This is a genomic window from Blautia sp. OF03-15BH (genome assembly GCF_003463065.1).
Taxonomy (GTDB): domain Bacteria; phylum Bacillota; class Clostridia; order Lachnospirales; family Lachnospiraceae; genus Limivivens.
Window position 1 is genome coordinate 172,573 of sequence record NZ_QSCM01000002.1, and the last position, 44,179, is coordinate 216,751.

A 44,179-nucleotide genomic window follows, 5' to 3' on the forward strand; every position below is an offset into this window, starting at 1 on the left:
ACGAAGGATCTGGGAACGATCCTTGTCGGAAAGCAGGCAGTGGAAGAAGGGATCATCGATCGTGTGGGCGGTATCCGGGATGCCGTGGCAAAACTTCGGAAAATGATTTGTACATCTTGAAAAAATATGCTATACTGAATCTATATGTCTGCCGGTTTCTTTTGATTTGAACGCAGATAAGCAAGTAGCGAAGCGGATTGCGAATGTCCGCTTTACAGAATGAAAAACGGAAGGAAGCCGGCAGTTGTGTTTCTGAACAAGGAAAGAGTCAAGGAGGAACGGTTATGTCATTGCTTCAGGCGATTTTTTTAGGAGTTGTACAGGGGATCACAGAATTTCTGCCTGTCAGCAGTTCCGGTCATCTGGCCATATTTCAGAATATTTTCGGGATGCAGACGGACGGGGGACTGCTTTTTGATGTCTGCCTGCATATCGGAACACTGGCTGCAGTATTTATTGTTTACTGGAAGGATATCTTTAAGATGATACGGGAGTTTTTCTCCATGTGCGCAGATATCGCCGGTAATATCAAGATTTTTTACCGCAACCGCCGGTATAAGGAAGCATTCCGTTATCACCGGATTGTACATAACAATTACCGGAAATTTGTAGTCCTGGTGCTGGTATCCACCATTCCTACCGGCTTGATCGGCGTGGTCGGAAAGAATCTGATCAGCTTTGCCTCCACAACGCTGATCGTTCCCGGTGTCTGCCTGCTTCTGACAGGACTTCTGCTTCTGGTGGCGGACCACTGCAAGGATGGGAAAAAGATCCCGAAAGACATCAGCTACAGCAATGGTTTCCTGATCGGTATTGCCCAGGGCGTGGCAACACTTCCGGGACTTTCCCGGTCCGGAACGACCATTACAGCCTGCCTTTTAAGTGGTTTTGACCGGCGTTTTGCAGTAAAATATTCCTTTATCATGTCGATACCGGCAATCTTGGGAGCAGCAGTCCTGGAGCTGAAGGATATTGGAACGGAAGTGATCTCCGGCGGTATGGTGGCAAACTGCGTGGCAGGAGCCATTGTGGCAGGAGTGGTGGGATATATCTGTATCCGTACCATGCTGGTCGTTGTGAGGAAGAAGAATTTCAAGGGCTTTTCCATTTACTGCTTTGCAGCAGGGATCCTTGCGATCATAGCCCATTTTATCGTATAAGAAATTTGTAAGAGGAGATATTCATGGCAGCAAAGAAAGAGACAGAAAACCAGAAAACGACAAACAAAAAGCAGACGGCGCCCAAACGGCCGTCTGCTTCTTCCGCAGGACGTGCTTCCGGTGCTTCCACATCGAAGGGTCGGCAGAATACGGGCAGCCGGAATACAGATAGAAAAAAGAACAATCATGTATTCAGCTTTCCGATCGCAGAAGAAGTGACCCTTTGGGGCACACTGGCACTTTCTGTGATCCTGTTTATCAGCAATTTCGGGATCGGCGGTTTTGTTGGAGATGCTATCAGCCGGTTCTTTTTTGGTGTCTTCGGTTTTATGGCTTATCTTCTTCCGGTGATCCTTTTTCTGATGGTGGCTTTTCTTTTGAGCAACCGGAACAATCCGCTGGCATGGATGAAAGCTGCGGCAGTGATCCTTCTGGTGATCTGTGTCTGCACAGTAGTGGAACTCGGACTGAATTCTTATCAGGCAGACAGAAATTTTCTGGATTTTTATAAAGCCAGTGCGGTCAGCAGAAGCGGCGGCGGACTGGCCGGAGGCGTCCTCTGTACACTGGTCTGCCCGGCATTTGGTGTGGCAGGTGCTTATGTACTGGTGATCGTGATCATGATCCTTTGTATGGTTCTGATCACAGAACGGTCTTTTTTTGAGGATTTTCGGAGAACCGGGAAAAAAGTTTATAAAAACATGTATGAAAATAACAGGGAAGAAGCAGCGATCCGTCGGGAACGGGCAGCGATCCGCGAGGAAAAGAGACGGATCATCCGTGAGGAACAACGGAAAATGCAGCGGGAACAGCTGGAAAAGGAAAAAGACCAGCTGAAGACCCTTCCGGAAACATTGCGTAGAAATCAGAAGGTCAGCGGTGTAGATCTGAATGGTCTTTCTCCCCGTACTATGCCGCTGGAGGAGGTACACGAGATCGTACCTCCGGTACCTAAGAAGCGCCCGGAAGTGGACGAGCCGAACCTCAAGGTTATGGATCATGCCATCAGCGGAAAGAATTTTCAGGTTCCGCTGGAAGAACGGATCCCCAAGGTCAGTCCTGAACTGCCCTTTGTGGATAGAAGGTTCCCGGAACCGGAGATCCGGGAGGTGGAAGAAGAGGTGGCACCTGTCTCGATCCGTGAGCAGCGCCCAAGCTCCTTTGAGGAACAGCTCCGGATCAATGGCGAACTGGTTTCTTCCGCCAGAAATCAGTCGGAAAATCTGGAAGCAGAACCGGATCAGACCGAAGAATTTACGGAAGAACAGGAAGATTTTTACCGGCCTCTGAGCCAGCCTGTATTTTTACAGAAAGCGGATGAAACAGAGGAGAGGAATCCTGAAGAGATTTTCCGGGAACGCTGGGGCGGATCGGACGAGACCGGACCGGGGCTTGATTTTGGGGATGATCCCTCCGATGAAGAAGAAATCCCGTCCGTTTATGAAGCAGATGCTGTTGAGACAGAGGATGCGGACATTGGCAGGAATACAGATCCGGAAGATGAACCGGAGCCCTTCTGTGATCCCGGAGATATGCAGGAGATCAGCGGTTATGAAATGGATGAGGCGGAGATTCCTGGTACGGAAACAGCTGCTGTTCAGCCGGAGCCCAGAAATGTGAAAGCTTCTTCACACTCCTCGGATGGTATTTTCAGAGAAGATAATTCGTTAAGACCTACCTCTGCGGGCGCAGTTTTTCAGGATGCACCGCCGGCACCGGGAGAAAAACAGTTCCGGAATCCGAAGTCCAGCCAGGAAGAACAACAGAAAAACCAGGAAACTGTGGCAAAGGAAATCGAAGCCTCCAGTCAGGTGGTGAAGAAGGAGTATGTCTTCCCGCCTCTTGATCTTTTAAGCAAGCCTAAAAGCAATCCTGCAGTCGGCAGGGATCAGGAGCTCCGTGAGACGGCAGCCAAGCTTCAGCAGACACTCCACAACTTTGGCGTCGGTGTACGCGTTACCAATGTAAGCTGCGGTCCTTCCGTTACCCGCTATGAGCTTACACCTGATCAGGGAGTGAAGGTCAGCCGGATTGTCAATCTTTCCGATGACATCAAGCTGAACCTGGCAGCTGCCGATATTCGTATCGAAGCGCCGATACCCGGAAAAGCTGCCGTCGGGATCGAAGTACCGAACAAAACAAACAGTCCGGTTCCCCTGAGAGAGCTGCTGGAGACCAAAGAGTTCAAGGAACATCCATCCAGCCTTGCTTTTGCAGCCGGAAAAGACATTGCCGGAAAACCGGTCGTTGCAGATATTGCCCGCATGCCGCATCTTCTGATCGCCGGTGCCACCGGTTCCGGTAAATCAGTCTGCATCAATACCATTATCATGAGTCTGCTTTATAAGGCAAAGCCGGAAGATGTAAAACTCATCATGATCGACCCCAAGGTAGTGGAACTGAGCGTTTATAACGGAATCCCGCATCTTCTGATCCCTGTCGTGACCGATCCGAAGAAAGCTTCCGGTGCCCTGAACTGGGCAGTGGCGGAAATGACCGGCCGTTATCAAAAATTTGCAGAATACAATGTCCGGGATCTGAAGGGCTATAATAAGAAGATCGATGCGATCAAAGACATTCCGGATCCCGATAAACCGGAAAAAATGCCTCAGATCGTGATCATTGTCGATGAGCTGGCAGACCTTATGATGGTGGCTCCCGGAGAAGTGGAGGATGCCATCTGCCGACTGGCTCAGCTGGCCCGTGCGGCAGGAATCCATCTGATCATTGCAACGCAGAGACCTTCCGTCAATGTCATCACCGGTCTTATCAAGGCAAATATGCCTTCCCGTATCGCTTTTTCCGTATCCTCCGGCGTGGATTCCCGTACGATCATCGATATGGTCGGAGCCGAAAAGCTTCTCGGAAAGGGAGACATGCTGTTCTATCCACAGGGCTATCAGAAGCCTGCCCGTGTGCAGGGGGCTTTTGTCTCCGATACAGAGGTCAGTGATGTGGTAGAATTCCTTACGCAGGAAAATGGTGTTTCCAAGGGAAGTGCCGATATCGAAAGTAAGATCAGCCAGGCCCAGAGCGTAAGTGCCTCTGACAGTTCCGGTGAAAGTGACATCGATGAGTATTTTGAACGGGCAGGCCGTTTCATCATCGAGAAAGACAAAGCTTCGATCGGTATGCTGCAGCGTCTTCTGAAGATCGGCTTCAACCGTGCCGCCAGGATCATGGATCAGCTGGCCGACGCCGGCGTCGTCGGTCCGGAAGAAGGCACAAAGCCACGGAAAATCCTGATGTCCATGGAAGAATTTGAAGATTATATCGATAACTATGTATGATTAATTGTACATTTTTGTTGATTAAAGTATTGATATTTTTATGGCATTGCTTTATACTTGTTGAGAGCGTAAAAAGTGCGCTATATGAAAGACAGTAGGATGCGTATATGCAAGTACAGTGAGGTATGTGCTGGCATATGCGTGTCACACAGGCCTTTTATCATAGAGAGGGACCTTTTATGGTTTCCCCTACCATTCTGTGCGGAGTTCTCTTCCGAGTCCCGCGCAAAATAAGAAGAGGAGGAGCATTATGTACAAAATCAGAAAAGCGGAAAAGCTTGCAAGCAACATTTACTCCATGGTTGTAGAAGCTCCGCGTGTTGCCGAGCACTGTCTGCCCGGACAGTTCATTATCGCGAAGATGGATGAGGAGGGTGAAAGAATTCCCCTTACCATCTGTGACTATGACAGAGAAGAAGGAACCATCACCATCGTATTTCAGCCCATCGGAGCTTCCACAGAGAAGTTTGCGACTCTGAAAACCGGTGATGCTTTTGAAGATTTTGTAGGTCCTCTGGGACGTCCGTCTGAGCTCTGCACGGATGATCTTGAGGAAGTGAAGAAACTGAAGCTTCTGTTTGTTGCCGGCGGTGTAGGTACTGCACCTGTATATCCTCAGGTAAAATGGCTTCATGAGCACGGAATTGATGCAGATGTGATCGTTGGTGCAAAGACAAAAGACCTGATCATTCTGGAGAAAGAGATGGAGGCAGTTGCCGGAAATCTCTACATCACAACCGATGACGGTTCTTACGGAAGAAGCGGACTGGTAACCAAGGTGATCGAGGATCTGGTCGCAGAAGGAAAACAGTATGACCGCTGCATCGCCATCGGACCGATGATCATGATGAAATTTGCCTGTCTGACCACCAAGAAGCTGAATATCCCCACCATCGTCAGCATGAACCCGATCATGGTAGACGGTACCGGTATGTGCGGTGCCTGTCGAGTTGCTGTAGGCGACGAGATCAAATTTGCCTGCGTAGACGGACCGGAGTTTGACGGTCATCTGATCGATTTCAATGCTGCCATGAAGAGACAGGCTATGTACAAGACAGAAGAAGGTCAGGCTCTTCTGAAACTGCGTGAGGGCGATACCCATCACGGCGGATGTGGAAATTGCGGAGGTGACAAATAATGGCAGACGTATTAAAGAAGGTTCCTGTAAGAGAGCAGGCTCCGAAGGTTAGAGCAACAAATTTTGATGAAGTATGTCTTGGTTATAATAAAGAAGAGGCAATGGAAGAGGCCAGCCGCTGCCTGGGCTGTAAAAAAGCAAAATGTGTAGAGGGCTGCCCGGTAAGTATCCATATCCCGGATTTCATCCATCAGGTAAAAGAAGGAAACTTCGAAGAAGCTTACCGCATCATTTCCGAATCCAGTGCACTTCCCGCTATCTGTGGCCGTGTCTGCCCGCAGGAGAGCCAGTGTGAGGGAAAATGTATCCGCGGCATCAAGGGCGAAGCAGTTTCCATCGGTAAACTGGAGCGTTTCGTAGCTGACTGGGCTCGTGAAAACGGCATCAAACCGTCTGCTCCGGCTGAGAAAAACGGCAAGAAAGTTGCTGTGATCGGTTCCGGTCCTTCCGGACTGACCTGTGCCGGCGATCTGGCTAAAATGGGTTACGATGTAACCATCTTCGAGGCTCTTCACAAAGCCGGCGGTGTTCTGGTTTATGGTATTCCGGAGTTCCGTCTTCCGAAGAGTGCAGTTGTAGAGAAAGAGGTTGAGAACGTAAAGGCACTCGGCGTCAAGATCGAGACAAACGTGATCATCGGTAAATCCACCACTATCGACGAGCTGATGGACAAAGAGGGCTTTGAGGCTGTCTTCATCGGTTCCGGTGCCGGTCTTCCTATGTTTATGGGTATCCCGGGTGAGAACGCCAACGGTGTATTCTCTGCCAATGAGTTCCTGACCAGAAACAACCTGATGAAAGCTTTCCGTGATGATTATGATACACCGATCGTACATGGCAAGAAAGTAGCCGTAGTCGGCGGCGGAAACGTAGCTATGGATGCTGCAAGAACCGCTCTGCGTCTGGGCGCTGAAGTTCATATTATTTACCGTCGTAGTGAAGCAGAGCTGCCTGCCCGTGCAGAGGAAGTTCATCACGCAAAAGAAGAGGGCATCATTTTTGACCTTCTGACAAACCCGAAGGAAATCCTCGTTGACGAGAATGACTGGGTAAAAGGTATCCGCGTAGTGAAGATGGAGCTTGGCGAGCCGGATGCATCCGGAAGAAGACGTCCGGTAGAGATTCCGGGATCTGAGTATGAGATCGATGTCGATACCGTTATCATGTCCCTTGGTACTTCTCCGAACCCGCTGATCTCTTCCACAACCATCGGCCTGGATATCAATAAGAGAAAATGTATCATCGCTGATGAGGAGACTGGTAAGACCAGCAAAGACGGTGTATATGCCGGTGGAGATGCCGTAACCGGAGCTGCTACGGTCATCCTTGCAATGGGTGCCGGTAAAGCCGCTGCCAAAGGCATTGACGAGTTTCTGAAGAATAAATAATAAAAACAAGATTCTGTAAAAGACAGGGTATATGGCGGCTGCGCTGTGTACCCTGTTTTTGCAGTCAGAAAGGAGTGTTTTTTATGGTAACGCATATCGTTATGTGGAATTTTGACGCTTCCCTCACAGAGAAGACGAAGAAACAGGCTGCAGCCGAGATGAAAGAGAAGCTGGAAGCCTTAAAAGAGATCGTTCCTGGCGTTCTCTCCGTAAAAGTCATCACAGAGCCTCTGGTCTCCAGCACCAGAGACATTGCCCTTATCGGTGAATACGAGGACGAAGCTGCCTTAAAAACCTACGCCGGCCATCCGGAGCATGTGAAAGTTGTGGAGACGATTATCAAAAAGTACTGTACCGACCGTACGGCTTTTGATTTCTGAAAAAGGAACCCGGATCTATGAAAATAACTGTCCTCTGTGTGGGAAAAGTCAAAGAAAAATTTTTTACAGATGCGATCAAAGAATACAGCAAACGGCTGAGCCGTTACTGCAAGCTGGAAATTGTAGAAGTGGCAGATGAAAAGACACCGGATGGTGCCTCTGAACTGGTAGTCAGCCAGATCAAAGAAAAAGAAGCGGAGCGCATGGAAAAATATCTTCCGGATTCGGCTTACGTCATTGCCCTTGCTATTGAAGGGAAAAAACTGACCAGCGAAAAACTGGCAGAGAAGATCGATTCTCTCGGGATCAGCGGAACAAGCCACCTGGTCTTTCTGATCGGCGGTTCTCTGGGAATGAGTGACCGGCTTCTGAAACGGGCGGATTATCTGCTGAGTTTTTCAGATATGACCTTTCCCCATCAGCTTATGCGGGTGATCCTGTTGGAACAGATCTACCGGAGCTACCGGATCATCCACGGAGAACCTTACCACAAATGAATGAAAAAGCGTCCATAAAGACAATCTGTGCGGTTGCCTGTGGACGCTTTTTTCATTCATTATTAATGGAAGAAACTCCAGTATCCCATAAAGAAAATCAAAAGTACGATCACGGGAAGGATATAGCTTACATAAAATCTTGCCCAGGAGGGGAATTTAATCCCTTCCCCTGTATTTGCTTCCTTCATAAAATTCCGGAAGCCCCATCCGTACCGGCTGGTACAGAACAGAAGATATATCAGACTTCCGAGCGGAAGCAGGTTGTTGCTGACCAGAAAATCCTCAAAATCAAGGACAGAACCACCTGGGAGCTTCAAGCCGCTTAAAACGTTAAAGCCAAGTACACACGGAAGAGAAAGCACGATAATGGCAATCAGGTTTATCACAACTGCTTTCTTACGGCTGCAGCCGGTGAGATCCATTGCAAAAGAAAGAATGTTCTCAAACACGGCAATGATGGTAGAAAACGCAGCAAAAGACATAAACAGGAAAAACAGAGTTCCCCAGAGCCGACCGCCCTTCATAGCATTGAATACGTTGGGCAGCGTGATAAAGATCAGATTAGGACCGCTGTCCGGCTGGATGTCGTAGGCAAAGCAGGCCGGGAAAATGATCAGACCGGCCATAAGTGCCACAAACGTATCGAGTACGGCAATACTTAAGGCTTCTCCTGTAAGAGATCGCTCTTTTCCGATATAGCTTCCGAAAATAGCCAACGCACCGATACCAAGACTAAGGGTAAAGAAGGACTGTCCCATAGCTGCGTAGACTGCTTCCCAGAGTCCGCCGCTTCCTTCCGTCAGTTTTTTGAAATCCGGAAACAGATAGAAACGGATCCCTTCTTCTCCACCTTTTAAAAGAAGAGACCGGGCAGCCAGGACGATCATCAGTCCCAGAAGGCAAACCATCATAACCTTGGTGATCTTTTCCACGCCTTTCTGAAGACCCAGAGAACAGATCATAAAGCAGGTTACAACCGTAATGATCATGAAAAGCGTCATAAGACCGGGTTGTCCCATGAGCTTTCCGAAGCTGTCGGAAACTTCTGCGGAAGTCAGACCGTCAAACTGCCCCAGGGCAGTCTTGAAAAAATAAAGAAGCATCCAGCCTCCGATGGTGGTGTAAAACATCATCAGAAGATAGTTTCCTGCCATAGCACCATATTTATAGAGATGCCATTTGGTTCCTTTGGGCTCCAGGACGTCGAAAGAGAGGGCTGCGCTTTTTCGGCTGGCTCTTCCAACGGAAAACTCCATAACCATAATGGGAAGTCCCAGGATTACGAGGAAAAACAGGTATAAAATGACAAAAGCGGCTCCGCCATATTTTCCGGTAATATAGGGGAAGCGCCAGACGTTTCCGAGGCCGATGGCACAGCCGGCGGAAATCAGGATAAATCCCAAGCGGGAGGAAAATTTTTCTCTTTCCATAAATAAAAACTCCAGTCTGTAGTTATTTTTTCTTTTTTAACCGTTCAAAAAGAGACTGTATCTCTTCTTTTCGTTCTGCTGTTTCAGCAGGCTTCAGGACAGCGATACCATTTTCAAAATCAAAAATGTCTCCGTCTTTAGGCTGTTCCGTGAAAGCCGAAAGTGGGATGTTCTGCATAATCCGTCCGTCCATTTCACAGACGGCAAAGGTTTCTTCGATCCGGTCTACGGTTCCTTTCATAAGTAAGAACACTCCTTTCTGCGCCGGATTCTCCGGCAAAAATTTGTTCCTGTTTTTTATCTCGGGGGGTTACATTTGCTGCAGGGAGTCAGTCCACGATTTTTCGCTTCGGAAAGAGTGACCTCGATATCTGATTTTTTCAGATACCGGCAGCCCGCAGAATGATATTTTTCACCGGTCTTTGTGATATGAACGATGGGATCATCTCCGGAAGCGGTGTTGTCCTGGCTGTACGAACTGTCGTCACTGACAGCGCCTGCTGAACGATCCGTGCCCTGTCCGTCGGAAGCGGAGGAGGAAGAATCATTTCCGAAAGCAGTGGTAAAGGAAATACTGCTTCCGTCTGTGGAAGCAATGATACTTCCTTGAAGATCCGTCCGGTAGATTTCGATTCCTCTGGAAGAAAGGGCATCCAGAGTTTCCTGATGAGGATGACCGTAATCATTTCCGGCTCCACAGCTAATGACTGCGTACTTCGGAGCAACCACATCCAGAAAGGCGCTGCTGGAGGAGGTCCGGGAACCATGGTGTCCGACCTGGTAAACGTCCGCACCAAGATCCAGACCGGTATTCAGCATATCTGATTCCGCTGTGCTTTCCGCATCTCCTGTAAAAAGAAAGCTTACATTTCCATAAGTGAGTTTAAGAGCAATCGACCAGTTATTCAGGTCATCCCCATAATCACTTACAGGCCCGAGAATCGTAAAAGAAGCATCTCCCAGAGTGTAAGTATCTCCAACCTCCGGAATGGTGATGGAAAGCCCCTTCTCGTCAATGACGTTCAGTACATCACGGAAGGTCTGCGTATTGGCAGTTACATTTGGCAGCATCACCGTATCAACGGAAACGGTTTCCAGAACAGAGTCCAGAGAGCCGATATGATCCTCATGTGGATGTGTACCGATCGCATAATCCAGATGCGTCAGTCCGGCTTTATTCTGAATATAATTCAGGATCGGTTCCGCATCATCATTGTTTCCGGCATCAATGAGCATGGCATGTTCCCCACAGGTGATCAGGGTGGAATCTGCCTGGCCCACATTCAGAAAATGAACCTTCATATCTTCATCTGCATAAACAGTAAGACCAAGCGTCATGCATAGGACAAAGAAGAAGGCAAAGAAGTGAGACAGCCAGTGTTTTCTTGTGTTCATATATTTTTCTCCTTTCTTTTTGTGCAACGATCCGGAAATAAACAGGAAGCCGAATCGTCTCTTAAAAAACAGTATAGCATAAGACCTTCTTTTTTTGTTGAAAAATAAATTTTATTTGCTCTGTCCGGAAAATCCCGTTATAATAAAAAGATGTAGGTAAAAGAGAAAATGATTCTAAGAGAGGTAAACTTTATGAATCTTGCAGAAATGTTAGAAGAACTGAGAAAAAAAGCGCTGGCAGACCCGAAACTGAGAAAAAGACTTCTGGAGACAAGGAAAGAAAAAGCCCCGCTGAGTGCTTTCTGCAGCCTTTGCAGGGAACTGGGATATCTCATCTATGAGATGGATCTTATCCAGGAGGGAGAAGAATTCTACGCATCCATGCGCCGGAGTACCAATGGAGGAGGAGAAAATTCTCCCATGCTGGAGGGAGAAGATGATTTTTATGAACTGTTTTTTGCAAGCATTTCCTTTGAAAACTCCGGACTTGACAGGGAAAAGGGATAAATTTACAATGAATGAGAGGATTTTCATGTTATGAATTACTATTTTGCACCGATGGAAGGCATTACAGGCCATATTTACCGCAGAGTCTATGCGGAATGTTTCCGTTCGCCGGATAAATATTTCACGCCTTTCCTGGTTCCCGGAACCAAAAAAATCTTCCGGAGCCGGGAAATCCAGGATATCCTGCCGGAAAACAATCCAGGACTGACGGTAGTTCCCCAGATCCTTACGGGAAAAAGCGAAGACTTTATCCGTGGAGCCAGGGAACTTCAAAAATATGGTTTTCAGGAGATCAATCTGAATCTTGGCTGCCCTTCGGGCACGGTAGTGGCAAAAGGCAAAGGTTCCGGCTTCCTCGCCTATCCGGATCAGCTGGAAGCTTTTCTGGATGAGATTTTTTCCGCTCTGGATCTGAAAATCTCTGTCAAGACGAGGATCGGTCTGGAAGAGTCAGAGGAGTTTCCAGTACTCCTTTCGCTCTTTAACCGTTTCCCTCTGGAAGAGCTCATCGTGCATCCGAGACTGCGAAAGGATTTTTATAAAGGAAAACCGGATCTTGAGACCTTTGCACTGGCTGTACGGGAGAGCAGAAATCCCCTTTGTTACAACGGGGATCTTTTTTCCAAAGAAATGGTTCGGCAGTTTACGGAACGCTTTCCGGCTGTGGACAGACTGATGCTGGGCCGGGGACTGGTGGCAAATCCAGCTCTTTTAAACGAGCTTCACGGAGAGCCGGGGCTTTCAAAAGAACGCTTCCTGCATTTCCATGACCGTTTAGTAGAAGAGTATCGGGCCGTTATGTCCGGTGATAAGGATGTGCTTTTCAAAATGAAAGAACTCTGGTTCTATATGAGTCATCTCTTTACCAGTCCGGAAACTTACATGAAGAAAATCAAAAAGACCGGTTCCCTTGCCGTGTATGAAGAAATCGTTCACGCCCTTCTTCGCGAGCAGGAGATCGAGTTCAAAACGTTTGATACGTTTTAACGATACCTGAAGGTGCTGCTTTCCATTACCTCCGGTATCGTCTTTTACCTGAAAAGGCGTGAACGGAAACAACAGAAAGGAAACAGTATATGGCAATTTATTTAGTGGATTTTGAAAACATCGGTTACAACGGTCTGAAAGGCATCGAGAAGCTTCCGGAGGGCGATCAGGTACATCTTTTCTACAGCAGCAATGCGGACAAGCTGACCTTTGATATCCATCTGTGCATCAACGCTTCCAAAGCACGGATCTTCTATTATAAGGTAGAAACCGGAGCCAAAAATGCCCTGGATTTCCAGCTGGCGACCTACCTTGGTTCTCTTACAGCCCAAAATCCCGATGAGAACTATTTTATCGTCAGCAACGATGATGGTTTCCACTATATCATCCAGTTCTGGAAACAACGCGGTGTGGATATCCAGCAGATTTCCAACCTCCAGTTCCAGAGCATTGAAGAAAACCAGGTTCTCGATCTTCTGCCAGCATTCTGCAGAGACGATGCAGATGAGATCATGGCCTGCATCAATGAGTTCAAATCAAAACAAGGTATCAACAACGCTCTGGTCAAACAATTCGGCAATAAAAAAGGCAGTGAGATCTATCGCGCTATTAAGGGGCTTTTGAAGAATTAAACGCTCTGGCAACCTGGCCCATGCCGCAACAGAAATATCTGGTTTTTATAAAGACAGGCTCAAACCCTAAAAAATCAAAGGGGTTAAGCCTGTATAAACATTATGAGGTGCTTAGACAAGGTGTAAAGTGGCTTCCTGACAAACAGGTGGATGTGTTATTTATTACACTGAATAAATCGCATAAAGACTATTCGCCCACAACAATGTACGACGACTATTCTATCAATGAACGCCAGTTCCATTGGCAGAGCCAGAGCACGACATCAGACACGTCCGGTACGGGTCTGCGCTATATCAATCATCAGAAAAACGGGAGTAAGATCGCATTATTTGTGCGAGAGTTTAAGCAGGATCGTATTGGTGCTGCGCTATATACCTACCTCGGAACGGCAGCTTATGAGACGCATACCGGCAGTAAGCCAATGAATATCACATGGAAGCTGGATCAATCGATCCCTGCGAAGTATCTTCGCAAGACAAATCAATTGCTTACCGGTTAAGAGAGGAATCCTATGAAAACAATTCGAGTTGTAGCAGCGGTTATTTGTGATTGTTTTGATGAAAAATCAAAGATTTTTGCAACAGCAAGAGGATATGGAGAATTAAAAGGAGGCTGGGAGTTTCCCGGCGGAAAAATAGAATCCGGTGAAACACCACAAGAAGCTTTGAAAAGAGAAATCATGGAAGAACTGAATACAAAAATCAAGGTCGGAGATTTGATCGATACAATCGAATATGACTATCCAGCCTTTCACCTTTCCATGGCTTGTTTCTGGGCTAAAGTTACGGCTGGCCATTTGGAGCTGAAAGAAGCGGAAGCTGCAAAATGGCTTACGAAGGACCAACTGAATAGCGTTGCCTGGCTGCCGGCAGATGTTACATTGATTGATAAAATCCGTGAGTACATGAAATAATCATTTTTTTCCTTTACATTATTTCCAGAGGGGTCTAACTATGATATACACAGTAAAACGAATCGATGAAGACTTGAATTTCGGTTGTGAAGAGCGACCGGAAAGCGTACCGATCATGGCAATCGTAACGCTTACGGATTCTTCCGGAGAAGAAGTGATCGTAAAAGCAGAAGATGCCATGCTCTATGAACGTAATATCAACGAATGGGACAAGGTTTGTCTCGATATACATAATAAGCTGGAAAAGATCTGCCAGCATGAGGACGGTAAGTTTACGTTGAAGAAGGTGTAGCGAGATGGTATAAATGGGCACATCAAATCTGAACATGAGGGAGAACTTCTATGAACGATAAATGGATAGAATTTGCAATTCGTATTCAAAGTATTGCCCAGGCTGGACTTCAGTATGGGAAAGACAAATATGACAGAGAACGTTATGAAGAATTGAGGCAGATTGCAGCGGAAATGCTGTCGCTTAAAACAGATGTTCCTGTAAATAAAATCTTTGATTTATTTTGTAATGAATCCGGCTACCAGACACCAAAAGTAGATACACGGGCAGCAGTTTTTGTTGACGGAAAAATTCTGCTTGTACATGAAAATAATGGTACCTGGTCGTTGCCAGGAGGCTGGTGCGATGTAGACCAGTCTGTTGCATCCAATACAGAGAAAGAAGTGCAGGAGGAAGCCGGACTTACGGTGAAATCTGAGAAGATAATAGCAGTTCAAGACTGGAGAAAGCACAATGTGGTAAATTATGTGTATGGAGTAGTGAAAGTTTTTGTACTGTGTCGGCTCCAGGGTGGAAAGTTTGAAAAAAACATAGAAACTACAGAAATCGGTTTTTTTGATAAAGAAAATTTGCCAGTTAATCTTGCTGTAGAGAAATGTACAAGAGAACAGGTTTTCATGTGTTTCGATTCTTATGAAGATCCAAGCATCGCAACCCTGTTTGATTAAGACAAATCAGGATTGGAGAAGAAAAATTATGCTTGTTAAAGACATCGAATATAAACTCAAGGATGGAAGGACTGCGTTGATTCGTAGTCCGCAGGATGAAGATATTCAAGGTATGTTAGAGTATCTCTATATTTCAGCGGGTGAAACGGACTTCATTTTGCGCTATCCTGAGGAGTGCGGCAAATATACAGCAGAAGGCGAAAAGGCGTTGTTTGACAGAGTAAACAAATCTGACAACCAGGCTATGCTTGTATGTCTGGTTGAGGGAAAAGTTGCTGGAAATTGCGAAATCACATGGAGCAAAGGAATAAAAACAAGGCATCGAGCAAGTGTCGCCATCGCATTATTAAAAGAATATTGGAATCAAGGCATTGGAACAAGACTATTCCAAGAGTTAATCCGCATTGCAGAGGAAAATCCGGACTTAATTCAAGTGGAACTTGATTTTGTAGAGGGAAACAGCCGTGCACGAGCTTTGTATGAAAAAATGGGATTCAGAATCACAGGCGTCAAGCCCAATGCAATTCGCCTGAAAGATGGAACACTGCTGAATGAGTATTCAATGATTCGAGAAATCAATCGATAACGCTACCGCTTGTCAGCGAGAAATTCCTCCACCTCCGCCAGCCGTTTTTCCCCTTCTTTTCGCCCAAGCTGGTACACCCGTTCCAGTTCTTCCGGGTGACGCTCAACAGCACCGATATTGAGGGCGGCCTCCGGACGGATAACAAGGAGATTTCCGCATAATTCCTGCTTTTTGATGTAGGCGATGGTTTCGTTATAGCGTTCGTGACGGTTTTCCAGTGCCTGAATGAGAGCCGGATTTTTCCGGAGAAGGATCCGCAGAAGGGGCAGCAGCTGGTTGGGCTTTTTCACATAGCCTTCCGGCTGGGTCAGAATGACGACGTTCCGTTCATAGCCGATGCTTTCAAAAAAACGCACAGGGATGGAATCGGCGGTGCCGCCATCCGAAAGCATATGTCCATCCAGATTTACAAAGCGGGAGAGTGCCGGCATGGAAGCGGAGGCCCGCATCCACTGAATATCCTCTGCATCGCCTTTCAGGCAGTTGTGATAAACAGGCTTTCCGGTTTCCACGTCGGTGCAGACCACATAGAAATCCATGGAATTTTCCTCATAGGTTTTCACATCGAAAGGATCCAGACGGTCAGGCAGCTCGTGATAGCAGAATTCTTCGCCATAGATATCACCGGTCCTGAGAAGAGAGCGGAAACTGACGTAGCGGGGATCCTGACAATAAGCCTTGTTATAACGGATCACTCGTCCGATCTGGCGGGATTTATAATTGCAGCCAAAGACGGCTCCTGCAGAGACACCGATCGCCCCGTCAAAGCACACACCAGCCTCCATTAACACATCGATCACACCGGCGGTAAACATGCCCCGCATGGCTCCGCCTTCCATAATCAGTCCGGTCTTCATCTTCTGTATCCACTCCTTGTCTCTGAAATTTTGTCTTTTATCAGTTTAGCCTATCAACGTTGAAATATCAATACAATCTGTAAATTTCAGAACCTTCTCTTGTCCTCTAAAAAAATTATGTATAATTAAGAAAAACTATATATTTATCTGTAAATTCTGTGCTATAATCGCCGATGAGGGACCGGATCGCTGGGTATTCTGGATGGATTACGAAAGCCGTCGGCCGTTGGAGGCCTACCGGGCAGATCTGGTTTCTATTACAGGACAGATCGGATAAAACACGGTAGTTCTGAACCTCCCTGTTTTTACATATACTGGATAACAAAAGTCCGGAGGGTCGGCTGCCTATGAGACGAAAAGGAAAAAAGCCTTTTGGACGGGTACTGACGGATGCGGCAGGGATTCCACCGGAGCTGGTGTCTTCCCTGCCTCTGCTTTCCATGACCGGTCAGGAAGAACTGTTTATTGAAAATTTCAAAGGAATTCTCCAGTACACGGATGCTGTTCTTTTACTCCAGACAAAAGCCTGCCTTTTGCGGATCGAAGGACAGCATCTTTTTCTCGTCTATTACACAAAGGATGCACTGAAACTTACAGGAACCATCACCAGTGTCTGTTTTCTGACCAGCTGACAGGAGGATTTTTCATGATGGCAAACATCCAGCGTCAGATGAAGGGCTACGTCCGGATACGTGTCCACACGGTTTCCTACGATCGTTTCTTAAATATCTGTGCGCTTCATAACCTTTACATATGGGATCTCAAACCGGTGGAAAATGCTTATGAAATGAATCTTTCTATAGAAGCTTTCCGCCGCTTAAAACCTCTGGCCAGAAAGACGGGAACCCATATCCGTATTATCAAAAAGTGCGGCCTCCCCTTCTGGCTTTTCCGGAACCGCCACAGGAAGGCCTTTGCGGCCGGTTTCGTTGGCGGGGCGTCCCTTCTGTTCCTGTTTTCTTTTTTTATCTGGAATATTGAGGTCAGCGGCAACCGTTCTGCTTCCGCAGAGGTTATTTACCGTTATCTCAAAGAAGAAAAAGCCACTTACGGAACTCTGAAAAATACCATCGACTGCAAGAAACTCCAGGCAGATCTCCGGGAAAAATTTCCGGATTTTCTCTGGGTCTCGGCAAAAATCAAGGGGACCAGCCTTCTCATTGATGTAAAAGAAAATGATCTTCAGGACCTCACACCGGAGGAATTGCCGGAAAGTGATCTCATTGCCGGAACAGCCGGGACCATTGAACGCATCATAACACGGCAAGGGAGGCCTCAGGTACATGTCGGAGACCGGGTAAAAAAAGGGGACCTGCTGGTATCTTCTGAAATCCCCATCCTCAATGACGAAAAAGAAGTCACCGGTTATGAGTATTGTGCGGCAGATGCGGATATCCTGATAAAAACCGTTTACGAATACCGGGACAGTTTTCCTCTTTTATATGAAGAAAAACTCTATACAGGCCGGGAGAAAAGCGGTTTTCTCATTCAGCTGGGAAGCCAGCTGTTTTCTCTGAAACCCCAAAAAGAGAGTTATCAGGCCTATGATCTGGTGACGGAGGAACGACAGTTTGGCTTTTCCCGGTATTTTAAACTTCCTCTTTTTTATGGCCGGATATATATGCGGGAATACCGTCTGATAAAGAAAAGATACTCTTCCGGCGAGGCCATTGCCCGAATGCAGGAGAAAACAGAAAAAAATATGGAAAAAATTCGGGAAAAAGGGGTTCAAATATTTGAAAATGATGTTAAAATAGAAACGGATGAGAAAAGCTGTTCCGCTTCGGGACAGCTGACACTCATTCAGAAAACCGGAAAACGAGTGGAAAGGACGAAAACAGATTCATGAGCATCATTGAAGCGATTACAGAAATTCCGGCAGAGCACGAGAAGAATGTATTCGGTCAGTTTGACCAGCATATAAAGAAAATTGAACGTACCCTGAATGTGACCATGATTTTAAGAGACGGAACGCTCAAGATCATCGGAGATGCCGCCAATGTTTCCAAAGCCAAAGATATTGTGCAGGACCTGGTAAAGCTCTCCATGCGGGGGAACACCATTGAAGAACAGAACATCAACTATGCACTGGCGCTTGCAATGGAAAATTCCGATACCGGCTCCATGGTGGAGATCGATAAAGACTGTATCTGCCATACCATCAACGGAAAAGTGATCAAACCCAAAACGCTGGGGCAGAAGGCTTATGTGGATGCCATCCGGAACAAGATGATCGTTTTCGGTATCGGACCTGCGGGTACCGGAAAAACCTATCTTGCCATGGCAATGGCGATTTCCGCCTTCAAAAACGGAGAGGTTTCCAGGATCATCCTTACAAGACCGGCTATCGAAGCCGGCGAAAAGCTTGGCTTCCTGCCAGGCGATCTCCAGAGTAAGGTGGATCCGTATCTTCGCCCGCTGTACGATGCCCTTTATCAGATCATGGGACCGGACAGCTTTGCAAAAAATATGGAAAAAGGTCTTATTGAGGTCGCTCCTCTGGCTTATATGCGAGGCCGGACACTGGATAATGCCTTCATCATTCTTGATGAGGCACAGAATACCACACCGGCTCAGATGAAAATGTTCCTGACCCGTATCGGTTTTGGTTCTAAAGTCATTGTGACCGGTGATTCCACCCAGAAGGATCTGCCAAGCACCCAGAAATCCGGTCTGGAGGTCGCAATGAAGGTATTAAAAAATGTGGAAGATATTTCTTTCTGCAGCCTTACCAGCAAAGACGTGGTCCGGCACCCGCTGGTGCAGAAGATCGTCAATGCCTATGAGGAATATGAAAAGAAAGCTTCCGCACAGCAAAGGAGGCGCTCATGAGCGTTATTTACGAAGATGAGTATGGAAAAGACTGGCCTTTCTCTCCGGAAGAACTGGCAGGGAAAGTGATCGAGGCGAGTCTGGATTATGAAAACTGTCCTTATGAAGCCCAGGTAAATGTGCTTCTGACAGGCAATGAGGAGATTCATGAGATGAACCGGAATTTCCGAGGGATCGACCGTCCCACGGATGTACTTTCTTTTCCGCTTTTGAATTATGACACACCTTCTGACTTTTCAGCAGCAGAAGAAGAGGAAGCGGATTCCTTTGATCCGGAATCGGGTGAACTGATGCTCGGGGATATCGTTCTTTCCGGAGACAAGATTCTGGAGCAGGCAGAGGCTTATGGTCATTCTGTAAAACGGGAATTTGCTTTTCTGGTTGCTCACAGCATGCTCCATCTGTGCGGGTATGACCATATGACAGAAGAAGAAGCAAAAGAAATGGAACGGCGTCAGGAGGAGATCCTGCAGAGCCTTTCCATCACAAGATAAACAGAGAGGGGATAGAAACATGAACAGATTAAAAACAAGACTTCTTGTAACAGCAGCAGCACTCGCTGTATTTGGCACTTCCGCCCAGGCAGCAGAGCTGGTTCAAAAAGATGACGCACCGGTGACCAGAACAGATTCTCTGGCAGGTTTAAGCGTGGATTCTTCCTCTGAGGATACCACCGAGACTGCAGCAGAGGCTTCCACTGAAGCACTGGATCCTGATGCACAGGTACGCAGCAAACTGACCGGTCGCCTGGTTGATGCAGAGGTAGGGACCAAACGTCCCATGGCCATCATGCTCAACAATATTTATGATGCCTGCCCCCAGGCCGGTATCGAGGAAGCCGGTATTGTTTACGAGGCTCCCGTAGAGGGCGGTCTTACCCGTCTGATGGGAATCTTTGAAGATTACCGCGGTATGGAGAAGATCGGTTCTGTCAGAAGCTGCCGTGATTATTACATTGATTTTGCAAAAGAATTTGACGCCGTTTATATCCATTACGGACAGGCTGTTTATGCCATGAACAAGCTGAACGCCGAAGATACCGATAACATCAGCGGTCTTCAGTACCAGGAGCAGGCCGGCTCTGTCAGCGGCTACTGCGGTGAGGATATTTTCTACCGTACCAGTGACCGTCCGGCTCCTCACAATGTTTATATCAGTGAGGAAGGCATCAAGACTGCCATGGAGAGAAACGGTTACCGTACCGATTACGAGGATGATTTTGAGGCTCATTACAAATTTGCAGCTGACGGTGAGACCATCGTACCGGACGAGGGAACAGCAACGGTGATCCGTCCGGGCTACTCGGTAAACAAACCCTGGTTTGAGTATAATGAAGAGGCCGGTTATTATAACCGTTTCCAGTACGGAGAGGCACAGATCGATCAGAACACCAACGATCAGCTGGCTGTCACCAACATTATCTTCCAGGTATGCCAGTGGCAGAATTATGATGATAACGGTTATCTGAATATCGATACCCAGTCCGGCGGCGATATGTATTACTTCACCAAGGGCGGATATGAGAAAGGCACCTGGAAAAAAGCCGATCCGGAAGATCCGGACAGCCGTGCCGTTTATTACGATGCCGATGGAAATGAGATCACTCTGAATCAGGGCAGAACCTGGGTATGCATTATTCAGGACAGTTATGAGGATAATATTGTCATCGAGTAACAAAACAGATACCCCTCTGTAGAAAACAGGGTATGAATAAATATATAGGAACATGAGGTGTACCGTGGGAAACAAAAGCAAAAATAAAGATTATCTAGTACAGGGTACGATTCTGGTAGCGGCATCTTTCATTGCCCGTATCATCGGAATGGTATACCGGATTCCGCTGAAGAACATACTGGGTACGGAAGGAATCGGGTATTACAGTACAGCAAACGAGCTCTATAATATCATTCTGATGATTTCTTCCTTCAGCATCCCGCTGGCTGTGTCCAGGATGGTCTCGGAACGGCTCCATGCCGGAGAACAGAAGAATGCATACCGTGTCTTTCAGTGTGCCATGCGCTTTGCGATCGCCGTAGGAGCAGCCATGTCCATTGTGACATTCTTATTCGCAGGCGTCATTACAAAATATGCCATGAAAGCAGAAAATGCTTCCTATGCTCTGCGTGTCCTGGCACCGGCAATTTTCCTTTTTGCCATAACTGGTGTGTTCCGCGGATTTTTCCAGGGACGCAACACCATGGTTCCCACGGCGGCTTCACAGGTCATTGAACAGGTCGTCAACGCCATTGTATCTCTGGCAGCAGCCTTTCTTCTTGTGGGGTATGGAACAAAGCTCGGTGAAAAGAAGGGCAATGACAGTCTGGGACCTGCCTATGGTGCTGCAGGCGGTACGCTTGGAACAGTAGTCAGCATCGCTGTCGCACTGCTGTTTCTTTTCGTTGTCTATATGGCCTACCGTGGCCGGATGAACCGCCAGATGCGGCGGGATGTTACAAGTCGGAAAGAGGCTGACCGGGAGATCTATAAAATTCTGATCTGGACACTTGTTCCCATTGTCTTAAGTACTGTGGTCTACAACATCGGAACCGTACTGGATCAGGGTGTTTTCAATGCCATTCTGGCAGGACAGGGCTACACAGAAAAACAGTATATGACCATCTGGGGCGTTTACTCCGGAGAATTCCGTGTACTGATGAATGTGCCTTTATCCATTGCCTCCTGCCTGGCGCCTTCTGTAGTTCCGAGCCTGGCGGCTGTTATGACAGACAATGACACAAAGGAAGCTTCCGTAAAGGTGCGTGATACGATCCGCTACACCATGATCCTCACGATCCCCTGTGCCGTTGGCTTCCTGGCCCTGTCTTCCCCGATCATGCAGCTGATCTTCAATGATTCCACAAAGCTTGCTTCCGGTATCATGCAGACCGGTTCTCTTCTCATCGTGCTTCTGGGACTTTCCACACTGACGACAGGGATTCTGCAGGGACTGGGCCGGATGAAAGAGCCGCTGATCCATTCAGCGATCGCTCTTGTCCTCCATCTGATCGTTCTGGCTGTGCTGATGACGATATTCAAGCTGAACATTTATGGCGTTCTTTATTCCAATATTTTCTTTGGACTGATCATGTGTATCCTGAATGCCATTTCCATTAAAAAATATCTTCGTTACCGGCAGGAACTGGTGCGGACCTTTATCATTCCGCTGGTATCTTCCGGTATCATGGGACTGGCCGCTTATGGTATTTACACCCTGTTCCATCTGGCTGCAGGAAATGCCGTTTCCTGCCTTGCAGCCATTCTGGCAGCGGTCATTGTATACGGAGTGGTACTGATCAAGCTGCGCGGGATTACAGAAAGAGAGCTGTACGCCATTCCCAAGGGAGCAGTTCTGGTGGGAGTGCTGAAAAAATGCAGACTGTTATAAAAAGAAAACCGATCAAAAGAGCAGCCGTTCTTCACGATCTTTGTACCGTGGGGAAGGCTGCCATGACAAACATTCTTCCTGTGCTGTCCGTTCTGGGTGTGGAGGCCTGCCCGGTTCCGACTATGGTGCTTTCCACACATACCGGCGGCTATGGAAGACCTGCCATTTATCCGCTTTCCGGTTTTGCCGGAGACTGCGGAAAACATTTAAAGGAACAAGGCTTTTCCTTTGATGCTGTTTTTATCGGCTATCTGGGAAATGAGAAAAATGTCCGGGAGGCTTATGCTTTTCTGGACGATTTTTCTTCCGGACCGATACTTTTTGATCCGATCATGGCAGATCATGGAAAGTTTTATTCCAATTTTGATGAGAGTTATAACGCCCTATTAAAAGGGCTGATCCCCAGATGCACACTGATGACACCAAATTATACAGAAAGCTGTCTTCTCACCGCTGAACCTTATGAAGAGATCTGCACGGAAGACAAGCTTCAGAAGATTGCGGATAAGCTGAAAAAACTTGGCTGCAAAAATGCGGTGATCACCAGTATTCCGCTGGAAGGAAGACTTTCTGCCGTTGGGATCCTGACAGAAGACAGGACAGAATGGTTTACTTATGAACCGACAGGCAGAGCTTATCCCGGAACCGGTGATCTGTTCTCTGCGGTACTTCTCGGTGCGCTTCTGAAAGATCTTCCACTGGAAAAAGCAGCAGGAGCAGCACATCGTTTTGTGGCTCACTGCATTCAGAAAAGCGATGAAGCCGGTTACGATACCAGAGAAGGTGTCCTTCTGGAACCGGAGCTTCTGGAACTGGTAAAAATTGTTTCGTAAAAGAAACAAAAAAACAACCGATACTGTAACAAAGGAGTGGATGTTTATGAACAGCCAAAGTTACAGGATCGGTTTTTTTGCGGGTATTTTACTGCTTTCCCTGCTCTATATCTTCAGTGACACCCGATTTCAGGCAGAGCAGGAGAGTGTACGGGCAGAAAGTGAAATGCGTTATTATCTGAAAGAAGAAAACGGAACCGTCAGCGTTTATAGTGGAGAAACACAGGAGCTTTTTGAAAAAACCTCCATACCGTTTCGAAAACTTCCGGTAGAGATCCAGACGGAAATCCGCCAGGGAAAGTCTTTTTCCGGAGAAGAAGAACTTTTTGACTTTCTGGAAAATTACAGCAGTTAATTGAAAAAAGAGTAGATGTTTCCGGAAAAATGGTGTAAGATAGGGTGGTATGCTTGACATACTTGACCTAAGGAGGAATGACGGTATGGATTTACGGAAACATCTGAAGGATAAAAAGCGGATCGTCATCAAGATCGGTTCCTCTTCTCTGACCCATCCGGAAACGGGGGCACTGAATCTGACAAAAATGGAGGTTCTGGTCCGTGAGATCACAGATCTTCGGAATCAGGGAAAAGACGTGATCCTGGTCTCGTCCGGTGCGATCGCAGTCGGAAGTCAGGCCGCCGGTTTTCCAAAACGACCGGAACGGACCGAAGAAAAACAGGCCTGTGCAGCGATCGGTCAGGCCAGGCTGATGATGATCTATCAAAAGCTTTTTTCGGAATATAATCAAAGCTGTGCACAGATCCTGATGACCAAAAGCACAGTACAGAACAATCTCAGCCGGCTGAATGCGTATCATACTTTTGAAGAATTGTTAAAGCTGGGAGTGGTACCCATCGTAAACGAGAACGATACGGTTTCCACCTATGAGATGAAATTTGGTGATAACGACCGGCTTTCTGCGATCGTGACAGCCCTTGTGGGTGCGGATCTTCTGATCCTGCTTTCGGATATTGACGGGCTTTTCACCGATGATCCCCATACGAATCCGGATGCAGCGTTTATTGATGAGGTTCATGAGTTGGATGAAGAGCTCCTGCAAATGGGGAAGGATACCAGCAGCAGTAAGGTAGGTACCGGCGGCATGGCTTCCAAGCTGACCGCAGCCCGGCTGGCAGTCAGTTCCGGTGCCGATATGCTCATTGCCAACGGAAAGGACTTTCATATTCTGCACCGCCTGATGGAGGGCGAACATCTGGGTACTCTGTTTCAGGGAAGTGCAGGAAAAGATTTTTACCTGATGGATTATCTGGAAAAAATGTAACAAAGGAGATAGAAATATGGGAATTTCTGATGAAAAGATCCAGCGGATCAATGAACTTGCCCGCCGTTCCAAAGCAGAAGGGCTGACAGAAGAGGAAAAAAAGGAGCAGCAGCTCCTTCGGAAAGAATTTCTGACTTCCGTTCGTATGAATCTGAAAAGCCAGCTGGATAACATTGATATCTTAAACAAAGACGGCAGTATAGAAAATCTGGGTGATAAATATGGACAAAAACTCAAAGAAAAAGGAAATTAGAAAAGAGATCCTGAAATGCCGCCGTTCTCTCAGGGAAGAGGAGATCTGTTATGGCAGTCACAAAATCGCGGAGAAGATCCTTTCCATGGAGGTTTATCAGAAGGCAGAAGCGGTTTATCTCTACATAGACTGTAAAGGCGAAGCCTCTGTAAAGGAGATTTATGAGGCAGCATTTAAAGATGGCAAGCGTATCGCCGCACCGAGAGTCCACGGAGATGACATGACCTTTTATTATATCCGCTCTATGGAGGAAGATCTGGAGCCTGGCTATTTTGATATTCCGGAACCGAAAACCTCCCTTCCGGAAGCTTCCGATGAAACGGCACTTCTTCTGGTACCCGGAGTGGGCTTTGACCCTCAGTGTCACCGTCTTGGTTACGGAAAAGGCTTTTACGACCGTTATCTGAGTGCTCATCCGGATCATCCGACCATCGCTCTGGCACTGGATTTTCAGATACGGGAAGAGATCCCGTCAGATACCTTTGATGTTCTGCCGGATCTGGTGGTAACGCCATCCAGTATTTACCGGCACAGATAAACCGCTGAACTTTTTTGCAAAAGGAGGATATCTATGGATTTAAATGAAATCGGCCGTCTGGCAAAAGCCGCACAGCCTGCCCTTCAGAAAGCAGATACAGATGCAAAAAATCAGGTACTCCACCGGGCGGCAGAGCTCCTTGTGGAGCAGTGTGATTTCCTTTTGAAAGAAAATGAAAAGGATGTGGAAAACGGCAGAACAAATGGTATGCCGGAAGGACTTCTGGACCGCCTTCTTCTGACGGAACAAAGAGTGAAACAGATGGCAGAAGGCCTCTCTCAGCTGGAACTTCTGGAAGATCCTGTCGGAGAAGTGCTCTCCATGAAAAAACGGCCAAACGGTCTTCTGATCGGTCAGAAACGGGTGCCGTTAGGCGTGGTCGGCATCATTTACGAAGCTCGTCCGAATGTGACGGCAGATGCCTTCGGGCTCTGTTTCAAAACAGGAAATGCTGTGATCTTAAAGGGTGGAAAAGATGCCATCCATTCAAATAAAGCGATTGTAAAGGTTCTTCGTATGGCATTGGCAGAGAAAGGCTTTCCGGAAGCTGCCGTGACTCTCATTGAAGATACTTCAAGAGAAACCACTACAGCTTTTATGAAGCTCCGTGAATATGTGGATGTGCTGATCCCGCGCGGAAGCGCAGGACTGATACGGGCAGTAGTGGAAAACAGCACGATCCCCGTTATTGAAACCGGTACGGGAAACTGCCATATCTATGTGGATGAAACAGCCGACCTTGATATGGCTGTAGATATTATTTTCAATGCCAAGACCCAACGCATCGGTGTCTGCAATGCCTGTGAATCTCTTGTGATCCATGAAAAGGTTCTGGATGCTCTGATGCCGAAGCTGAAAGCCCGTCTGGATGAAAAACAGGTGGAAATCCGTGGAGATGAGAAAGTTTGTGCCAGCATAGAAGGAATCGTACCTGCAAAAGAAGCAGATTATGGTACGGAATATCTGGATTATATTCTTTCCGCCAAGACAGTTTCCTCCCTTGATGAGGCCATCACACATATCAACCGTTATAATACAGGCCATTCGGAGGCTATCATCACCAATGACTACAGCCATGCACAGCGCTTTCTCGAGGAGATCGATGCAGCGGCTGTCTATGTAAATGCCTCTACCCGTTTTACAGACGGTTTTGAATTTGGATTTGGTGCAGAGATCGGCATCAGCACACAGAAGCTGCATGCCCGCGGACCTATGGGGCTTCTGGCACTAACCACCACAAAATACATTATTTACGGGAACGGACAGATCAGAAAGTAGGAGTGTAAACAAAAAATGAGCAAAGCAAATACAAAGGAACAGGAACCAAAAGAGCAGAAAAGTATGGCAAGAGAAATTCTTGAGATGGTGTTTTATCTGGTGATCGCCCTTGTGGCAGCACTTTTGATCGTAAAGTTTGTGGGTCAGCGTACTCAGGTGGACGGTCATTCCATGGATCCCACCTTGGCAGACGGACAGAATCTGATCCTAGATAAAATTTCCTATCGTTTCCATGACCCGGAGCGTTATGATATTATCGTATTTCCCTTTGAGGAAAATGGTAAAAAAGAGCACTTTATCAAACGAATCATCGGTCTTCCGGGTGAAACGGTTCAGATCATCGATGGTTACGTATACATCAACGGCGAGAAGCTTGAGAGTGATATCTACGGAGCTGAGGTTATGAAGTCAGCAGGAAGAGCTGCTGAGCCGATCACGCTTGGGGACGATGAATACTTTGTCCTGGGTGACAACCGGAACAACAGCCGTGACGGCAGATATCCGGAGGTTGGAAACATCAAACGGAGTGACATTACAGGCAGAGCCTTTTTAAGGATCTGGCCATTGAACAAATTTGGTTTACTGAAGCATCAATAAAAGGAAGCCGGAGCGCTGTTTCATCAAAGCAGCCCCGGCTTTTTTATTCCCGGTTGACATTTTCCCAGCTATTCGATAAGATAAGATGATAATGTCAGGTTCAAAAGTTCAAAAAGCCGTTTATGCTTGCATGATAAAGCTTTTAAACTTGAGACCCGCCAAACATGAGAAAGCAGCGATTTACGCAGTGGATCAGTGGATTTCAAATGTTTGATTTTGCAGTAAGGAAGGATCATAGATTTATGAATACAGTAGATTTAGATAAGATCAACCTCAGTACGGAAGCACCAGTGCAGGAACCGGAACGCCAGTATTATTTTATGGCAAAGCTTCGTGCTCTGGTCAATGAAAAAAGTAAAAAGCTGGGTCGCCCTCTCGTTGCAAGTGCACAGACTTTTGGCTGTCAGATGAATGCCAGAGACAGCGAGAAGATTACAGGAATCCTGGAGGCCGTAGGTTATGAGATCACAGAAAATGAAAAAGCGGATTTTATTGTCTACAATACCTGTACCGTCCGGGAAAATGCAAATCTGAAGGTATACGGCCATCTGGGCATGATGGGACATGAGAAGAAGAAAAATCCGGATATGATGATTGCTCTCTGCGGTTGTATGATGCAGGAACCCCAAGTGGTGGAAAAGATCAAGAAAAGTTATCGTTTTGTTGATCTCGTATTCGGTACGCACAACCTTTATAAATTTGCAGAGCTTGTTTATACATCCATGATTTCAGACCGCATGATCATTGATGTCTGGAAAGATACCGACAAGATTGTGGAGGATCTACCTTGCGACCGGAAATATTTCTTTAAATCCGGTGTCAATATCATGTTTGGCTGCAATAATTTCTGCAGTTACTGTATCGTTCCCTATGTACGCGGCCGGGAGCGCAGCCGGGAGCCGGAAGAGATCCTTAAGGAGATCCGTTCTCTGGTAGCGGACGGAGTAGTAGAGGTCATGCTTCTGGGACAGAATGTCAATTCCTACGGAAAAAACCTCAAAAATCCCATGAGCTTTGCGGCTCTTCTGGAAGAGATTGAGAAGATCGACGGACTGGAGCGGATCCGCTTCATGACTTCCCATCCCAAGGATCTCTCCGATGAGCTGATCGAGGTCATGGCAAAATCCAAAAAGATCTGTCCACATCTTCATCTGCCGCTGCAGTCCGGAAGCAGCCGGATCTTGAAGATCATGAATCGAAAATATACAAAAGAGCACTATCTGGAACTGGTGGAAAAGCTTCGAAAGGCAATGCCGGATATCTCCCTTACGACAGATATCATCGTAGGCTTCCCGGGTGAGACGGAAGAGGATTTCCAGGAGACACTGGATGTGATACGAAAGGTACGCTACGACAGTGCGTTTACCTTTATTTATTCCAAACGTACCGGAACGCCTGCTGCCGTTATGGAAGACCAGGTACCGGAGGATGTGGTAAAGGATCGCTTTGACCGTCTTTTAAAAGAGGTGCAGGAGATTGCGCGAGAAACCTCATCCCGTTACACAGGACAGATTGTCGAGGTTCTGGCAGAAGAGAAAAATCATCAGGAAGCAGGTCATCTCACCGGCCGTCTTTCCAACAACCTTCTCGTTCATTTCAAAGGAGACGAAAGTCTCATCGGAAAGCTGGTATCTGTTCAGCTGACAGAATGCCGCGGATTTTATTATATGGGAGAGCTGGTCTGAATGACCGGCTTTTCTTTTTTTAATGTTTTGTAACAGTTCAGAACATCAGCAAAATGAAAAATCAGACTATTCAAACTCGTTTGCAATAGGATGAATTTTCATTTTGGAATGGGCGGAACGCCCATTAGCCTCAGACAGAAGCTGCGAATGCAGCGATAGCGCATGCAATGCGCGTGTCTGTGGCCTGTTGGGCTGAACGTCCTGAACAGTTACGATGTTTTAATGATAAAAAAGTGATAATTACTCCTGTTGACAGTCAGAAAACTTCCGTGTATATTTATAAAGTGAGGTTAGTTAAAACTAACAATAAATTTCAGGACAGGAGAGCAAGATGCGAAAAATAGCAGTTTACGGAAAAGGCGGAATTGGAAAATCCACCACCACATCCAACATCTCTGCCGCTTTGGCTGACATGGGCTACCGGGTTCTGCAGATCGGCTGCGACCCCAAAGCAGATTCCACCAAGAATCTGATGCACGGAGAAAAGATTACCTCTGTTTTGGATGCCATCCGTGAAAAAGGGGAGGGAAATATCACTCCGGAGGATGTGCTTTTTCAGGGATACGGTGGCGTCTGGTGTGTGGAAGCAGGAGGACCCACGCCTGGTATCGGCTGTGCAGGCCGCGGCATCATTACCGCCTTTGAAAAGCTGGAGGAAATCGGAGCATACGAAATCTGCCGGCCAGATATCATTCTTTACGATGTACTGGGAGATGTAGTCTGTGGTGGTTTTGCCATGCCTATCCGTGGTGGTTATGCAAGAAATGTGTTTATCGTGACTTCCGGAGAAATGATGTCTCTCTATGCCGCTTCCAATATCGCCAGTGCGGTAAAAAACTTTGGCAAAAGAGGTTATGCCCAGTATTCCGGTGTAATCTTAAACTCCAGAAATATTGAAAATGAAGAAGTCCTTGTAAAAAAAGCCCTGGAAGAGATCGGCGGTGAGATTGTTTCCATTCTTCCGAGAAGTGCATCCGTTCAGGAAGCAGAAGGGGAAGGCAAAACCGTTATTGAGGCTTTGCCGGATTCCAAAATGGCAGATGCTTACCGGAAGCTGGCTGAAAATATCCTGGATCTTTCCGCGGAGGTAGAAAATAATTATGAGTAAAACCTGTTCCCTTCATTACGTTTCCGCTTCACATGGAGGCTGGGGGATCGTCCGCATGGCGGCTCTTGTGCCGGAAGCGCATCTTCTGTTCGTATGTCCTTCCGCCTGTGGAAGGCATAACGCGGTCGGTGCTTCTGTAGCCGGGATCAAGCACCGGGTTTCTTATCTCTTTCTTACGGAAGCAGACATCGTATCCGGGGATTTCGAGCAGATGATCGTTGATAACGTAGATATCCTTTTTAAGGCTCTGCCAAAGAAACCAAGAGCGCTTCTGATCTTCACCTCCTGCCTGGACGACCTTCTGGGAACGGACCATGAACCAATCCTGGCAGAACTTACCAGAAGAAATCCGGATGTGAAATTCCGGCACTGCACGATGAATCCCATTTCCCTGGACTCCAAACTGCCGCCTGGAGTGACCACTTACCGGAATATGTTCAGCCTTCTGGAAAAAAGAGAAGAGACAAAAAATCTGGTCAATGTCCTTGGAAGCAACGTCACTTATGATGAAACTTCAGACCTGAAAAGATTTTTAACCGCCCATGGGTATCGGGTTGCCAACATTGCAGACTATACGGATTTTGATTCCTTTATGGAAATGGCTTCTGCGAAACTGAATCTTATCACTTCCCCGATTGCCTTCAAAACGGCGGAGATGATGGAAAAAGAGTTCGGAACTCCGTATCTTACCGCCTATGTGAGCTATGATCCGGAAGAGATCATGGAGGTTTACCGGAAGCTTCAAAAAATACTGGATCTGGATTTTGGTCCGGCTCTCGAACAGGAAAAGAAAAAAGCCTGTGATGAAATCCGTAAAACCCAAGAAATCATTGGAGACTATCCCATTGCTGTGGATTATCAGGCAGTCCTTCGTCCATACAGCCTTGCTCTTATGCTGAGCCGGAATGGCTTCCATGTGGGAATGGTGGCTTCGGACAGCGTATCTGCCTTTGAAAAAGTTTCCTTTGAAGCATTAAAAAAAGAAGTGCCGGAGATTCTGATTGAAAATCCCATGTCTCATAATGCTGTAAAATTTCCTCATGAAGGGGAGAACTACCTCTGTATCGGTTTTGACTGCGGCTATATGACCGGTTCTGACCGTGTGGCTGATCTCATGGAGGATGAAGGAATGTTTGGTTTTTATGGGACCAGGCGTCTTATGGAAATGCTCCTGGAGGCTTACCAGAGCAAAGCAGACGTTCGGGAAATGATCGTGAAAGCGGGGTTGATCATATGAGCAGATTATGTGTATTTATGCTTCCACTGGCACCGGATTATTCCGGAGCAGCATCCGCACTCTTTGATCTGGGAGGCATCGTAGTCATGCATGATGCCTCCGGCTGTACAGGAAATTTCACAGGATATGACGAGCCTCGCTGGATGGGATCCCGTTCCGCTGTTTACTGTTCCGGTCTCAGGAGAATGGATGCGGTACTGGGAAATGATGAAAAATTCATTGACGCCACTTTAAAAGCTGCAGAGGACTTAAATCCTTCCATCATTGCTTATCTTGGCAGTCCGGTACCGACCGTTATCGGTACCGATCTGAAGGGCATGGCCGCCGAAACAGAAAACATCAGTGGCATTCCCTCCTTTGGTTTTCCAACCACAGGGCTTGACTATTATGATAAGGGTGCTTCTGATGTTTTCATGGCTCTGATCCGCCGCTTTGCGAAAAAAAAGAGTACTGTAGAAAAAACAGGGAAAACGCTGAATGTTCTCGGCATGCTTCCTCTGGATATGGGAAACAAAGGAAATTCCGACCGTATCCTCACCTGGCTGAAAAATCAGGACTATGAGATTTTGTCTGATTTCGCTATGGGGCTTTCTGTGGATCAGATCAAAAACTGCCCGGATGCGGATCTGAACCTGGTAGTTGCCCGTTCCGGCCTTGCTGCCGCCCGTTTCCTGGAGAAAAAATATGGCATCCCTTACATTTGTGGTCTTCCATTAGATGATGGAGCAGAACTCAAAGGCCGTCTGGAAAAACAGGAGCGTTTTCAGCCCCTGCCGGAGGCACAAAGCGATAAGAAAGGGATTCTGATCATCCACGAACAGATTTTTGCCAATGAACTTCGGGCTCTTCTCTCAAAAAAGACCGATGTTCCGATCACGGTAGGAAGTCTTTTCGGACTGGAAGAAGAACTGAAAGCTTCTCAAGATCTTCATCTTCCTGATGAATACAGCGCCATCCAGGAGATCAACAGTGGAAAGTACCAGGTTATCCTTGCCGATCCGGAGTTTGAAAAGGTGATCCGCCGGGAAGATGTCCGGCTGGTAGCTCTGCCTCATCTGGCTGTTTCCAGCAAGCTTCACTGGGACGAGTATCCGGATTATCTCGGGGAAGATATTTTAAAAATCATCGAAAGCACAGTGAGAGAGGGGAACTGATCCTCTTTCACTTGCCCATACAAGAAACTACAAACCATACACAAAAGAAAGGAATCGCAAATGACTATCAGAAAAATCCAGAAATTTTTTGCCGGTGTACTTACTGTATCCGTACTGACAGCCAGCGTTTTCGGAGGCAGTGCCCTGGCTTCCGAGACAGAAACCACATCAGAAACTGCTGCTGAAGCTGTTTCTGAAGCAGAAAGTGAGACCACAGAAAGTACAGGAACCAGAACCATCGTGGATCATACGGGAGCAGAGGTCGTTCTTCCTGAAAAGATTGAGCGTGTCGTGATTTCTTCCATTCTTCCTCTTCCTTCTGTATACTGCCTGTTTCGCGGAAGTGCCGATGACATTGTAGGGATTCATCCCAGTTCCATGGCAGCAGCAGAGAATTCCTATTTACTCAATGTATTCCCGGAGATTGCCAATGCAGACACAAGCTTCGTGGAAAACGGAGAAGTAAACATTGAGCAGCTTCTGGCACTGAAACCGGATGTTGTCTTTTACAATGCCAGCAACACGGAAGAAAGAGAGATGTATGACAATGCAGGGATTCCGGCTGTCGGTTTCTCTGTAAGCATGTCTGATTACGATTGTGTAGAAACTTACGCAGACTGGATCCAGCTACTCGGTGATATTTACGGTGAACAGGACACTGCTAATGAGATCATCGCAGAAGGCAGAAACGTTGCAGACGAAATCAAATCTGTAACTTCCACTATCGCTGATGAAGACAAACCGAAAGTACTGATCCTTTTCAACTATGCGGACGGAATCATCAAAACTTCCGGTTCCAATTTCTTCGGTCAGTACTGGATCGAGACTGCAGGCGGCATCAACGTGGCAGCAGACTTAAGCGGCACTCCGGAAATTAACATGGAGCAGGTTTACGAGTGGGATCCGGATATCATCTTTATCACCAATTTCTCCCCGTATCAGCCGGATGATCTCTACAACAACACCATCGACGGCGATGACTGGAGCAATGTAACTGCAGTGAAAAACCAGCAGGTTTACAAATTCCCGCTTGGTATGTACCGCTGGTTCCCGCCCGCATCTGACACTCCTCTGGTACTGAAATGGCTTGCCTCCAAGATCCGGCCTGATCTTTTCAAAGATATGGATATGGACCAGGAGATTAAGGATTACTATGAGAAATACTACCATGTAACCCTTACAGATGAAGACCTCCAGAAGATCTACACCCCCGCAAGTGCAGCAGCCGGAGTATAAAAACACTTCGGAAATCCTTTACGCCGGGAGCAGTTTTCCGTACTGTTTCCGGCGTTTCCCATAGTTAAAAGGCGGACATCTTCCGCCAAGGAAAGGAATTACAACAGATGGCAGCAAAAAGAACCTCTCATATGACCAGAAATCTCATCATCGCAGTACTTCCCCTTCTGGCGGCACTCATCTGCCTGGGGATTGGCAGATACTCCTTAGACGTCCGGGAAACGGTAAAAATCCTCTTTTCCGGTCTCACAGGTTATGAACCGGATCCAACCGGCTACACGGTTATTTTTAACGTAAGACTTCCCAGGATCCTTCTGGCGATCCTGGTGGGAGCCGGACTTTCCTGTGCGGGAGCCGCTTTTCAGGGACTTTTTTCCAATCCACTGGCGACTCCGGACACCCTTGGCGTGGCCAGCGGTGCTTCCTTTGGCGCAGTCTTAGGTCTTCTGATGCACGGAAATTTGATCATGGTCCAGATTCTGGCCCTGATCTTTGGAGTTTTGTCCTGTATCATCACTTATTCCATCAGCAGGAGAAACGAAAAAAGCAGCATTGTCATGATCGTTCTGGCCGGAATGGTGATCTCTGCGGTCTTTGAAGCACTTGTTTCTCTGATGAAGTACGTGGCAGATCCGGAGGAGGAACTTCCCACCATCACCTACTGGCTTATGGGAAGCATGTCCCGGAGCACCTACAACAACCTCATCATGGGAGCTCCCTTTATCATCGCCGGAATCCTTCTGATCTTTGCCCTCCGCTGGAGACTCAATATCATGTCTCTGAACGAAGATGAAGCCAGTTCTCTCGGTATGAACATTCAGATCATGCGTCTGATTTTTATTGCAGCTTCCTCTATGATCACGGCTTCCTGTGTCTCCATGTGCGGTCAGGTGGGTTGGGTAGGACTTCTGATCCCCCATATTGCCCGGATGATCGGAGGAAACAATAATCGTTCCGTGATTCCCATGAGCATTGGCCTTGGAGCCTTTTTCATGATCATCATGGATACGTTTGCCCGGGCGGCCACGGCTGCGGAAATTCCCATTTCCATTCTGACAGCCATTGTGGGGGCACCGGTATTTATCATACTTTTAAGAAAAACAGGAGGTGCCTGGTCATGATCTTTCGGGTAGAAAATGGATGTTTTGGATACAAAGAAAAGCAGATTCTGAAAAAAATCAGCTTTACCGTAGGAAACGGAGAAGTCCTTTCCGTTCTGGGCTCCAACGGTGTTGGAAAGACCACCCTCCTGAAATGCATGATGGGACTTCTGAAATGGAACAGTGGTCATTCTTATGTAGATGATCAGGAGATCAGCCAAATGAAACACAAAGATTTCTGGCAGAAAATCGCCTATGTTCCTCAGGCAAAAGGAGCTGCCTTTGGTTATTCCGCACTTGATATGGTAACTTTGGGACGGAGTGCTCATCTTGGAACCTTCGCCCAGCCTGGAAAAGAGGATCGTAAAGCAGCGGAAGAAGCCATGGAGGAAATTGGCATTACCTATCTTCGTGACAAGCTCTGTACGGAGATGAGCGGTGGAGAGCTTCAGATGGTTCTCATTGCAAGAGCTCTGACCATATCTCCTTCCATGCTGGTTCTGGACGAGCCGGAGTCCAACCTGGATTTCAAAAATCAGCTGATCATTCTGGAAACGATCCAAAAGCTCTCGAGAAATCGAGGGATTTCAGCAATCGTCAATACGCACTATCCGGAGCATGCCCTCAAGATTTCCGATAAAGCCCTGCTCCTCAACCAGGATGGGACGAACGTCTTTGGAAATGCAGACGCAGTTATCAACGTGGAAAACATGCGCCATTCTTTCTCTGTTCAGGTCCATATCAATCAGTTTTCCGTAGATGGAAGGGATTACCGCAGTGTTGTTCCCCTTCATCTGGTGTGAGGTACCTCTATGAAAATGATCACAGTGGCAGGCGCTCATGCCTGCGGAAAAACTTCCGTGATCCTGAAAACGGCAGAACTCCTCTTAAAAGAAAGCTGCCGGCCAGGAGTCATGAAGCTGGACTGTATTTCCAGTGATGACGACCGGATCTACAGAGCAGCAGGAATCACGAATATTAAATACATTTCGGGAAATATCTGCCCGGATCATTATTTTGCGGATTCCATATCGGATATTTTCCAGTGGGGTCTAAGAGAAAACCTGGATCTTCTCATCACGGAGAGTGCAGGTCTCTGCGGCAGATGTTCGCCTCATATCCGGGATATTCCGGCAGTCTGTGTCATTGACTGTCTTTCCGGCATCACTGCTCCGCAGAAAATCGGTCCGATGCTCCGTTATGCGGATTTCATTGCTGTGACAAAAGGTGATCTTGTTTCCCCTGCGGAGCGCGAAGTTTTTCTTCACAATATCCGCCTTGCCAACCGGAAAGCAAGAGTGAGTTTCATCAATGGGCTGACCGGTCAGGGTGCTTATCGGTTGGCAGCGTTCATCCGTGAAAGTGCAGAAGAGGAGACGATCGACGGTAAATTTTTACGCTTTACCATGCCTTCAGCGGTTTGCAGCTTCTGTGCCGGCCAGATGCAACTCCAACAGAAAGGAAACGGTGGACGAATCAAGAGAATGTGGGGAGAAAAGAATGGATAAGACATCAGAAAAAATCTTGCTTGGGTTCCCTGAATCTGTGGAATCTTTCACAGTCTATGGAGGTTCTGACAAGGACGGGATACCGGAGAATACAGAAGTAACGCTTCACAAAGGGGATTGCACCTGCGTCTGTGGAAAGACCGGTTCCGGAAAAACACGACTTCTGGAGGATATCGAGTATCTGGCCTCCGGCGATTCTCCATCCGGTCGAAAAATGCGGATCAACGGCCTTGAACTCACGGAAGAACTACGGCTGGAACTGGAAAACCGTTTTTGTGCCTGTCTTTCCCAAAGTATGAACTTTGTCATGGAACTTTCCTGCCGGGATTTTATTTTTCAACATGCCGGAAGCAGGGGGATTCCCTGTACGGAAGAACTCATGGAAAAAATTCTCACCTGCGCTAATTCCCTGGCCGGTGAGCCACTTCACCCGGAGGATATGATCACTGCCTTGAGCGGTGGTCAGTCCCGGGCATTGATGATCGCAGATATCGCCTTTCTCTCTGCTGCACCGTCAGTTCTCATCGATGAGCCGGAAAACGCCGGCATCGATAAGGACGCAATCATCCGGCTTCTGGCAGAAAAAGGAAAGATCGTCCTCATTTCCACGCATGATCCGATCCTGGCTCTGTCCTGTAAAAAACGGATTTTTATTGAAAATGGCGGCATTCATGGGATTGTCACGCGAACGGCAGCAGAAAAGGAACTTTTAAGAAAACTTCGGAAACAGGAAGCGCAAATGAAAGAAATCCGAAATCAGATCCGTGGAGGAAAACACATTGGATAAAAAACATTATGACCTCTGGGCGGAAGTTCCAAGCCCCATCAAAAGCCGATTAAGAAACGTCTTTTCCGCCTATGCAGAAGACCTGAATGCTTACATTCCGGCTCAGGTTGGTGGAAACATGACAAAAGAAGAGTATTTAAAAGAGTGGAAACCCAAAGACCTTCCCGATGCCTGTTTTCTCATGGATTTCGGTGAATGCGCCGATCCGGTCTTTGCCGCTCTGGCAGAAAAAGTCTATGAAAAGCCAAAAATCCAGGCCTGGTTCCCGGAGGTGATGGCAGTGGATCTCAAACGCCTGGGCAACCGGAAAATCCCGGAAGCCTACGACGATCTTTTAAGAGAAGAGTACCTGGGCGAAATCTGCCTCATTGGAAATGCGAAAATGCCGGATCCCCTCACAAGTCTCTATATCCTTCGGAAATATGGAGCGGAAGGTTTAAATAGTTTTGTCCGAAATGTCGCATCCTTCGCTCCGCCTTCAGAGACGCTCCGCCATTTGGGGCATCCCTCCAACAGCTACGGTTCCATTTTTCTCATGCCTCCACTTTTCGCCCAAATCTGTCTGGAGAAAGCAGCTGCAAGGGTCGTCATCCCTCAAACAGGAGCTCTCGCCGAACCTATGCTTCTTTATCAGAAATCCAGTGCCCCTGCGAAGGAAAAAATCCGCACCTTTTTTGAATCCACCACTTTCCGGGATCTCATGGCAGACTACCAGATGCCTGTTTTCGGAGACCACCGGTTCCGGATCGATGAGAGCTGCGGGAAACTGGCAACGGAAGAAGAGCTTACCATAGTCTTTCAGACGTTTCGAAACCATTCATAAAATCATACCCAAAAGCAAGACCGTCTGTTCAGAAAACCGTCTTGCTTTTTTCTTGGAGATTTTTATAAGATCTACTGACTTGCACCTGAGCTTTAATGATGATAAACTGGTTATAAATAGAGTTTCCTTACAGCGGAATGATCCGCAGTCATGAAATATCTAAAAAAGTATTTATGAATGGAGTAGAACATATGCAAATCAATTATGATGACATCACCAGAGCAGCTATAAAACTTGGTTTTTCCGCGGCAGCCGTCATGGATACCGGAAATCTGGTCTTTAAACCGGAATACCGGGTATTCTGTGAAGAAAACCAGTGTGGAAATTACAACCTGAATCCGGCCTGTCCACCGGAGAGCGGAACGGTGGAAGAAATGGTGGCACGGGCCTTGAAATATGAAAAAACCCTGGTTCTTCAGACCATCCAGACAATGGAGATGGACTACAAAAAAGCCAAACATTTTCATAATCAGCTGACAGAAAAGCTGGCTGAACAGATGAAAGAAGATGGATACACAGATCTTCTCATCATGAGTGCCGGTCCCTACAAACATCATTCCTGCATGTCTGCCTACTGTGTGGATGCCCAGAAAATGGCAGATGCCGTAGGACTGATCTGCTGGGGAAATGACGATAAGATCCGCTATTTCTCACAGATTCTTTTCCATGACAAATGAGAAAAGAACGAATAGTAAAAAGAAAAAAGGGAAAAAAGAGTGATGAATAAAAGCAGAAAACAAAAAGGAGCCGAAGCGTTCTGCATAACCGTTATACTGATATTTCTGTTTCTTTTGGTAAGGATCCTTTATCAGCCGGAAGCGACAGCAGAAAGACTCAGCATCAGTTCACTGGGCAGCGGCTGGTATCAGATACGGGATGGAGAAAAGATCACCCTGGAACTTCCATGCCAGGTTCTGACCGATGCAGATGGAAAAGCAGTCCTTTATAACGACACACTGTCTGCGGAAGACAAAGGAAAGATCGTGTCTACCAGAGGAATACAGGATCATCTGGAAGCCTATATGGGTGATCGTCTTCTTTACCATTACAGTGATAACAGCTTTCTTAGAAACAAACCGATGAAAGGAAAACTATGGGCAGATATCTGCCTGCCGGATGAAACGGGAGAAGAACCGTTATGCTTTATTTTTGAAGGAAAAGAAAACAGTCTGCTCTATGTACAAGTGCCCATCCTTGGAAGCTTTTCTTCCGTTGTCGGACGTCATCTGCAGGAATCCATATTTTTGATTCTCATGGTCCTTGGAATGCTGGGAATGGGAATCGTAGCTGTGATCGTATTTCTGTACGCAAGACATCGGCAGATGTTGGAGAAACGCTTTCTTAATGTTGCTTTTTTTCTGATCCTGTGCAGTTTATGGTGTATTTTTGACTCAGGGCTCTACCAGATGTATGGACGGCAGAATGCCGCAGGAACACTGATCTCTTTTTATGCCTTTATGCTCCTGTCGATCCCGATGCTTCGGTTTGTGCAAAACACGGTGCGCAGCGAAGTACGGTGGATCCCGCAAATATGGATGTTCCTTTTTTACGGGAATACGATTTTGCAGGGGATCTTGAATCTCCTGTTTCAGATCCCTTTCATACATATGCTAGTCCTGACACATCTTTTATTATTTACAGGAGTTGCTTCCATGATCCTTCTTCTCTGGAACGAATACCGAAAGACCGGGACTCAGGAATTGAGTCTCTGCCTGAAAGCATTTGCTGTGCTGGGGATCAGTGGTGTACTCGCACTCATTTTATACTGGATCTTCTCTATTTACTGGTACGATACGGTTTTTCAGTTTGGGATTCTTCTTTATATCGCATTCCTGTTCTGGGGACTGCTCTGTAAGGTGGCAAATGACTCGCAGTTCCGCCTGGAACAGGCTGTTTACGAAAGAATGTCTTTGGAAGACCGTATGACAGGGCTGAAGAACCGGAAGGCTTTTGAAAAATGTCTGGAAAAAATCCAGGAGGATTCCTTATTACTGGGAAATGCTTTGCTTCTGTTTATTGATATCACAGGCTTGAAAGAGATCAACGATACGTATGGCATGCGGCTGGGAGATGAGGCAGTCATCCGGACAGCACGAAGCATCCAGGCAGCCGGGAACCTGATTTCCGAACAACAGGCAGAGTGCTTTCGGATCGACGGTGATGAATTTGCGGTTGTTGTGACCGATCCTCAAAAGCTTCCATCCGAGTGGATCCGGCTGATAAAAGCAGAAATGGAAAACGAAGCCGCAGGTAAACACCCTATCCGTCTGAAATTCGGATACAGCTATCTGAGAAAAACAGATGGAGTCCTCAATTCCGTCAGCGACTGGAAACAGCAGGCAGACAGGATGCAGCATTACAACAAAGAAGAGACAGCGGAGGCAGACTATGATCTATAATATTGATTTTCTGATCGCAGCGATCGTTATACTGCTGCTGATCCTGTGGTATTTTCTTGGTCAGAAAAGAGCAGAAGATCTGAATAACCAGGTATTTCTTTTCTTCGCTGTTCTTGGCGTCCTGGATGTCATTGCAGAGTTTTTCAGTACCTACTGTATTACTTCGCCGGAAAGCGGCTTTGGAATAGCAACCGTATTTATAACAACGGTATTTTATCTGTTGCAGGCATTGCTTCCTTTTACGTTCCTCTGTTATATCCTGTCCATGCATGACAATAGACTCGTTTCCACAAAGAAAATGCTGTTATCCGGTCTGCCGACACTGGTACTGATTGGTGTGATACTGACCAATCCGTTTACCGGGAAGCTTTTCTGTTTTGATCCGTCAAGAGGGTATGTAAAAGGGCCGTGGTATCTGCTGATGTATTACAGTGCCATCCTTCATCTGGCTGTTGCTTTGTTCCTTATTATAATCTGGAGGAAGAAACTTGGTTTTCAAAGAGTGAAAGTGCTTCTGGAGATCCTTGTGATATCCGGTGGCGGAGTGATCATTCAGCTTTTGAACCCTTTCCTTTTGACAACAGGCTTCGGCGTGAGTCTTAGCATACTTGCATTATTCATTACCATCAACAATCCCTATGCAAACATGGACAGTCTTACCGGTCTGTACAATCATCTTTATCTGACCAGAAAAGGGAATGAACTGGTAACAGCCGGAAGATCTTTTCACATCATTACCGTATATCTTTATCAGATAAAACATATCAATAAAATTGCGGGGATCCAGGGCGGTGACTTTGTCTTGCGTCTGACTGCCAGAAAGCTTGGTGCATTATGCGGAAGAAAAGCTTTTCATATTACGGGAAAACGTTTTTTGATCCTGACCTCTTCCCTGAAGGAATATGAATATTATCTTGACGAACTGAAAAAGATCTTTGATGTGAACATAAAGCTGAATGTAGAAAATAAAAGTATCACGATCCCTGCGATCATAAGCGGTATCCTCCATGCAGAAAAACTGGGAGACAGCGGCCGCATCCTGGAATATGCCGAGTATCTGGAATCCTTATCACCGCAAAACGGGCTGACCGAAGTGATACAGGACGACCACCAGACCATGAATGGCTTTCTCTATAATAAACGGGTGGAACAGTATCTGCATACGGCGATCGCAGAAGATTTGTTTGAACTTTATTACCAGCCGGTATATTCCACACAGGAAAAACGCTTTGTCACACTGGAAGCCCTGAGCCGTCTGCATCATCCGGAACTCGGATGGATCGCACCGGATGTATTTATCCAGATCGCGGAAAAGAATCATTTGATCGAACAGATCACAGATCTGCAGTTTTGCCGCGTCTGCAGATTTTTAAAAGAGCATGGAAAACTGATGGAACAGCTTCTGAACGTGAAAGTGAATCTCTCGTCTCTGGATCTGATGAGAACGGACTGTAGCAGCCATTTCATCCGCATCATGGACAAATATGAAATCCCTCATGAATGGATACAGTTTGAGATCACAGAAACTGTGGCAACGGAATATAATGCAAGTCTGAGAATGGTTGTGGATGAATTTACAGCCGCGGGGATCCGTCTCTGCCTGGATGATTTCGGTTCCGGCTACGCCAATCTCAATACGGTCATGAAGCTTCCGTTTTCCACGATCAAGCTCGACCGGTCCCTTCTTTTTGATATCTGCAAGGATGAGAAAAGGGCACTGTTCTATCAAAGTGTTGTGGAGACCTTTCAGAAAATGAACTATCATATTGTTGCGGAAGGTGTGGAGACAAAAGAAGAAGTCGAACTGCTCAGCCGGTGGAGAGTCGATATGATCCAGGGATATTACTTTTCCAGACCTCTTCCTGCGGAAGAACTGCTGAAATTATTCTGAACGCAGATAAGCATTCCCCCGCTTCAAGTGCGCGGAGCACTAAGCGGCGGGTTAGGGGGGATGCTTCTGTCAGCGGGAGTTGAAAGCTCCCACTGACAGATCGCGAAGCGACTGCGTTCATGAGCAAGTAGCGAAGCGGATTGCGAATGTCCGCTTTACAAAGAAATCGATTACTATCAAAAGTGCCAGTGCAAATAGAAATGCTTCCAGTATAATAACAATAAAAGATACCTTTTACGTAACATTTAATTATGCTTCATCGTAAAAGAAAGGAGAATTGAGTATGAGTAGGAAAATGAAATTCTGGACAGCAGGTGCATTGGGAGTTATGATGGCAGGTTTGATTGGTATGAATGCCTATGCACTGGAAGACAAGGATGTCGTTGGTACCTGGTATGTAAACAGCATGTCCTTAGACGGCGAAAATACGTTTCATCCCGGAATGATGAAAATGGAGATGACATTCCACTTTACAGAAGATGGAAAAGGTGAGATCTCCGAACTCATGGAAGGACAGGAACCGGGTGTTGATGCCATGGAATGGAAGATCGATGGTGAGAAAGTACTGATCACTGCCGATGACAAAACGGTGGAAGGAGCGTATTCTGACGGAACCTTATCTGTAGAAATGGACGGACTGTCCGTGGTACTGAGTCAGGAAAAAGAGGAGTATGTGCCTTATGTACCCGGAAAACCGGTAGCAGAACCAAAACTGGAAGATTTCAATGGTGACTGGACCAGTACACTGATCGATCTCTATGGAATGCAGATGCCTGCTACAGGCGAGATTGCCGGCGTAGAAATGAAAATGTCCATTACAGACGGAAACGCCACTCTTGTATTGCTCGAAGAGGGCAATGAGACAACAACCGAGCTGAAAGGTGTCATGGAAGAAAATGCACTGATATTCAATGCAGAAACACAGAAAGAAGAAACAGAAACGGATTCTGAGAACTATCACCTGTTCAGTACGGATACCATGCGCTTCTACCTTCTGGAAGATGGAAAATTATGCTTCACAACAGCAGACAGCCTGCCGATGGAAGAGGAAACAGAGACCGAGGCTCCGGCTACAGAAGAATCCGAAGATGGCGAAGATGATTTCGGTGGTTTTGATTTTACAATCAAAGTATATCTGGATAGAGTCATGGAATAATCGCAAATCTGGAAGTCCCGTGTTTTCACAATGGAAACAAGGGACTTCCCTTGTATCAAAAGGAGGATTTAGAAAATGGGATTATTTGACAAAAAGAATTGTGATATCTGCGGTGATAAAATAGGTCTTCTGGGAAACCGGAAGCTGGACGACGGTAATCTTTGTAAAAACTGTGCAGCAAAGCTTTCTCCATGGTTTGAGGAAAGACGCCACAGTACCGTAGAAGAGATCAAAAGACAGCTGGACTACAGAGAAGAGAATAAAAATGCGGTTCGAAACTTCCATACTACACGCGAATTTGCCGGAGACAGATATCATGTGTTCCTTGATGAGACCAAGGGATTGTTTACCGTGGCACGCCGGCTGAATGAAGAAGAAAATCCGGATATCGTGCCATTGTCTGCTGTGACATCCTGCCGGCTGGAGATCAAAGAAGAGCGTGAGGAAGAGGAATATCAGGATCAGAACGGAGAATCCAGATCTTACGTTCCGCCGAGATACCATTACTCCTATGATTATAAGATAAAACTGTCTGTCAATACACCATGGTTTGATGATATGGATTTCCAGCTTAACACCTTCTCCGTAGAAGGACATGAACGGAACAAGATCATGCAGTATGAGCAGCTTGGAAACCAGATCGTATCTGCTCTTACGGGCGCACCGGCACCTACATATGGCAATACCATGAACCAGGGCTACCCGCAGCAGGGAAGCATGATGAACCAGGGCTACCCGCAGCAGGGTAATATGATGAACCAGGGTTATCCGCAGCAGGGCAATATGATGAACCAGGGCTACCCGCAGCAGGGTAATATGATGAACCAGGGCTACCCGCAGCAGGGTAATATGATGAACCAGGGTTATCCGCAGCAGGGAAGCATGATGAACCAGGGCTACCCACAGCAGGGAAGCATGATGAACCAGGGCTACCCACAGCAGGGAAGCATGATGAACCAGGGCTATCCGCAGCAG

The 44,179-nt window shown here is 46.9% G+C and carries 47 protein-coding genes (1 of these 47 cut by a window edge); 43 read left to right on the plus strand and 4 right to left on the minus strand.

Features of this window, described 5'->3' with window-relative positions; genetic code table 11:
* The 7 genes from DXA57_RS03570 to rlmH form a co-directional block, all read left to right on the plus strand.
* A protein-coding gene (locus DXA57_RS03570; RefSeq protein WP_117764677.1) for a ClpP family protease crosses the window boundary here: on the plus strand, window positions 1-120 show its final stretch. The gene continues 549 nt to the left of window position 1, outside the view; the window shows 120 of its 669 coding nt (coding positions 550-669); its start codon lies beyond the left edge, outside the window; its stop codon occupies window positions 118-120.
* A gap of 164 nt (window positions 121-284) precedes the next feature.
* Window positions 285-1,160, plus strand: coding sequence for an undecaprenyl-diphosphate phosphatase (locus tag DXA57_RS03575; protein ID WP_117764679.1), 876 nt, complete (start codon window positions 285-287; stop codon window positions 1,158-1,160).
* A 23-nt stretch (window positions 1,161-1,183) separates the two neighbouring features.
* Entirely contained in the window at window positions 1,184-4,450 is a 3,267-nt protein-coding gene (locus DXA57_RS03580; protein ID WP_117764681.1) for an FtsK/SpoIIIE family DNA translocase, read from the plus strand.
* A 250-nt stretch (window positions 4,451-4,700) separates the two neighbouring features.
* Entirely contained in the window at window positions 4,701-5,588 is an 888-nt protein-coding gene (locus DXA57_RS03585; RefSeq protein ID WP_117764683.1) for a sulfide/dihydroorotate dehydrogenase-like FAD/NAD-binding protein, read from the plus strand.
* Window positions 5,588-6,976, plus strand: a complete 1,389-nt coding sequence (gltA, locus tag DXA57_RS03590; protein WP_117764685.1) for an NADPH-dependent glutamate synthase — start codon at window positions 5,588-5,590, stop codon at window positions 6,974-6,976. Before DXA57_RS03585 ends, gltA begins: the two co-directional genes overlap by 1 nt.
* A gap of 83 nt (window positions 6,977-7,059) precedes the next feature.
* Entirely contained in the window at window positions 7,060-7,356 is a 297-nt protein-coding gene (locus DXA57_RS03595) for a Dabb family protein (protein ID WP_117764687.1), read from the plus strand.
* 17 nt (window positions 7,357-7,373) lie between these two features.
* The gene (rlmH, locus tag DXA57_RS03600; RefSeq protein ID WP_117764689.1) at window positions 7,374-7,853 is read left to right on the plus strand and encodes a 23S rRNA (pseudouridine(1915)-N(3))-methyltransferase RlmH; all 480 of its coding nucleotides are present in this window, start codon (window positions 7,374-7,376) and stop codon (window positions 7,851-7,853) included.
* Window positions 7,854-7,915: 62 nt separating this feature from the next.
* Here the strand turns inward: rlmH and DXA57_RS03605 are convergent, their stop codons facing one another.
* The 3 genes from DXA57_RS03605 to DXA57_RS03615 are packed head-to-tail and all read right to left on the minus strand — an operon-like array spanning window position 7,916 to window position 10,678.
* On the minus strand, window positions 7,916-9,283 hold the full coding sequence (locus tag DXA57_RS03605; RefSeq protein WP_117764691.1) for a sodium-dependent transporter: 1,368 nt from the start codon (window positions 9,281-9,283) through the stop codon (window positions 7,916-7,918).
* 22 nt (window positions 9,284-9,305) lie between these two features.
* Window positions 9,306-9,524, minus strand: a complete 219-nt coding sequence (locus DXA57_RS03610; protein WP_147345650.1) for a DUF3006 domain-containing protein — start codon at window positions 9,522-9,524, stop codon at window positions 9,306-9,308.
* A 56-nt stretch (window positions 9,525-9,580) separates the two neighbouring features.
* Window positions 9,581-10,678, minus strand: coding sequence for a ComEC/Rec2 family competence protein (locus tag DXA57_RS03615; protein WP_117764695.1), 1,098 nt, complete (start codon window positions 10,676-10,678; stop codon window positions 9,581-9,583).
* A 192-nt stretch (window positions 10,679-10,870) separates the two neighbouring features.
* On the opposite strand from DXA57_RS03615, the gene DXA57_RS03620 reads away from it, so the two are divergent.
* From DXA57_RS03620 to DXA57_RS03655, 8 genes are all read left to right on the plus strand, one after another.
* The gene (locus DXA57_RS03620; RefSeq protein ID WP_117764697.1) at window positions 10,871-11,185 is read left to right on the plus strand and encodes a hypothetical protein; all 315 of its coding nucleotides are present in this window, start codon (window positions 10,871-10,873) and stop codon (window positions 11,183-11,185) included.
* Between the two features lie 30 nt (window positions 11,186-11,215).
* Window positions 11,216-12,172 carry a tRNA dihydrouridine synthase gene (locus DXA57_RS03625; RefSeq protein WP_117764699.1) on the plus strand — a complete coding sequence of 319 codons (957 nt, stop codon included), beginning with the start codon at window positions 11,216-11,218 and terminating at the stop codon, window positions 12,170-12,172.
* Window positions 12,173-12,261: 89 nt separating this feature from the next.
* Window positions 12,262-12,804, plus strand: a complete 543-nt coding sequence (locus DXA57_RS03630; RefSeq protein ID WP_117764701.1) for a PIN domain-containing protein — start codon at window positions 12,262-12,264, stop codon at window positions 12,802-12,804.
* Window positions 12,805-12,824: 20 nt separating this feature from the next.
* Window positions 12,825-13,304: a DUF3427 domain-containing protein gene (locus DXA57_RS03635; RefSeq protein WP_117764703.1), complete on the plus strand. Its 480-nt coding sequence runs from the start codon at window positions 12,825-12,827 to the stop codon at window positions 13,302-13,304.
* Between the two features lie 12 nt (window positions 13,305-13,316).
* Window positions 13,317-13,718 carry a (deoxy)nucleoside triphosphate pyrophosphohydrolase gene (locus DXA57_RS03640; protein ID WP_117764705.1) on the plus strand — a complete coding sequence of 134 codons (402 nt, stop codon included), beginning with the start codon at window positions 13,317-13,319 and terminating at the stop codon, window positions 13,716-13,718.
* 40 nt (window positions 13,719-13,758) lie between these two features.
* Entirely contained in the window at window positions 13,759-14,010 is a 252-nt protein-coding gene (locus DXA57_RS03645; protein ID WP_117764707.1) for a hypothetical protein, read from the plus strand.
* A gap of 50 nt (window positions 14,011-14,060) precedes the next feature.
* Entirely contained in the window at window positions 14,061-14,678 is a 618-nt protein-coding gene (locus DXA57_RS03650) for an NUDIX hydrolase (protein ID WP_117764709.1), read from the plus strand.
* Between the two features lie 28 nt (window positions 14,679-14,706).
* Window positions 14,707-15,264 carry a GNAT family N-acetyltransferase gene (locus DXA57_RS03655; RefSeq protein ID WP_117764711.1) on the plus strand — a complete coding sequence of 186 codons (558 nt, stop codon included), beginning with the start codon at window positions 14,707-14,709 and terminating at the stop codon, window positions 15,262-15,264.
* A 2-nt stretch (window positions 15,265-15,266) separates the two neighbouring features.
* Here the strand turns inward: DXA57_RS03655 and DXA57_RS03660 are convergent, their stop codons facing one another.
* Complete coding sequence (locus DXA57_RS03660; protein WP_117764713.1) at window positions 15,267-16,121, minus strand: patatin-like phospholipase family protein; 855 nt, start codon at window positions 16,119-16,121, stop codon at window positions 15,267-15,269.
* 347 nt (window positions 16,122-16,468) lie between these two features.
* On the opposite strand from DXA57_RS03660, the gene DXA57_RS03665 reads away from it, so the two are divergent.
* The 28 genes from DXA57_RS03665 to DXA57_RS03800 all read left to right on the plus strand — a co-directional run.
* Window positions 16,469-16,753: a YabP/YqfC family sporulation protein gene (locus tag DXA57_RS03665; RefSeq protein WP_117764715.1), complete on the plus strand. Its 285-nt coding sequence runs from the start codon at window positions 16,469-16,471 to the stop codon at window positions 16,751-16,753.
* A gap of 14 nt (window positions 16,754-16,767) precedes the next feature.
* Entirely contained in the window at window positions 16,768-17,970 is a 1,203-nt protein-coding gene (yqfD, locus tag DXA57_RS03670) for a sporulation protein YqfD (protein WP_117764717.1), read from the plus strand.
* Window positions 17,967-18,953 carry a PhoH family protein gene (locus DXA57_RS03675; RefSeq protein ID WP_117764721.1) on the plus strand — a complete coding sequence of 329 codons (987 nt, stop codon included), beginning with the start codon at window positions 17,967-17,969 and terminating at the stop codon, window positions 18,951-18,953. The genes yqfD and DXA57_RS03675 overlap by 4 nt, the downstream gene beginning before the upstream one ends.
* Window positions 18,950-19,447 carry an rRNA maturation RNase YbeY gene (ybeY, locus tag DXA57_RS03680; protein WP_117764723.1) on the plus strand — a complete coding sequence of 166 codons (498 nt, stop codon included), beginning with the start codon at window positions 18,950-18,952 and terminating at the stop codon, window positions 19,445-19,447. The genes DXA57_RS03675 and ybeY overlap by 4 nt, the downstream gene beginning before the upstream one ends.
* Before the next feature lie 19 nt (window positions 19,448-19,466).
* Window positions 19,467-20,627 carry a DUF3048 domain-containing protein gene (locus tag DXA57_RS03685; protein WP_117764725.1) on the plus strand — a complete coding sequence of 387 codons (1,161 nt, stop codon included), beginning with the start codon at window positions 19,467-19,469 and terminating at the stop codon, window positions 20,625-20,627.
* Between the two features lie 64 nt (window positions 20,628-20,691).
* A complete protein-coding gene (locus DXA57_RS03690; RefSeq protein ID WP_158571224.1) occupies window positions 20,692-22,338 on the plus strand; it encodes a putative polysaccharide biosynthesis protein in 1,647 nt (548 codons plus the stop codon).
* On the plus strand, window positions 22,323-23,171 hold the full coding sequence (locus tag DXA57_RS03695; RefSeq protein WP_117764729.1) for a pyridoxamine kinase: 849 nt from the start codon (window positions 22,323-22,325) through the stop codon (window positions 23,169-23,171). The genes DXA57_RS03690 and DXA57_RS03695 overlap by 16 nt, the downstream gene beginning before the upstream one ends.
* A 46-nt stretch (window positions 23,172-23,217) precedes the next feature.
* Entirely contained in the window at window positions 23,218-23,526 is a 309-nt protein-coding gene (locus DXA57_RS03700; RefSeq protein WP_117764731.1) for a hypothetical protein, read from the plus strand.
* A gap of 85 nt (window positions 23,527-23,611) precedes the next feature.
* Window positions 23,612-24,454, plus strand: a complete 843-nt coding sequence (gene proB, locus DXA57_RS03705; RefSeq protein WP_117764733.1) for a glutamate 5-kinase — start codon at window positions 23,612-23,614, stop codon at window positions 24,452-24,454.
* Between the two features lie 16 nt (window positions 24,455-24,470).
* Window positions 24,471-24,707, plus strand: a complete 237-nt coding sequence (locus DXA57_RS03710; protein ID WP_330423187.1) for a DUF896 domain-containing protein — start codon at window positions 24,471-24,473, stop codon at window positions 24,705-24,707.
* Complete coding sequence (locus tag DXA57_RS03715; RefSeq protein WP_117764735.1) at window positions 24,676-25,245, plus strand: 5-formyltetrahydrofolate cyclo-ligase; 570 nt, start codon at window positions 24,676-24,678, stop codon at window positions 25,243-25,245. Before DXA57_RS03710 ends, DXA57_RS03715 begins: the two co-directional genes overlap by 32 nt.
* Window positions 25,246-25,278: 33 nt before the next feature.
* Window positions 25,279-26,523 (plus strand): glutamate-5-semialdehyde dehydrogenase, encoded by a 1,245-nt coding sequence (locus DXA57_RS03720; protein WP_117764737.1) that lies wholly within the window; start codon window positions 25,279-25,281, stop codon window positions 26,521-26,523.
* Between the two features lie 15 nt (window positions 26,524-26,538).
* Window positions 26,539-27,120: a signal peptidase I gene (gene lepB / locus DXA57_RS03725; RefSeq protein ID WP_117764739.1), complete on the plus strand. Its 582-nt coding sequence runs from the start codon at window positions 26,539-26,541 to the stop codon at window positions 27,118-27,120.
* Window positions 27,121-27,362: 242 nt separating this feature from the next.
* On the plus strand, window positions 27,363-28,805 hold the full coding sequence (gene miaB, locus DXA57_RS03730; RefSeq protein WP_117764741.1) for a tRNA (N6-isopentenyl adenosine(37)-C2)-methylthiotransferase MiaB: 1,443 nt from the start codon (window positions 27,363-27,365) through the stop codon (window positions 28,803-28,805).
* Between the two features lie 331 nt (window positions 28,806-29,136).
* The gene (locus DXA57_RS03735) at window positions 29,137-29,913 is read left to right on the plus strand and encodes a nucleotide-binding protein (RefSeq protein WP_117764743.1); all 777 of its coding nucleotides are present in this window, start codon (window positions 29,137-29,139) and stop codon (window positions 29,911-29,913) included.
* Window positions 29,906-31,150: a nitrogenase component 1 gene (locus tag DXA57_RS03740; RefSeq protein ID WP_117764745.1), complete on the plus strand. Its 1,245-nt coding sequence runs from the start codon at window positions 29,906-29,908 to the stop codon at window positions 31,148-31,150. The genes DXA57_RS03735 and DXA57_RS03740 overlap by 8 nt, the downstream gene beginning before the upstream one ends.
* Entirely contained in the window at window positions 31,147-32,304 is a 1,158-nt protein-coding gene (locus tag DXA57_RS03745; protein ID WP_117764747.1) for a nitrogenase component 1, read from the plus strand. The genes DXA57_RS03740 and DXA57_RS03745 overlap by 4 nt, the downstream gene beginning before the upstream one ends.
* A gap of 60 nt (window positions 32,305-32,364) precedes the next feature.
* On the plus strand, window positions 32,365-33,540 hold the full coding sequence (locus tag DXA57_RS03750; RefSeq protein ID WP_117764749.1) for an ABC transporter substrate-binding protein: 1,176 nt from the start codon (window positions 32,365-32,367) through the stop codon (window positions 33,538-33,540).
* A gap of 107 nt (window positions 33,541-33,647) precedes the next feature.
* Window positions 33,648-34,661 (plus strand): FecCD family ABC transporter permease, encoded by a 1,014-nt coding sequence (locus tag DXA57_RS03755; RefSeq protein WP_117764751.1) that lies wholly within the window; start codon window positions 33,648-33,650, stop codon window positions 34,659-34,661.
* Window positions 34,658-35,443 carry an ABC transporter ATP-binding protein gene (locus DXA57_RS03760; protein WP_117764753.1) on the plus strand — a complete coding sequence of 262 codons (786 nt, stop codon included), beginning with the start codon at window positions 34,658-34,660 and terminating at the stop codon, window positions 35,441-35,443. The genes DXA57_RS03755 and DXA57_RS03760 overlap by 4 nt, the downstream gene beginning before the upstream one ends.
* Window positions 35,444-35,452: 9 nt before the next feature.
* Window positions 35,453-36,148 carry a GTP-binding protein gene (locus tag DXA57_RS03765; RefSeq protein WP_117764755.1) on the plus strand — a complete coding sequence of 232 codons (696 nt, stop codon included), beginning with the start codon at window positions 35,453-35,455 and terminating at the stop codon, window positions 36,146-36,148.
* Entirely contained in the window at window positions 36,141-36,935 is a 795-nt protein-coding gene (locus DXA57_RS03770) for an ATP-binding cassette domain-containing protein (RefSeq protein WP_117764757.1), read from the plus strand. The genes DXA57_RS03765 and DXA57_RS03770 overlap by 8 nt, the downstream gene beginning before the upstream one ends.
* Entirely contained in the window at window positions 36,928-37,758 is an 831-nt protein-coding gene (locus DXA57_RS03775) for an ABC transporter substrate-binding protein (RefSeq protein ID WP_117764759.1), read from the plus strand. The genes DXA57_RS03770 and DXA57_RS03775 overlap by 8 nt, the downstream gene beginning before the upstream one ends.
* A gap of 191 nt (window positions 37,759-37,949) precedes the next feature.
* Window positions 37,950-38,435, plus strand: coding sequence for a DUF2284 domain-containing protein (locus tag DXA57_RS03780; protein ID WP_117764761.1), 486 nt, complete (start codon window positions 37,950-37,952; stop codon window positions 38,433-38,435).
* Window positions 38,436-38,477: 42 nt separating this feature from the next.
* Window positions 38,478-40,157, plus strand: a complete 1,680-nt coding sequence (locus DXA57_RS03785) for a sensor domain-containing diguanylate cyclase (RefSeq protein WP_117764763.1) — start codon at window positions 38,478-38,480, stop codon at window positions 40,155-40,157.
* Window positions 40,147-42,048, plus strand: a complete 1,902-nt coding sequence (locus tag DXA57_RS03790) for a GGDEF domain-containing protein (protein ID WP_117764765.1) — start codon at window positions 40,147-40,149, stop codon at window positions 42,046-42,048. Before DXA57_RS03785 ends, DXA57_RS03790 begins: the two co-directional genes overlap by 11 nt.
* Before the next feature lie 283 nt (window positions 42,049-42,331).
* A complete protein-coding gene (locus DXA57_RS03795) occupies window positions 42,332-43,204 on the plus strand; it encodes a hypothetical protein (protein ID WP_117764767.1) in 873 nt (290 codons plus the stop codon).
* Window positions 43,205-43,279: 75 nt separating this feature from the next.
* Window positions 43,280-44,179, plus strand: a 900-nt coding sequence (locus DXA57_RS03800; protein ID WP_117764970.1) for a DUF4428 domain-containing protein, incomplete at its 3' end; no start/stop codon positions are given.

Bases quoted from the DNA above. Each gene is read 5' to 3' on its own strand.
- DXA57_RS03575 (WP_117764679.1), top strand. From the start codon at position 285: ATGTCATTGCTTCAGGCGATTTTTTTAGGAGTTGTACAGGGGATCACA.
- DXA57_RS03580 (WP_117764681.1), top strand. From the start codon at position 1,184: ATGGCAGCAAAGAAAGAGACAGAAAACCAGAAAACGACAAACAAAAAG.
- DXA57_RS03585 (WP_117764683.1), top strand. From the start codon at position 4,701: ATGTACAAAATCAGAAAAGCGGAAAAGCTTGCAAGCAACATTTACTCC.
- gltA (WP_117764685.1), top strand. From the start codon at position 5,588: ATGGCAGACGTATTAAAGAAGGTTCCTGTAAGAGAGCAGGCTCCGAAG.
- DXA57_RS03595 (WP_117764687.1), top strand. From the start codon at position 7,060: ATGGTAACGCATATCGTTATGTGGAATTTTGACGCTTCCCTCACAGAG.
- rlmH (WP_117764689.1), top strand. From the start codon at position 7,374: ATGAAAATAACTGTCCTCTGTGTGGGAAAAGTCAAAGAAAAATTTTTT.
- DXA57_RS03605 (WP_117764691.1), bottom strand. From the start codon at position 9,283: ATGGAAAGAGAAAAATTTTCCTCCCGCTTGGGATTTATCCTGATTTCC.
- DXA57_RS03610 (WP_147345650.1), bottom strand. From the start codon at position 9,524: ATGAAAGGAACCGTAGACCGGATCGAAGAAACCTTTGCCGTCTGTGAA.
- DXA57_RS03615 (WP_117764695.1), bottom strand. From the start codon at position 10,678: ATGAACACAAGAAAACACTGGCTGTCTCACTTCTTTGCCTTCTTCTTT.
- DXA57_RS03620 (WP_117764697.1), top strand. From the start codon at position 10,871: ATGAATCTTGCAGAAATGTTAGAAGAACTGAGAAAAAAAGCGCTGGCA.
- DXA57_RS03625 (WP_117764699.1), top strand. From the start codon at position 11,216: ATGAATTACTATTTTGCACCGATGGAAGGCATTACAGGCCATATTTAC.
- DXA57_RS03630 (WP_117764701.1), top strand. From the start codon at position 12,262: ATGGCAATTTATTTAGTGGATTTTGAAAACATCGGTTACAACGGTCTG.
- DXA57_RS03635 (WP_117764703.1), top strand. From the start codon at position 12,825: ATGCCGCAACAGAAATATCTGGTTTTTATAAAGACAGGCTCAAACCCT.
- DXA57_RS03640 (WP_117764705.1), top strand. From the start codon at position 13,317: ATGAAAACAATTCGAGTTGTAGCAGCGGTTATTTGTGATTGTTTTGAT.
- DXA57_RS03645 (WP_117764707.1), top strand. From the start codon at position 13,759: ATGATATACACAGTAAAACGAATCGATGAAGACTTGAATTTCGGTTGT.
- DXA57_RS03650 (WP_117764709.1), top strand. From the start codon at position 14,061: ATGAACGATAAATGGATAGAATTTGCAATTCGTATTCAAAGTATTGCC.
- DXA57_RS03655 (WP_117764711.1), top strand. From the start codon at position 14,707: ATGCTTGTTAAAGACATCGAATATAAACTCAAGGATGGAAGGACTGCG.
- DXA57_RS03660 (WP_117764713.1), bottom strand. From the start codon at position 16,121: ATGAAGACCGGACTGATTATGGAAGGCGGAGCCATGCGGGGCATGTTT.
- DXA57_RS03665 (WP_117764715.1), top strand. From the start codon at position 16,469: ATGAGACGAAAAGGAAAAAAGCCTTTTGGACGGGTACTGACGGATGCG.
- yqfD (WP_117764717.1), top strand. From the start codon at position 16,768: ATGATGGCAAACATCCAGCGTCAGATGAAGGGCTACGTCCGGATACGT.
- DXA57_RS03675 (WP_117764721.1), top strand. From the start codon at position 17,967: ATGAGCATCATTGAAGCGATTACAGAAATTCCGGCAGAGCACGAGAAG.
- ybeY (WP_117764723.1), top strand. From the start codon at position 18,950: ATGAGCGTTATTTACGAAGATGAGTATGGAAAAGACTGGCCTTTCTCT.
- DXA57_RS03685 (WP_117764725.1), top strand. From the start codon at position 19,467: ATGAACAGATTAAAAACAAGACTTCTTGTAACAGCAGCAGCACTCGCT.
- DXA57_RS03695 (WP_117764729.1), top strand. From the start codon at position 22,323: ATGCAGACTGTTATAAAAAGAAAACCGATCAAAAGAGCAGCCGTTCTT.
- DXA57_RS03700 (WP_117764731.1), top strand. From the start codon at position 23,218: ATGAACAGCCAAAGTTACAGGATCGGTTTTTTTGCGGGTATTTTACTG.
- proB (WP_117764733.1), top strand. From the start codon at position 23,612: ATGGATTTACGGAAACATCTGAAGGATAAAAAGCGGATCGTCATCAAG.
- DXA57_RS03710 (WP_330423187.1), top strand. From the start codon at position 24,471: ATGGGAATTTCTGATGAAAAGATCCAGCGGATCAATGAACTTGCCCGC.
- DXA57_RS03715 (WP_117764735.1), top strand. From the start codon at position 24,676: ATGGACAAAAACTCAAAGAAAAAGGAAATTAGAAAAGAGATCCTGAAA.
- DXA57_RS03720 (WP_117764737.1), top strand. From the start codon at position 25,279: ATGGATTTAAATGAAATCGGCCGTCTGGCAAAAGCCGCACAGCCTGCC.
- lepB (WP_117764739.1), top strand. From the start codon at position 26,539: ATGAGCAAAGCAAATACAAAGGAACAGGAACCAAAAGAGCAGAAAAGT.
- miaB (WP_117764741.1), top strand. From the start codon at position 27,363: ATGAATACAGTAGATTTAGATAAGATCAACCTCAGTACGGAAGCACCA.
- DXA57_RS03735 (WP_117764743.1), top strand. From the start codon at position 29,137: ATGCGAAAAATAGCAGTTTACGGAAAAGGCGGAATTGGAAAATCCACC.
- DXA57_RS03740 (WP_117764745.1), top strand. From the start codon at position 29,906: ATGAGTAAAACCTGTTCCCTTCATTACGTTTCCGCTTCACATGGAGGC.
- DXA57_RS03745 (WP_117764747.1), top strand. From the start codon at position 31,147: ATGAGCAGATTATGTGTATTTATGCTTCCACTGGCACCGGATTATTCC.
- DXA57_RS03750 (WP_117764749.1), top strand. From the start codon at position 32,365: ATGACTATCAGAAAAATCCAGAAATTTTTTGCCGGTGTACTTACTGTA.
- DXA57_RS03755 (WP_117764751.1), top strand. From the start codon at position 33,648: ATGGCAGCAAAAAGAACCTCTCATATGACCAGAAATCTCATCATCGCA.
- DXA57_RS03760 (WP_117764753.1), top strand. From the start codon at position 34,658: ATGATCTTTCGGGTAGAAAATGGATGTTTTGGATACAAAGAAAAGCAG.
- DXA57_RS03765 (WP_117764755.1), top strand. From the start codon at position 35,453: ATGAAAATGATCACAGTGGCAGGCGCTCATGCCTGCGGAAAAACTTCC.
- DXA57_RS03770 (WP_117764757.1), top strand. From the start codon at position 36,141: ATGGATAAGACATCAGAAAAAATCTTGCTTGGGTTCCCTGAATCTGTG.
- DXA57_RS03780 (WP_117764761.1), top strand. From the start codon at position 37,950: ATGCAAATCAATTATGATGACATCACCAGAGCAGCTATAAAACTTGGT.
- DXA57_RS03785 (WP_117764763.1), top strand. From the start codon at position 38,478: ATGAATAAAAGCAGAAAACAAAAAGGAGCCGAAGCGTTCTGCATAACC.
- DXA57_RS03790 (WP_117764765.1), top strand. From the start codon at position 40,147: ATGATCTATAATATTGATTTTCTGATCGCAGCGATCGTTATACTGCTG.
- DXA57_RS03795 (WP_117764767.1), top strand. From the start codon at position 42,332: ATGAGTAGGAAAATGAAATTCTGGACAGCAGGTGCATTGGGAGTTATG.